The sequence below is a fragment of the Microbispora siamensis genome (genome assembly GCF_016863095.1).
GTDB classification, from domain to species: domain Bacteria; phylum Actinomycetota; class Actinomycetes; order Streptosporangiales; family Streptosporangiaceae; genus Microbispora; species Microbispora siamensis.
In genome coordinates this window covers 1-54,891 of the sequence record NZ_BOOF01000039.1, presented here as the reverse complement: position 1 = coordinate 54,891, position 54,891 = coordinate 1, and the positions used below count along the sequence as shown (strand labels likewise).

Annotated in this window: 53 protein-coding genes (1 of these 53 only partly in view); 24 read left to right on the top strand and 29 right to left on the bottom strand. The window is 71.7% G+C overall.

Translation table 11 applies throughout. The features are described from left to right. A protein-coding gene (gene egtD / locus Msi02_RS30225) for an L-histidine N(alpha)-methyltransferase (protein WP_204051380.1) crosses the window boundary here: on the top strand, positions 1–986 show its 3' portion. 1 nt of this gene lie to the left of the window's left edge; the window shows 986 of its 987 coding nt (coding positions 2–987); its start codon straddles the left edge of the window (only 2 of its three bases are visible, at positions 1–2); its stop codon occupies positions 984–986. A 98-nt stretch (positions 987–1,084) separates the two neighbouring features. Then, positions 1,085–3,151 (top strand): phosphocholine-specific phospholipase C, encoded by a 2,067-nt coding sequence (locus tag Msi02_RS30220; protein WP_204051379.1) that lies wholly within the window; start codon positions 1,085–1,087, stop codon positions 3,149–3,151. Here the strand turns inward: Msi02_RS30220 and Msi02_RS30215 are convergent. Next, positions 3,141–4,487 carry a sensor histidine kinase gene (locus Msi02_RS30215; protein WP_204051378.1) on the bottom strand — a complete coding sequence of 449 codons (1,347 nt, stop codon included), beginning with the start codon at positions 4,485–4,487 and terminating at the stop codon, positions 3,141–3,143. The two genes, Msi02_RS30220 and Msi02_RS30215, sit on opposite strands and share 11 nt — an antisense overlap. 266 nt (positions 4,488–4,753) lie before the next feature. Between Msi02_RS30215 and Msi02_RS30210 the strand changes: the two genes are divergently transcribed. Together Msi02_RS30210 and Msi02_RS30205 are read left to right on the top strand one after the other, a co-directional pair. Further along, positions 4,754–4,924, top strand: a complete 171-nt coding sequence (locus Msi02_RS30210; protein WP_204051377.1) for a hypothetical protein — start codon at positions 4,754–4,756, stop codon at positions 4,922–4,924. A gap of 197 nt (positions 4,925–5,121) precedes the next feature. Then, positions 5,122–5,592 carry a hypothetical protein gene (locus tag Msi02_RS30205; RefSeq protein ID WP_204051376.1) on the top strand — a complete coding sequence of 157 codons (471 nt, stop codon included), beginning with the start codon at positions 5,122–5,124 and terminating at the stop codon, positions 5,590–5,592. Positions 5,593–5,924: 332 nt separating this feature from the next. Here the strand turns inward: Msi02_RS30205 and Msi02_RS30200 are convergent, their stop codons facing one another. From Msi02_RS30200 to Msi02_RS30185, 4 genes are all read right to left on the bottom strand, one after another. Then, positions 5,925–6,323, bottom strand: coding sequence for a PPOX class F420-dependent oxidoreductase (locus Msi02_RS30200; RefSeq protein WP_079315916.1), 399 nt, complete (start codon positions 6,321–6,323; stop codon positions 5,925–5,927). A 95-nt stretch (positions 6,324–6,418) separates the two neighbouring features. Continuing rightward, complete coding sequence (locus Msi02_RS30195) at positions 6,419–6,958, bottom strand: DUF6789 family protein (RefSeq protein WP_204051375.1); 540 nt, start codon at positions 6,956–6,958, stop codon at positions 6,419–6,421. Positions 6,959–7,386: 428 nt separating this feature from the next. Next, entirely contained in the window at positions 7,387–8,340 is a 954-nt protein-coding gene (locus tag Msi02_RS30190; protein ID WP_204051374.1) for a glycosyltransferase, read from the bottom strand. 80 nt (positions 8,341–8,420) lie between these two features. Beyond that, positions 8,421–8,981: a D-glycero-alpha-D-manno-heptose-1,7-bisphosphate 7-phosphatase gene (locus tag Msi02_RS30185; RefSeq protein ID WP_239108815.1), complete on the bottom strand. Its 561-nt coding sequence runs from the start codon at positions 8,979–8,981 to the stop codon at positions 8,421–8,423. A gap of 186 nt (positions 8,982–9,167) precedes the next feature. On the opposite strand from Msi02_RS30185, the gene Msi02_RS30180 reads away from it, so the two are divergent. Genes Msi02_RS30180 through Msi02_RS30140 form a run of 9 tightly spaced genes read left to right on the top strand, consistent with a single transcriptional unit; the run spans position 9,168 to position 18,613 of the window. Next, positions 9,168–10,808 carry a carbamoyltransferase family protein gene (locus tag Msi02_RS30180; RefSeq protein WP_204051373.1) on the top strand — a complete coding sequence of 547 codons (1,641 nt, stop codon included), beginning with the start codon at positions 9,168–9,170 and terminating at the stop codon, positions 10,806–10,808. Then, on the top strand, positions 10,805–11,827 hold the full coding sequence (locus tag Msi02_RS30175; RefSeq protein WP_239108814.1) for a glycosyltransferase family 2 protein: 1,023 nt from the start codon (positions 10,805–10,807) through the stop codon (positions 11,825–11,827). Before Msi02_RS30180 ends, Msi02_RS30175 begins: the two co-directional genes overlap by 4 nt. Beyond that, positions 11,824–12,882 carry a glycosyltransferase family 9 protein gene (locus Msi02_RS30170; RefSeq protein WP_079315920.1) on the top strand — a complete coding sequence of 353 codons (1,059 nt, stop codon included), beginning with the start codon at positions 11,824–11,826 and terminating at the stop codon, positions 12,880–12,882. Before Msi02_RS30175 ends, Msi02_RS30170 begins: the two co-directional genes overlap by 4 nt. Further along, positions 12,879–14,072, top strand: a complete 1,194-nt coding sequence (locus tag Msi02_RS30165) for a glycosyltransferase (RefSeq protein ID WP_204051372.1) — start codon at positions 12,879–12,881, stop codon at positions 14,070–14,072. Before Msi02_RS30170 ends, Msi02_RS30165 begins: the two co-directional genes overlap by 4 nt. Positions 14,073–14,075: 3 nt before the next feature. After that, a complete protein-coding gene (locus Msi02_RS30160; RefSeq protein ID WP_030512289.1) occupies positions 14,076–14,627 on the top strand; it encodes a D-sedoheptulose-7-phosphate isomerase in 552 nt (183 codons plus the stop codon). After that, positions 14,624–16,006, top strand: coding sequence for a D-glycero-beta-D-manno-heptose 1-phosphate adenylyltransferase (gene rfaE2 / locus Msi02_RS30155; RefSeq protein ID WP_204051371.1), 1,383 nt, complete (start codon positions 14,624–14,626; stop codon positions 16,004–16,006). The genes Msi02_RS30160 and rfaE2 overlap by 4 nt, the downstream gene beginning before the upstream one ends. A 32-nt stretch (positions 16,007–16,038) precedes the next feature. Further along, positions 16,039–16,719: an SDR family oxidoreductase gene (locus tag Msi02_RS30150; protein WP_204051370.1), complete on the top strand. Its 681-nt coding sequence runs from the start codon at positions 16,039–16,041 to the stop codon at positions 16,717–16,719. Then, positions 16,710–17,657, top strand: coding sequence for a glycosyltransferase family 9 protein (locus Msi02_RS30145; RefSeq protein WP_204051369.1), 948 nt, complete (start codon positions 16,710–16,712; stop codon positions 17,655–17,657). Before Msi02_RS30150 ends, Msi02_RS30145 begins: the two co-directional genes overlap by 10 nt. Then, positions 17,654–18,613 carry a UDP-glucuronic acid decarboxylase family protein gene (locus Msi02_RS30140; protein ID WP_204051368.1) on the top strand — a complete coding sequence of 320 codons (960 nt, stop codon included), beginning with the start codon at positions 17,654–17,656 and terminating at the stop codon, positions 18,611–18,613. Before Msi02_RS30145 ends, Msi02_RS30140 begins: the two co-directional genes overlap by 4 nt. A gap of 65 nt (positions 18,614–18,678) precedes the next feature. Here Msi02_RS30140 and Msi02_RS30135 read toward each other — a convergent pair whose 3' ends face one another. Beyond that, complete coding sequence (locus Msi02_RS30135) at positions 18,679–19,131, bottom strand: MarR family winged helix-turn-helix transcriptional regulator (RefSeq protein ID WP_204051367.1); 453 nt, start codon at positions 19,129–19,131, stop codon at positions 18,679–18,681. Between the two features lie 89 nt (positions 19,132–19,220). On the opposite strand from Msi02_RS30135, the gene Msi02_RS30130 reads away from it, so the two are divergent. Then, positions 19,221–20,168: a quinone oxidoreductase family protein gene (locus Msi02_RS30130; protein WP_204051366.1), complete on the top strand. Its 948-nt coding sequence runs from the start codon at positions 19,221–19,223 to the stop codon at positions 20,166–20,168. 110 nt (positions 20,169–20,278) lie between these two features. Continuing rightward, positions 20,279–21,430, top strand: a complete 1,152-nt coding sequence (locus Msi02_RS30125; protein WP_204051365.1) for an alpha-hydroxy-acid oxidizing protein — start codon at positions 20,279–20,281, stop codon at positions 21,428–21,430. A 28-nt stretch (positions 21,431–21,458) separates the two neighbouring features. On the opposite strand, the gene Msi02_RS30120 is transcribed toward Msi02_RS30125, so the two are convergent. From Msi02_RS30120 to Msi02_RS30105, 4 genes are all read right to left on the bottom strand, one after another. Next, positions 21,459–22,106, bottom strand: coding sequence for a DUF6461 domain-containing protein (locus Msi02_RS30120; protein ID WP_204051364.1), 648 nt, complete (start codon positions 22,104–22,106; stop codon positions 21,459–21,461). 68 nt (positions 22,107–22,174) lie between these two features. Further along, positions 22,175–23,101, bottom strand: a complete 927-nt coding sequence (locus tag Msi02_RS30115; protein WP_204051363.1) for a MerR family transcriptional regulator — start codon at positions 23,099–23,101, stop codon at positions 22,175–22,177. Positions 23,102–23,134: 33 nt separating this feature from the next. Then, the gene (locus tag Msi02_RS30110) at positions 23,135–23,851 is read right to left on the bottom strand and encodes a Mut7-C RNAse domain-containing protein (RefSeq protein WP_204051362.1); all 717 of its coding nucleotides are present in this window, start codon (positions 23,849–23,851) and stop codon (positions 23,135–23,137) included. A gap of 40 nt (positions 23,852–23,891) precedes the next feature. Beyond that, a complete protein-coding gene (locus Msi02_RS30105) occupies positions 23,892–24,347 on the bottom strand; it encodes a MarR family winged helix-turn-helix transcriptional regulator (protein WP_204051361.1) in 456 nt (151 codons plus the stop codon). 71 nt (positions 24,348–24,418) lie between these two features. Here Msi02_RS30105 and Msi02_RS30100 point away from each other — a divergent pair, with 71 nt between their 5' ends. After that, positions 24,419–25,294, top strand: a complete 876-nt coding sequence (locus Msi02_RS30100; RefSeq protein ID WP_204051360.1) for an alpha/beta fold hydrolase — start codon at positions 24,419–24,421, stop codon at positions 25,292–25,294. Positions 25,295–25,311: 17 nt separating this feature from the next. Here the strand turns inward: Msi02_RS30100 and Msi02_RS30095 are convergent, their stop codons facing one another. Further along, positions 25,312–26,772 (bottom strand): aldehyde dehydrogenase family protein, encoded by a 1,461-nt coding sequence (locus tag Msi02_RS30095; RefSeq protein WP_204051359.1) that lies wholly within the window; start codon positions 26,770–26,772, stop codon positions 25,312–25,314. Between the two features lies 1 nt (position 26,773). Next, positions 26,774–28,408 carry a choline dehydrogenase gene (betA, locus tag Msi02_RS30090; protein WP_079315936.1) on the bottom strand — a complete coding sequence of 545 codons (1,635 nt, stop codon included), beginning with the start codon at positions 28,406–28,408 and terminating at the stop codon, positions 26,774–26,776. Positions 28,409–28,437: 29 nt separating this feature from the next. Between betA and Msi02_RS30085 the strand changes: the two genes are divergently transcribed. Next, positions 28,438–29,280 carry an IclR family transcriptional regulator gene (locus Msi02_RS30085; RefSeq protein ID WP_204051358.1) on the top strand — a complete coding sequence of 281 codons (843 nt, stop codon included), beginning with the start codon at positions 28,438–28,440 and terminating at the stop codon, positions 29,278–29,280. A gap of 60 nt (positions 29,281–29,340) precedes the next feature. Here Msi02_RS30085 and Msi02_RS30080 read toward each other — a convergent pair whose 3' ends face one another. From Msi02_RS30080 to Msi02_RS30060, 5 genes are all read right to left on the bottom strand, one after another. Continuing rightward, positions 29,341–30,507, bottom strand: a complete 1,167-nt coding sequence (locus tag Msi02_RS30080) for an NAD(P)/FAD-dependent oxidoreductase (RefSeq protein WP_204051357.1) — start codon at positions 30,505–30,507, stop codon at positions 29,341–29,343. Positions 30,508–30,524: 17 nt separating this feature from the next. Beyond that, positions 30,525–30,872, bottom strand: a complete 348-nt coding sequence (locus tag Msi02_RS30075; RefSeq protein WP_204051356.1) for a bifunctional 3-phenylpropionate/cinnamic acid dioxygenase ferredoxin subunit — start codon at positions 30,870–30,872, stop codon at positions 30,525–30,527. Positions 30,873–31,038: 166 nt separating this feature from the next. After that, positions 31,039–31,383 carry an SPW repeat domain-containing protein gene (locus tag Msi02_RS30070; RefSeq protein ID WP_079315940.1) on the bottom strand — a complete coding sequence of 115 codons (345 nt, stop codon included), beginning with the start codon at positions 31,381–31,383 and terminating at the stop codon, positions 31,039–31,041. A 200-nt stretch (positions 31,384–31,583) separates the two neighbouring features. After that, positions 31,584–34,031: a M14 family zinc carboxypeptidase gene (locus tag Msi02_RS30065; protein WP_204051355.1), complete on the bottom strand. Its 2,448-nt coding sequence runs from the start codon at positions 34,029–34,031 to the stop codon at positions 31,584–31,586. 225 nt (positions 34,032–34,256) lie between these two features. Beyond that, positions 34,257–34,919: an SDR family oxidoreductase gene (locus Msi02_RS30060; RefSeq protein WP_204051354.1), complete on the bottom strand. Its 663-nt coding sequence runs from the start codon at positions 34,917–34,919 to the stop codon at positions 34,257–34,259. A gap of 147 nt (positions 34,920–35,066) precedes the next feature. On the opposite strand from Msi02_RS30060, the gene Msi02_RS30055 reads away from it, so the two are divergent. Both Msi02_RS30055 and Msi02_RS30050 read left to right on the top strand, forming a co-directional pair. Then, entirely contained in the window at positions 35,067–35,834 is a 768-nt protein-coding gene (locus Msi02_RS30055; protein ID WP_204051353.1) for a bestrophin-like domain, read from the top strand. Next, the gene (locus Msi02_RS30050) at positions 35,835–36,419 is read left to right on the top strand and encodes a hypothetical protein (protein WP_204051425.1); all 585 of its coding nucleotides are present in this window, start codon (positions 35,835–35,837) and stop codon (positions 36,417–36,419) included. A 39-nt stretch (positions 36,420–36,458) separates the two neighbouring features. Here the strand turns inward: Msi02_RS30050 and Msi02_RS30045 are convergent, their stop codons facing one another. Then, positions 36,459–37,487, bottom strand: coding sequence for an aldo/keto reductase (locus Msi02_RS30045; RefSeq protein WP_204051352.1), 1,029 nt, complete (start codon positions 37,485–37,487; stop codon positions 36,459–36,461). A gap of 135 nt (positions 37,488–37,622) precedes the next feature. Here Msi02_RS30045 and Msi02_RS30040 point away from each other — a divergent pair, with 135 nt between their 5' ends. Beyond that, positions 37,623–38,297, top strand: a complete 675-nt coding sequence (locus tag Msi02_RS30040) for a TetR/AcrR family transcriptional regulator (RefSeq protein ID WP_204051351.1) — start codon at positions 37,623–37,625, stop codon at positions 38,295–38,297. 69 nt (positions 38,298–38,366) lie between these two features. Here the strand turns inward: Msi02_RS30040 and Msi02_RS43525 are convergent, their stop codons facing one another. The 7 genes from Msi02_RS43525 to Msi02_RS30005 form a co-directional block, all read right to left on the bottom strand. After that, entirely contained in the window at positions 38,367–41,915 is a 3,549-nt protein-coding gene (locus Msi02_RS43525) for an ATP-binding protein (RefSeq protein WP_239108813.1), read from the bottom strand. Next, positions 41,912–42,652, bottom strand: coding sequence for a hypothetical protein (locus tag Msi02_RS30030; protein WP_204051350.1), 741 nt, complete (start codon positions 42,650–42,652; stop codon positions 41,912–41,914). Before Msi02_RS30030 ends, Msi02_RS43525 begins: the two co-directional genes overlap by 4 nt. Then, positions 42,645–43,715, bottom strand: coding sequence for a DUF559 domain-containing protein (locus tag Msi02_RS30025; protein ID WP_204051349.1), 1,071 nt, complete (start codon positions 43,713–43,715; stop codon positions 42,645–42,647). Before Msi02_RS30025 ends, Msi02_RS30030 begins: the two co-directional genes overlap by 8 nt. 102 nt (positions 43,716–43,817) lie before the next feature. Beyond that, positions 43,818–44,822, bottom strand: a complete 1,005-nt coding sequence (locus Msi02_RS30020) for a CU044_5270 family protein (protein WP_204051348.1) — start codon at positions 44,820–44,822, stop codon at positions 43,818–43,820. Beyond that, complete coding sequence (locus Msi02_RS30015; RefSeq protein ID WP_204051347.1) at positions 44,819–45,313, bottom strand: RNA polymerase sigma factor; 495 nt, start codon at positions 45,311–45,313, stop codon at positions 44,819–44,821. Before Msi02_RS30015 ends, Msi02_RS30020 begins: the two co-directional genes overlap by 4 nt. 57 nt (positions 45,314–45,370) lie before the next feature. Beyond that, on the bottom strand, positions 45,371–46,114 hold the full coding sequence (locus Msi02_RS30010; RefSeq protein WP_204051346.1) for a hypothetical protein: 744 nt from the start codon (positions 46,112–46,114) through the stop codon (positions 45,371–45,373). A gap of 141 nt (positions 46,115–46,255) precedes the next feature. Continuing rightward, a complete protein-coding gene (locus Msi02_RS30005) occupies positions 46,256–48,022 on the bottom strand; it encodes a 5'-nucleotidase C-terminal domain-containing protein (protein ID WP_204051345.1) in 1,767 nt (588 codons plus the stop codon). A 103-nt stretch (positions 48,023–48,125) separates the two neighbouring features. Here Msi02_RS30005 and Msi02_RS30000 point away from each other — a divergent pair, with 103 nt between their 5' ends. Both Msi02_RS30000 and Msi02_RS29995 read left to right on the top strand, forming a co-directional pair. After that, positions 48,126–49,142 (top strand): DNA polymerase ligase N-terminal domain-containing protein, encoded by a 1,017-nt coding sequence (locus Msi02_RS30000; RefSeq protein ID WP_239108812.1) that lies wholly within the window; start codon positions 48,126–48,128, stop codon positions 49,140–49,142. Positions 49,143–49,198: 56 nt separating this feature from the next. Further along, positions 49,199–49,567, top strand: a complete 369-nt coding sequence (locus tag Msi02_RS29995; protein ID WP_079315951.1) for a hypothetical protein — start codon at positions 49,199–49,201, stop codon at positions 49,565–49,567. Between the two features lie 11 nt (positions 49,568–49,578). Here Msi02_RS29995 and Msi02_RS29990 read toward each other — a convergent pair whose 3' ends face one another. Next, the gene (locus Msi02_RS29990; RefSeq protein WP_204051344.1) at positions 49,579–50,214 is read right to left on the bottom strand and encodes a sigma-70 family RNA polymerase sigma factor; all 636 of its coding nucleotides are present in this window, start codon (positions 50,212–50,214) and stop codon (positions 49,579–49,581) included. A 205-nt stretch (positions 50,215–50,419) separates the two neighbouring features. Here Msi02_RS29990 and Msi02_RS29985 point away from each other — a divergent pair, with 205 nt between their 5' ends. Next, positions 50,420–50,590: a hypothetical protein gene (locus tag Msi02_RS29985; protein ID WP_204051343.1), complete on the top strand. Its 171-nt coding sequence runs from the start codon at positions 50,420–50,422 to the stop codon at positions 50,588–50,590. 44 nt (positions 50,591–50,634) lie between these two features. Here Msi02_RS29985 and Msi02_RS29980 read toward each other — a convergent pair whose 3' ends face one another. The 3 genes from Msi02_RS29980 to Msi02_RS29970 all read right to left on the bottom strand — a co-directional run bounded on the left by Msi02_RS29980 (position 50,635) and on the right by Msi02_RS29970 (position 54,673). Beyond that, complete coding sequence (locus Msi02_RS29980) at positions 50,635–51,927, bottom strand: site-2 protease family protein (protein ID WP_204051342.1); 1,293 nt, start codon at positions 51,925–51,927, stop codon at positions 50,635–50,637. A gap of 179 nt (positions 51,928–52,106) precedes the next feature. Next, a complete protein-coding gene (locus Msi02_RS29975; protein WP_204051341.1) occupies positions 52,107–52,664 on the bottom strand; it encodes a hypothetical protein in 558 nt (185 codons plus the stop codon). A gap of 269 nt (positions 52,665–52,933) precedes the next feature. Next, positions 52,934–54,673 (bottom strand): rhamnogalacturonan lyase, encoded by a 1,740-nt coding sequence (locus Msi02_RS29970; RefSeq protein WP_204051340.1) that lies wholly within the window; start codon positions 54,671–54,673, stop codon positions 52,934–52,936. 25 nt (positions 54,674–54,698) lie between these two features. Here Msi02_RS29970 and Msi02_RS29965 point away from each other — a divergent pair. Then, the coding region (locus Msi02_RS29965; RefSeq protein WP_204051339.1) for a hypothetical protein at positions 54,699–54,891 on the top strand (193 nt) is incomplete at its 3' end.

Below are 54,891 nucleotides of genomic sequence, written 5' to 3'. Positions count from 1 at the left end.
TGGTTACCGATCATCTCGGCGGCGACTATCTGCGCCAGGCTCTGGAGAACGACGTACGCGCCGGGCTCACCTCGTCGCCCAAGTGGCTGCCGCCCAAATGGTTCTACGACGCCGCGGGCAGCGAGCTGTTCTCGCGGATCACCCGGTTGCCGGAGTACTACCCCACCCGGCGCGAGCTGGAGATCCTGCGCCGCCGCGCCATCGACGTCGCGGCGCTCAGCCGCGCCGACACGCTCGTCGAGCTGGGCTCGGGCACCAGCGAGAAGACCGTGCTGCTGCTCGACGCGCTGGCCAACGCGGGCACGCTGCGGGCCTACACGCCGGTGGACGTGGACGACGTCACGCTGGAGGCCGCGGCGGAGCGGCTCGCCGTACGCTATCCCGGCCTGGACGTACGGCCGGTGCGCGCCGACTTCGAGCAGCACCTGGCGCTGCTGCCGAGGACCGGCAGGCGGCTGGTGGCCTTCCTCGGCGGCACGATCGGCAACCTCCCGCCCGCCGCGCGGGAGGTGTTCCTCAAGGAACTGCGGGCCACGCTGCGGCCGGGCGACACCCTGCTGCTCGGCACCGACCTGGTGAAGGACAGGGGACGGCTGGTCGCGGCGTACGACGACCCGGGGGGCGTGACGGCCGCCTTCAACCGCAACGTGCTGCACGTGCTCAACCGGGAACTGGACGCCGGGTTCGAGCCGGAGGCGTTCGAGCACGTGGCGCTGTGGGACGAGGACAACGACTGGATCGAGATGCGGCTGCGGGCCACCCGGCCCATGGAGGTCCCGATCCGGGCGCTCGGGCTCACGGTCGCCTTCGCCGAGGGCGAGGAGACGCGCACGGAGATCAGCGCCAAGTTCCGCAGGGAGGGCGTGCTCGACGAGCTGTCCCGGGCCGGGTTCGCGGTCTGCCGCTGGTACACCGACAGCGCCGGCGACTTCGCGCTGACCCTGGCCGCGGTGCCCGCGTCCCCGGGGAGGTTCGCCAACCCTTAACCGGCAGTGCCGGAGGATGTCGTCGTCCTGCCACCGCGAGGGGCTGTGATCACCTCGCCGGGCCGCCGTAAGCGGGCGGCCGAAGTGAAAGGACCACGATGTCCCAGGGTCTGTCCCGCCGCGGGTTCCTCGCCGCAGGCGCCGGCGCCGCCGCCGCGTCGCTGCTGCCGGCCTCGGTGCACCGGGCGATGGCCATGCCGGTGCCGCGCGGCGGCCTGTCCGCGATCAAGCACGTCGTCTTCCTCATGCAGGAGAACCGGTCGTTCGACCACTACTTCGGCAGCCTGCGGGGCGTGCGCGGCTACGGGGACCGCAACGCCGTCAGGCTGCCGGACGGCAGGCCGGTGTTCGAGCAGCCCGACGGCGCGGGCCGGGTGCTGCCGTTTCCGGTGCGCGAGGCCGCCGACCTGGTGGGCAGGGACCTGCAGTGGATCTCGGCGCTCGCGCACGGCTGGAACGACGGGCAGGCGGCCGCGGCGGACGGCTGGCACAACGGCTGGATCGCGGCCAAGAGCCCGGCCACCATGACGTACTACCGGCGCGAGGACATCCCGCTGCAGTACGAGCTGGCCGACACCTTCACGATCTGCGACAACTACTTCTGCTCGGTGCTGTCGTCCACGAGCCCGAACCGTAACTACCACGTGAGCGGGCACACCGGCTACGAGCCGGGGACGACGAAGCGGGCGATCGACAACTCCGCCTACAGCGAGGACTCCCACGCGGGGTACACGTGGGCGAACGCCGGGGAGATCCTGGAGGCCGCCGGGCGCTCCTGGAAGGTCTACCAGGAGTGGGACAACTACGAGGACAACAACCTCGAGTTCTTCGCCGAGTTCCGCCGGATCGCGCGCAAGGCGCTGCGCGGAGACCACCTGAGCATGGACTCCTTCTACTCCGCGCTGTTCCGGGCGCCGGAGGCGCAGCGGGAGCAGATGCTGGCGCGACTGGAGGAGGGCGTGGCGGCGCTGACGCCCAAGGAGCGCTCACTGTACGACCGGGCGCTGCGCCGCCTGCGGCCCGACACGCTCGCCGCCGAGTTCCGCGCCGACGTCGAGGCGGGGCGGCTGCCCGAGGTCAGCTACCTCGTCCCTTCGGCGGCCGACTCCGAACACCCCAGTGCGTCCTCGCCGATCCAGAGCGCGCAGATCACCTACGACATCCTTGACGCGATCGCGTCGAACCCCGAGGTGTGGCGCTCCACGGCGCTGTTCATCACCTATGACGAGAACGACGGCTTCTTCGACCACGTGCCACCGCCGCGGCCCCCGGCCGAACAGGCCGACGAGTTCTACGACGGCAAGCCGATCGGCCTCGGCATCCGGGTGCCGATGATCGTGGTCTCGCCGTGGACGATCGGCGGGCACGTCTGCTCGCAGATCTTCGACCACTCCTCCACGGTCCGCTTCCTGGAGACCTGGCTGGGGGTGCGCTTCCCCGACATCTCCGCATGGCGGCGCACCGTCTCCGGCGACCTCACCTCGGCCTTCGACTTCACCTCGGCCGGCCCCCGGCCCACCCCCGCGCACCCCGGTCCGGTGCCAACGTTCACCGGCCGTTGGCGGCCCTCCCCGCCGGCCGACCAGCGCATGCCCGTCCAGGAGGAGGGTGTGCGCCCGGCGCGGCCCCTGCCGTACCAGCCGGACGCCTCGGTCGCGCTCAGGGGCGACACGCTGCGGCTGGCGGTCGCCAACGACGGCGCACAGAGTGTGCACCTGGCGCTCTACCCCTACGCCGGGGAGCTGCCCGCGCCGCTCCACCTGGACGTGCGTGGCTCGGCCACCAGGCTCGTCCCGGTGCCGGGCGACCACTACGACCTGGTGCTCACCGGTCCGAACGGCTTCCGCCGGGAGTTCGGCGGGTCACTCACCGGCGGCGCGGCCGGGGTCGAGGTGTCCAGCACCGTCCACGGTGAGGCGCTGCGGCTGGACATCGAGATCGCCAACAACGGCCGCCGGGAGGTGCGCCTGCACGTCCGCGCGCTGGCCTACGACGACAAGGAGACGGAGGTCGTGCTGCGGCCCGGCGCGCGGCGGCACCTGCCCTGGCCCGCCCGGCGGGCCAGGGGCTGGTACGACATCGAGATCTCCTGCGCGGACGACCCGTCCTTCAACCGCCGTCTGATGGGCCACATCGAGAACGGCCGGCCGAGCGTCACCGGCTGAGCTGCGGCGCGCTGCCCACGGGTGAGACGCCCGCGGGCAGCGGCAGGCGCAGGACGAAGCGGGCGCCGCGCGGTGAGTCCTCGACCCGCAGCGTCCCGTGGTGCGCGTCCGCCGTGACGCGGCACAGGGCGAGGCCCAGCCCGGTGCCCTTGGGATCGCGGCGGCGCCCGTCCTTCAGGCGGACGAACGGCTCGAAGACCCGCTCGCGGTCCTCCGGGGCGATGCCGTCGCCGTCGTCGAGCACGGTGACGACCGCCTCGTCCCCGGCCCGCCCGACCGTGACGTCGACCCTGCTGTACGCGTGGCGCTGGGCGTTGACCAGCAGGTTGGTCAGCACGCCGCACAGCTGGACCCGGTTGCCGAGGACGGTCACCTCGTCCTCGACCTCGACGCGCACGGGCACGCCGTCCGTGCGGGCGGCGGCCTCCTCCCGCACGAGCGCCCCGAGGTCGACCGGCTCGGGTTCGGCCGTCGCGGCCGTTCGGACGCGGGCGACCGTCAGCATCTCGTCGATGATCGCCTGGCACCGCTCGGTGGTGCGCACCGCCGTACGGATCGTCTCGTACGGATCGGTCTCCTCGCGGTAGAGCAGGGCCTCCTCCAGCTGCGTGCGCAGCCCGGCGAGCGGGGTCCGCAGCTCGTGGGAGACCATCGAGGCGAAGTGCCGCTGCTGGCGCACCGAGGAGTCGAGGCGTTCGAGGAAGTTGTTGGAGGCCCGCGCGAGCTCGGCGATCTCGTCGCGCCCGGGCGGCTGGGGGACGCGCAGGCTCAGGTCGCGCACGCTGATCTCGGTCACCCTCTCGCGAATCTCCCTGACCGGGCGCAGCGTGCGGCCCGCGGCGCGCCAGCTCGCCCAGGTCCATCCGGCGGTCATCAGCAGCACTCCGATCGCGATGAACAGTTCCAGCCGCCGCGTGGCCAGGAGGGCGGGCTCGGTCCTCCCCGCGTACACGGCGTGCGGCTCGCCGTCCCAGAACAGCCGGGACTGCACCGGCAGGACCCGTACGGCGGTGAGCACGACGCACCGGCCCTGGTCCGGGCACTCGATGCGGTACTGCAGGCGGTCCTGGCCTGTGGGGAAGGGGGAGGTCAGCGGGGCCCGGCCGCTCGCCGACCGGCTGGCCGTGATCACCCGGTTGCGGGAGTCGACGAGCTGCACCAGGTCCTCGTGCGCGGCCGGCGGCTCGGGGATGCCGTTGGGGCCCATCGAGGCGATCCAGTCGGTGGCCACCCGCTGGGTGTCCATGAAGAGATGGCTGTGGATCCGGTTGCGTACGGCGATGTCCAGCCCGAACCCGATCACCGTGAGGACGAGGAGGGAGAGGACCGCGCTCATCAGGGCGGTCCGCGCCTGGATCGAGCGCGGGCGTAAAAGGGAAGGCATGTGCCAGCCCGCCATGACCCCTCCGTTCGTGTCCGTAATGCAATGCTCAGGAAAAAAATGTTAATAAGAGCTATCCGGAAACCGGGCCGCCTGAACGTCCCGGATCGCAACCCTTGCGAAAACAGGGGGAAGGATCGACGATTCCTTTGCCTGATCAAGCATTCGCGCTGGTAGGCGGCCTGGACGACGTCCTTACGGAAGTGAAGGATGTTTTCCCTGTGAAAATCGTGCTCGCGCCGGCCGCGAGGACGAGACAGGCGGCGATGACCGCCGCGACCTTGGGTCAGGGGACGACCAGGGGAATGGCCGCGCTCGCGCCGGGCGCGCCACGAGAGGGCTGCTTCGAAGGACTGCTCACGCTCGCGGACATGAGCGAAGAGGAGCTCTGAGCACCGCACGGACACGACGTCGCGGCGCGGCCGCTCTCCGGCCCGCGCTCATCGCCGGTCGTCCGGCAGGCGATTCCTGATTCCGGGACGCGAAATTCTGGAAATCAGTTTCGGCGGCTCCAAGCCGACTGCAAGTCTCCTCCAAGGAGGATGCGGAAATCTCGGCCGTGACCGATCGGACGAGAAAAGGGGAAACCATGCTCGTGCGTTCCAAGTCCGGCTTTCTTCTTTCGCTGGCAGGCCTTCTCGGGTCGCTGGCACTCGCCGGCGCGACCCCGGCGAACGCCGCCGCGGCCGAAGCCGGAATCGGCCTTACCCTGTACGTATGGGACGTGGACGAGGAGGGAACCTGGAGCAACGGCGACGAAGTTTTCATCAGCGTCGTGCACAACGGATTCACTCAGCGCCTCGCCCCGACCAAGGGCACTATCGACGTCAACGAATCCGACGAGGGCCAGCAGGTCGCGATTCCGTCCGCGAATCCCCTCAAGTTTCCGCTGGGCGACAGAGTAACGATCCAGGTATGGGAGGACGACGTCTCAGGGGACGATCTCCTCGCGGAAGCCAGAGACGTCCCCGTCGAGTGCAACCGTCCCTTCAGCGGATTCACCGAAATCACCAAGCAGAAGTATTACAAGTACTCGTTCGACGGCAAGATCGTCTGTTAGTCCTGCTTCCGGCTCGTCAGGATCCGCGGGTGGTGAGAGCGCGGGACCTCGACGACGTCCCCACCCCCTGCGGCACGCGCACTTCGTGGCGATGACGTGGTCGTGCCCGAGGCAACGGAAACCGAGAGCCCGCGCCGAGTCGGCGGGATCCCCGCCGGCCCGTCGGCGCGGGCTCTTGCGGTCAGTCGGCGGGCCTGAAAACTCGCATCGCCCTTGTGCGGAAGCTGGTGTAGAAGCCGGTGCAGACGTCGAAGCGCCGGGCCCGGAACCGGTGAGGGCGTGCGGGGAAGGCGTGCCGGGCGGCTCCGCGTGCTCGCCCGGCGAACGCCCCGTCAGCGGCCGGCGCTGGAGATGACCTTCTCGGGAACGACGCGTACCGTGATGCGCTGCTCTCCCGGCTGCCGGTAGGGGTAGGTGTCCACCCCGAGGTACTTCTTCGCCAGGCCGTCGATGACCGCGTCCGCGCCGTCGAGCTCCAGCTCGGCGGTGCCCGAGACGCTGACGAAGCGGAAGGCGTTCTGCGGGTCGAGCACGCTGACCGACACCCGGGGGTTGTCGCGCAGGTGCCGCTCCTTCGCCCGCCCCACGGCGGTGTTGAAGACCACTTCGTCTCCGTCGACGTCGACCCACACCACGGTGTTGTGCAGCGATCCGTCCGGCCGGATGGTCGTCACCCAGGCGTGGACCGGTTCCTTCAGCAGGGCTACTGCGTTTTCGTCGAGCTTGCTCATCTGGCTCCTCCTCGGTTCGTCAGCGCTGCCCCCAGATCGACAGCACAGGGCAAGACCACATTCTTCCCCCGAGGATGTGGGACATGATCCGCGCCCTACCGCCGGACGCCCGCCTGAGCCGATACGGGTTCGGGCGTGGGCATGACGCGCCGGACCTGCTCGCGCACGCGGGGCGCCAGTTCGGTGGTCAGGGGCGCCTTCTCGGTCCGCAGCCGGTTGAGCGCGAGGGCGAGCGCGGTGCCCCACAGCAGGTGTCCCGCCAGCAGCGCGGCCTGGCGTCCCGCACGGTCCTTCGGGACGGGCGGGTACGCGCCGATGCTCGGCGCCAGGCCCTGGTAGCCGAAGTACCACACCAGCAACCCGTACGCCGTGCCGATCGGGACGGGCACCCGCTGCCCGGCCGACAGCAGGCCCAGCACCGAACCACAGGAGGAGCCGAACGCGAAGTGCGCGATCGTTCCCAGCACGTTCTCGCCCTTCTTGGGCTTGTCGCGCCCGGGAAGGGTCATCCGTACGAACCGCCTCGGGGGCGGCTCCTCCAGCAGGCCGGCCCTGTCCGCCGCCATCAGCATCGCGCTGTACACGGCCGTCGCGAGCGCGCCGCCGACGGCGCCGTTCACCAGGTTGCGCATCATGAGGAGCCTCTTCCCACCCGGACCGGATCAGCTGCCCTCGCGGTGCTCCGTTCTCGGTAAACAATCAAGGCTCCGACTCGACCAGCGCGGACGCAGCGCGATCAGGCGTGCCCGGGGATGACGGGCGCCTCCGGCTCCGGGACCGGCTCACGTGGCCGCATTCAAGTGACGGTTGCGATGGGTGCCACAGACAGGGAAGCGATCCACTCGCAGTACAGCCACCTCACCCTGCTGGTCGAGCAGAATGTAGGTCACTGACACAGAAGATCGCTGTTGGCGCTCTTCGAGGAGCGCATCACGTTCTTGGAAGCTGAAGGAATCTGATCCCAGAAAGCGCGAGCGCCGGGCTCCCGATTCCATCGGGGCCCCGCAGGCGAGAGCCACCGGGGCGACCGGGCCTGGTCGTCGCGTGGCTCAGGCGGAACAGGTCACCGCGCGACGATCGAGGCGAGCAGCTTGTCCCAGTCGGCGAGGAAGCGGTCGAGGTTGTAGCGGGCCAGTGCGGCGGAGCGGGCCGCCTTGCCCGCCTGTACGGCGAGCTCGGGCTCGTTGGCGAACCGGTCGAGCGCCCGCAGCAGCGTGGGCAGCTTGGTCGAGACGACCCCGGCCTCCGGCGGCACCGCCTCCACGGCCTCGGTGGTGGCGAGCGCGACGACCGGCATGCCGACCATCATGGCCTCGATCAGCGACAGGCCGAGCGAGGTCCAGCGGTAGGGGTGCAGGTAGACCCGGCGCCGGGCCAGCTCGGCGTGCATGGCGGCCTGCGGCAGGTCCTCGAACACCTCCATCTCCCGGTCCAGGCCGAGCTTGGACGGGAGGTTCGTCACCTTCATGCCGAACACGTCGAGCGGGGCCGTGGCGGCGAACGTGGGCAGCAGGTCGGTGCCCGCCACCCGCCAGCGCCTGATCGGCTCGTTGACGACCACGCCGGCGCGGGCCAGCTCGCCGGTGTAGAGGTAGCCCGGGTCGACGACGCCGTGCTCGATCACGTGGGTGGGGGCGTGGCCGGAGTCCCAGAACAGGTCGTTGAAGTGGGTGACGTGGACGATCGGGATGTCGCCGCGGTCGGCCAGCGGATGACGGGTCTTGGGCACGTCCCCCGCGGGCGTGTTGTGCTCGACGTAGACGCCCGGCACGTCGCGCCCCAGCCACTCGCGGGCCAGGTCGATCTCGTGCGGCCTCTGGTAGACGACCACGTCGACGTCCTCGCCGGCCAGCCGGTCGTACGGGACCTCCCGCGCGCTGTCGGGCCAGGGATAGGTGTCGGCCCGGCCCCGCCCGTCGGGACCCCGGTCGGGGGTGAGCGGCACCAGATAGTCGTGTCCCCCGTGCACGAAGGAGGTGGTCCACGACCCGTGGACATGCCAGACCATGATCTTCATCGCATCGCTCCCCGTCCGTCGTCTCGTGGACCTTGGAACACCGTGCCTCCCCCGTCGGGCGCTTCACCCACCTGCCCTGGTCATGCCCTCTTCATCCTCAGCTCTGAGCGGAATTCCCCGAGCACCAGATCGAGCGCCGCGGCGAGGTCGGGCGCCACCTCGGGGGCGGCCTCCACCTCCTCCGGCAGCGTCACCGGTGTCGGCACGAGGATTCCCCGTGCGCCGGCGGCGCGGGCCGCCTCCACGTCCCTGCCGATGTCGCCGATCACCACGCAGTCCTCCGGACGGACGCCGAGCCGCCGGGCCGCGCGCAGCACGAGGCCGGGCGCGGGCTTGCGGCAGCCGCAGTGGTCGCCGTCGTCGTGCGGGCATATCTCCCACACGTCGAACGGGCCGAGCAGGGCGTCCACCCGGTCGTTCACGGCGCGCAGGGCCTCCGGGGCGATCAGGCCCCTGGCGACCCCGGACTGGTTGGTCACGATCCCGACCGGGATGCCCTCCGCGCGCAGCCGGTCGAGCGCCTTCCGGGCCCCGGCGACGGGCTCCACCCGCTCGGGATCACTGTTATAAGGAACGTCGTGAATGAGCGTTCCGTCACGGTCGAAAAGCACCGCGGCGGGTGGGCGGGCGGACAGTGGCACGAGCGACCTCCTGCACGAATCGCCCGCCGGGCTACCCGGGGGACAGATCGGCAAACACCGGCCGACAGTTACGCAGAGTAGCAGTTATTGAGTGCATCCCCCACTCACGTCGACTTCTCTACAAAGGAGTGTTTAGAAGCGCTTCTCTCGGTAACCAGACCTCCACTGTGCCACGGAGGGAAACCGATGCGGTTCTTGGGGATAAACGCGATTTTTCATGATCCAGCCGCTGCGCTGGTCGTGGATGGTGAGGTGATCGCCGCAGCAGAGGAAGAGCGCTTCAGCCGTCGCAAGCACGGCAAGCGCCCGGTGCCGTTCGCCGCCTGGGAACTGCCCGAACTGGCCGCCGCGTGGTGCCTCGAACAGGCAGGGCTGCGGCCCGAGGACCTCGACGGCGTCGCCTACTCCTACGACCCCCAGCTCGTGGTGCCCGGAGGGCCGGGGCAGGACGAGCGCTGGGAGGACCTGCGCACCACCTACGCGCACCGCGCCCCCAACTTCCTGGCCACCGCGCTGCCCGGGCTCGACGCCGCCCAGGTGCGTTTCGTCCCCCACCACATCGCGCACGCCGCGTCCGCCGGGCTTGCCGCGCCCTACCGAGAGTCGGCGGTGCTGGTCTGCGACGGCCGCGGCGAGGCCGTCTCGCACCTTGCCGGGCACTACCGGGACGGCGAGCTGACCGTCCTGGCGAGCCAGGCGCTGCCGCACTCCCTCGGGCTGATGTACGAGGACCTCACCCAGCACCTCGGCTTCCTGCGGTCGAGCGACGAGTACAAGGTGATGGCCCTCGCCTCCTACGGCGAGCCGCGCTTCCTGCGCGAGATGCGCGAGCTCGTCTACGCCACGGGCGACGGCGGCTTCCGGGTCGAGCCGATCGACTGGAGCGTCTACGCCAAGGCGCTCGGCAAGGGCGAGAAGTGGACGGCCGACCACGCCGACCTCGCCGCGAGCGTGCAGGCCCGCCTGGAGGAGGTGCTGCTCGATCTCGCCACGTGGCTGCACGAGCGCACCGGCGCCCGCTATCTCACGATGGCCGGAGGAGTGGCGCTCAACTGCGTGGCGAACACCCGTCTGTTCGCCGAGGGCCCGTTCGAGGAGGTGTGGGTGCAGCCCGCGGCGGGCGACTCGGGCACCGCGCTCGGGGGAGCGCTGCACCTCGCGCAGGCCAACGGCGACCCCGTGACGCCGATGCCCGGCGCCGCCCTCGGGCGCGGCTGGAGCGACGAGGAGCTGGGTGCCTGGCTCGACGTGGCGCGGGTGCCGTACGAGCGCCCCGCCGACCTCGCCGCGACCGTCGCCGCCGAGCTCGCGGCCGACCGCGTGATCGCCTGGTTCCAGGGACGCGCCGAGTACGGCCCGCGCGCGCTCGGCCGCCGCTCGCTGCTCGCCCACCCCGGCAACCCCCGCAACACCGAGCGGCTCAACGACGTGAAGGGCCGCGAGCAGTTCCGTCCCATCGCCCCGATGGTGCTGGCGGAACGCGCCCCCATGATCTTCGGCAGGGGCCCGATGTCGAGCCCGTACATGCTGTTCGTCCACGACGTGCGGCCGGAGTGGCGCGACCGCATCCCCGCGGTGGTGCACGTCGACGGCACGGCCCGGATCCAGACCGTCGAGCGCGGCCGCGACCCGTTGCTGGCCCGGCTGCTCGAGGAGTTCGAGGCGCGCACCGGGCTGCCGGTGGTGGTCAACACGAGCCTCAACACGGCCGGCCGCCCGATGGTGGACGACCCGCGCGACGCGCTGGAGTGCTTCGGCTCGGCCCCGGTGGACGTGCTCGTCCTCGGTCCGTACGTCGTGCGCAGGGGGGCGGTGTTCGCCGGATGACGACTGAGATGACCCGGGAGACGAACCCGGCTCCCACCGGGGAGCCGCACCAAGGAACGGGGCCGGCGGTCACGGTCGTCATCCCGACGATCGGGCGGCCGAGCCTGGCCGCCACCCTCGCCGCGGTCGGTTCCGGTCCCGAGATTCTCGTGGTGGACGACCGGCCGGGGGAGAGCCTGGAGCCGTTGCCGGTGCCCGACCACGTACGCGTGCTCAGGTCGGGCGGGCGTGGCCCGGCCGCCGCGCGCAACGCCGGATGGCGGGTCGCGACGACGCCGTGGGTGGTGTTCCTCGACGACGACGTGGTGCCGGGCCCTGGCTGGGTCCGCGCGCTGACGGAGGACCTCGCCCGCCTGCCCGAGGACGTCGGCGGGAGCCAGGGACGGCTGGAGGTGCCGCTGCCGGCGGGCCGCCGCCCGACCGACGCCGAGCGCAACACCGCAGGGCTGGCCGACGCCGACTGGATCACCGCCGACATGGCCTACCGCAAGACGGCCCTGGAGGCGGCCGGCGGGTTCGACGAGCGCTTCCCCGGGGCCTACCGGGAGGACGCCGACATCGCGCTGCGGGTCGAGCAGGCCGGGTTCGCCCTGGTGAAGGGCGAACGCCTGACCCGCCACCCGGTGCGCGACGACGGCTTCTGGTCCAGCGTGCGCTTCCAGCGCGGCAACGCGTCCGACGCGCTCATGCGCCACGTGCACGGCCGCGACTGGCGGGCGGCCATCGGCGGCCATCCGGGCAGGCTCAGGCGGCACGCCCTCACCACCGGCATGGGCCTGCTCGCGCTCACGCTCGCCGCGACCGGGGGGCGCCGGAGGCGACTGGCCGCCGCCGCGGGACTGGCCTGGCTCGGCCTCACCGCCGAGTTCGCCTGGGCGCGCATCGCCCCCGGCCCGCGTACGCCGGAGGAGATCGCGCGCATGGCGGTGACCAGCGTGGTCATCCCTCCGGTGGCCTGCGCGCACCGGATCAGGGGCGAGGTGAAGGTGCGGACGGGCAAGACGGGGAGGCGCTCGTGATCGGGACCGCTCTGGTGGTGCGGCCCGACAACGCGGGCGACGTGCTGCTCGCGGGGCCCGCCGTGCGCGCCGTCGCCGCCGGGGCGCGGGAGGTCGTGATGCTCGCCGGCCCGTACGGCAGGGCCGCGGCCGAACTCCTGCCCGGCGTCGACCGCGTCCTGGAGTGGCGCGCCCCGTGGATCGACCCCGACCGGATGCCGATGACCTCCGAGCACGCGGCCCGCCTGGTGGAGCAGGTCCGCGCCGTCGGCCCGGACGTGGCCGTCGTCTTCACGTCCTTCCACCAGTCGGCGCTGCCGACGGCCCTGCTGCTGCGGCTGGCAGGCGTGCCGCGGATCGCCGCGATCAGCGAGGACTACCCCGGCTCCCTGCTCGACGTGCGTCACGTCGTGGACGAGAGCGTGGACGTCCCCGAGCCGGAGCGGATGCTCGGCCTCGCCCGCGCCGCCGGCTTCGACCTCCCGCCGGGCGACGACGGGCGGCTCGCCGTGCGCGGTCCGCTGCCGGACGTGGAGCACCTCACGGGCCCGCCCGGCTACGTGGTGGTGCATCCCGGCACGACCGCGCCGGCGAGGGCCTGGCCCGCCGAGCGCTGGGCGGAGGCGGTCGAGGCGCTGCTGGCCGCGGGCGAGCGGGTCGTCGTCACCGGCAGCCCGGGCGAGCGGGCGCTGACCGCGATCGTCTCCGGCCCCGCGCTCGGCTCCGGTTTCGCGCTCGATCTGGGCGGGGCGACCACGTTCCCCGAGCTGGCCGCCGTGCTGGCCGGGGCGTCGGCGGTGGTCGCCGCCAACACCGGCCCCGCCCACCTCGCGGCGGCCGTCGGCACGCCGGTGGTCAGCCTGTTCGCGCCGGTCGTGCCCGCCGCCCGCTGGGCGCCGTACGGCGTGCCCACGGTGGTGCTCGGCGATCAGAACGCCCCCTGCCGGGGGAGCAGAGCGCGAATCTGCCCCGTGCCCGGCCATCCGTGCCTGACCTCGGTCGGCGGGGCGCAGGTGGTCGACGCGGTGCGCCGCCTCGCCGCGGTCGACGAGGCCGTGAAGGAGGTGGTGCCATGAGGATCGCCCTGGTGTCGGAGCACGCCAGCCCGCTGGCGACCCTCGGCGGTGTGGACGCCGGCGGGCAGAACGTGCACGTCGCGGCGCTGGCCCTGGCCCTGGCGGAACGGGGCAACGAGGTCGTCGTGCACACGCGGCGGACCTCCCCCGACCAGCCGGACGTCGTGCCCATGGCGCCCGGCGTCACCGTCGAGCACGTGCCGGCCGGGCCCGCGGAGCCGCTGCCCAAGGACGAACTGCTGCCGCACATGCCCGAGTTCGGGGCGCACCTGGCCCGCACCTGGAAGGCCGAGCCGCCCGACGTGGCGCACGCGCACTTCTGGATGAGCGGGCTGGCCACGCTGACGGCGGCGGAGCCTCTTCACATCCCGGTCGTGCAGACCTACCACGCGCTCGGCACCGTGAAGCGGCGCTGGCAGGGCGAGGCCGACACCAGCCCGCCGGGCCGGATCGCGATCGAGCGCGACATCGGCCGCCGGGCGGTCGCGGTCATCGCGACCTGCTCCGACGAGGTGGGGGAACTCGTCGCGATGGGGGTGCCGCGCGACCGGATCAGGGTCGTGCCGTGCGGCGTCGACCTCGGCCTGTTCCGCCCGGACGGCCCGGCCGCCCCGCGTGGCGACCGGCCCCGGGTGCTGAGCATCGGGCGCATGGTGCCGCGCAAGGGGGTGGACACCGTCGTCCGCGCCATGCGGCAGCTGCCCGGCGCCGAACTCGTCGTCGCGGGCGGCGACCCGGGCGACGAGGAGAGCACGCGGCTGCGCACGCTCGCCGACGGCCTCGGCCTCGGCGACCGGGTCCGGCTGATCGGCAGCGTGAGCCGGGCCGAGGTGCCGGCCCTCATGCGCTCCGCGGACGTCCTGGTGACCGTCCCGTGGTACGAGCCGTTCGGAATGGTGCCCCTGGAGGCCCTGGCCTGCGGGGTGCCGGTGGTCGCCTCGGCGGTCGGCGGCCACCTCGACACCGTCGCGGGATGCGGCGTGCTCGTGCCGCCCCGGCGGCCGCGCGCGCTGTCCCGCGCGCTCGGCGACCTGCTGACCCGGCCCGGCGTGCGGGCGGCGCTGTCGGCCGCCGGGGTCCGGCGGGCTCGCGCCCGCTACGGCTGGCCCAGGATCGCCGAGCAGACCGAGTCCGTGTACCGAAACCTGGTCGGCGGGTGCCTGGGCACCCTCGCCGCCGCGGGAGGCTGAGCGATGCATCCTCATCTGGCCCGGCTGAGCACCGCGCTGACGGCGGTGGACCCGGAGACGCCCAAGATTCACGCCTGGGGCTACAAGCTCGCGGCCGTGCTGAGCGGCGGCGGGCGGCTGCTCGCCTGCGGCAACGGCGGTTCCGCCGCCGAGGCGCAGCACCTGACCGCCGAACTGGTCGGGCGCTACCGCGCCGACCGGCGGCCGTACGCCGCGATCCCGCTGCACGGCGACACCTCGTCCCTGACCGCCATCGGCAACGACTTCGGCATGGCCGAGCTGTACGCCCGGCAGGTGCGGGCGCACGGCCGCCCCGGCGACGTGCTGATGTGCCTGTCGACCAGCGGGACGAGCCGCAACGTGACCGAGGCGGCCGAGGCCGGGCGCGAGTGCGGCCTGACGACCTGGGCGCTGACCGGCCCCGGGCCGAACCCGCTCGCCGAGCTGTGCGACGAGGCCCTGACCGTGCCCGCGGACGACACCGCAACCATCCAGGAGGTGCATCTCACGGTGATCCACATGCTCTGTGACGTGATCGAGAAGGCCGTCGCGTGAGCGGACCACTCGTCATCGTCGGAGACTCCCTGCTCGACGTCGACGTCGAGGGCACGGCCGACCGGCTGTGCCCCGACGCCCCCGTCCCCGTCGTGGAGGAGCAGGCGGAGCACCACCGGCCCGGCGGCGCGGGGCTCGCGGCGCTGCTGGCCGCCCGCGACGGCACGCGGGTCGTCCTGATCACCGCCATGGGCGACGATCCCTCCGGCCGCTGCCTCGAGGGCCTGCTGTCGCCTTCCGTCGAGATCGTGCGGCTGCCGCTGCGCGGCACGACCGTGCGCAAGACGCGGGTGCGCGCCCGCGGGCAGACGCTGGTCAGGATCGACACCGGTGACGGCCGGGCGATGGGGCGGCCCGGCCAGGTCGCCTCCGCCTCGGCGTTCGCCCGTGCGGCCGACGCCCTCGCCTCGGCGAGCGCGGTCCTGGTCGCCGACTACGGGCGCGGCGTGGCCGACCTGCTGCGTGAGCCGCTGCGCGGGCTCGACGTGCCCTTGGTCTGGGACCCCCACCCCCGGGGGTCGCTGCCCGTGCCGGGATGCGCGCTGGTCACGCCCAGCGAGGCCGAGGCCCGCGGAATGTGCGAGGAGCCGTACGTCTCGCCGGAGCGCACCGCCCGCAGGCTGGTGCGCGACCTCGACGCCGAGGCCGTCGCGATCACGCTGGGCGAGCGCGGCGCGATGCTGGCCCGCCGCGGCGGCAGGTTCGGGCCGGTCCCCGTCCCGCACGTGGCGGCCGGAACGGACGCCTGCGGCGCGGGCGACCGCTTCGCCGCGGCGGCGGCGCTCGCCCTGGCGGACGGCGCGTCCACCGAGGACGCCGTGGCCCGCGCGGTCGGCGAGGCCACCAGGTTCGTGGAGGAGGGCGGGGCCGCCGCGCTGCGCCTGCCGCGCCCCCTCGCCGAGTCGCCGGTGCCGTTCGGGCCCGGCGCGTCCGCCTTCGAGGTGGCCGCCGCCGTACGCGCCGCGGGGGGCCGCCTGATCGCGACCGGCGGGTGTTTCGACCTGCTGCACGCCGGGCATGTGAGCCTGCTGCGGCGGGCCCGGGCGTTAGGCGACGCCCTGGTGGTCTGCGTGAACTCCGACGACTCGATCCGGCGTCTCAAGGGACCGAGCAGGCCGTTGGTGAGCGAGCGCGACCGGGTCGAGGTGCTGCGCGCGCTCGGCTGCGTGGACGCGGTGACGGTCTTCGACGAGGACACGCCGTCGCGGGTCATCGAGCGCCTGTGCCCGGACGTGTGGGTGAAGGGCGGTGACTACGACGAGCGGTCGATGCCGGAGGCCGAGGCCGTACGCCGGGCCGGTGGGGAGGTCGTCATCCTGCCGACCGTGCCCGGCTACTCCACCACCGGCCTGATCGCCGCCGCCCGAGCCGCTTCGTGACTTCGGCCGCCTACTGAAAGGGATTCACCTCAATGGTGGGAAACGTATTGATCACCGGTGGCGCGTCCGGCCTGGGCCGGGCCACCGCAACGGCGGTCGCCAAGGCCGGCGGACGGCCGCTGGTCGTCGACGTCAACGAGCCGGACGGCGGGTTCGACCACGTGCGGGCCGACCTGGCCGACCGCGAGCAGGCCGAGCAGGCCGTGCGCGAGCTCGCCGACCGGGCGGGCGGGCTCGACGGCGTCGTGACGGCGGCGGGCGTCGACGCCTGCGGCCGGCTGGAGGACGTGGCCGCCGAGCAGTGGGAACGGGTGATCGGGGTCAACCTGCTCGGGACGGCCGCGGTGGTCCGGGCGGCCCTGCCCTACCTGCGCCGGTCGGGAGGCAAGGTCGTCACCGTCGCCTCCACGCTCGGGGTGCGGGCGCTCAGCGACGCGACGGCCTACTGCGCCTCGAAGTTCGGAGTGGTGGGCTTCACCCGGGCCCTGGCGGCCGAACTGGCGGGGCAGGTGGGGGTGACCCTGCTGATCCCCGGCGGCATGCAGACGAACTTCTTCAACGACCGTCCCGACCAGTACAAGCCCGGCCCCGACGCCCGGCTGAACCAGCCGGAGGACGTCGCCTCGGCGATCCTGTTCGCGCTCGGCCAGCCGCAGGGCTGTGAGGTCAGGGAACTGGTCGTGTGCGCCTCCACGGAGACGTCATGGCCCTAGAAGATCCGCAAAGACCGGTGCTGCTCGCCCTGCGCGGGCTCGGGCTCGGCGATCTGCTGACGTCGGTGCCCGCGTTGCGGGCGCTGCGGCGGGCGCACCCGGAGCACCACTTCGTGCTGGCCACCCCGGCCTACCTCGGCGGGCTGCTGCCGCTGATCGGCGGCATCGACGAGCTGCTCGACGTGTCCGGCCCGGGGCCGGTGCCGTACGAGTCGCCGGACGTCGCGGTCAACCTGCACGGCAGCGGCCCGGAGAGCATCCAGGCGCTGCGCCGCACACGGCCGGGCCGCCTGCTCACGCACGCCCACCACCTGGTGCCGGGCCCGGACGGGCCGCCCTGGGAGCCGGAGACGCACGAGAGGCGGCGGTGGTGCTCGCTGCTGGAGTGGTACGGCATCCCGGCCGACCCGGAGGACCTCGCGCTGGGCGACCCTGGGCCGAGCCCGCTCGCCGGCGGCGAGGTGATCATCCATCCGGGAGCGGCGTTCCGGGCGCGGCAGTGGCCGCCGGACCGCTTCGCCCAGGTGGCGGCCGAACTGGCCGGGCAGGGCCACCGGATCGTCGTCACCGGCGGCGTGACCGAGATCGCGCTCGCCCGGCACGTGGCCGCGCTCGCCGGCTTGCCGGAGGAGTCCGTGCTGGCCGGCCGTACGAACCTGCCCGAGCTCGCCGCGCTGACGGCGCACGCGGCGCTCGTCGTCTGCGGCGACACGGGCATGTCGCACCTGGCCACCGCCGTCGGCACGCCCTCGGTCATCCTGTACGGCCCGGTGCCGCCCGCGCTGTGGGGGCCGCCGCCGGGCCGCCCGCACATCGCGCTGTGGGCCGGGCGCAGGGGCGATCCGCACGGCGACCGGCCGTCGGAGGGGCTGCTGGAGATCGGAGTGCCCGAGGTGCTCGACGCGGTCAGGAGGTTGCGAGGAGTGGGAGTGCGGTGAAGGGGTCCCGTGTCGTGGTCACCGGGGGAGCCGGGTTCCTCGGCTCCTACCTGTGTGAGCGGTTGGTGGCGCGCGGTGCGGCGGTCGTCTGTCTGGACAACTTCCTCACCGGGTCGCCGCGCAACGTGGAGCATCTGATCGGGCGGCCGGCGTTCCGGCTCGTGGAATGCGACCTCACCGGGTTCGTCCACGTGCCGGGCCAGGTCGACCTGGTGCTGCACTTCGCCTCGGCCGCGTCCCCCGCCGACTACCTGCGTCATCCGATCGAGACGCTGAAGGTCGGCAGCATGGGGACGCTGCACGCCCTCGGGCTCGCCGCCGAGAAGGGCGCGCGGTTCGTCCTCGCCTCCACCAGTGAGGTGTACGGCGATCCGCTGGAACACCCGCAGAAGGAGACGTACTGGGGCAACGTCAACCCGGTCGGGCCGCGCAGCGTGTACGACGAGGCCAAGCGATTCGCCGAGTCGCTGACCACGGCCTACCGCAACTCGCGGGGCGCCGACACCGGGATCGTGCGGATCTTCAACACGTACGGCCCGCGGATGCGGCCCCACGATGGCCGGGCGATCCCCACGTTCATCCGTCAGGCGCTGCTCGGTGAACCGATCACCGTGACCGGCGACGGCAGCCAGACACGGTCGATCTGCTACGTGGACGACACGATCGACGGCGTGCTCGCGCTGGCCGAAAGCGACTTCGCCGGGCCGGTGAACATCGGCAACCCGGCCGAGATGTCGATGGCGGAGCTGGCGGAGACGATCCGCGACCTGGCGGGCTCGTCCTCCCCGATCCGGTTCGTCGAGCGGCCGGTCGACGACCCCGCCGTCCGCCGTCCCGACACCTCGCTCGCCGAGGAGCGGCTCGGCTGGCGTCCGCGCGTCGACCCCGTCACCGGCCTGCGCCGCACGATCGACTGGTTCGAGAAGGAGCTCACCTCCTACTCCGTCGCCTCCTGACCCTCGCCGTCCATCGGGCCCGTCTGCGTGCCTCCGCCGAGCCGCGGGCGGGCCCGACGTCCGTCTCAGCGGGTGTGGGCGGGTGTCTGTTCGACGAGGGTGGCGGTGGCGCGGTCGAGGAATTCGCAGAACAGCCTGTGCTCGTCGGGGGTGAATCGGTCGGTCAGGGCGCGCTCGAGCACGATGACCTCCTGGTAGGCGCGGTCGAGCAGGTCACGGCCGTCCGGGGTGAGGGTGGCGATCAGGACTTTGGCGTGCACAGGGGACGGCTGCCGGTCGATGAGCCCTTTGTTCTGCATCCCGGTCAAGACAGTGGCCATGCTCTGCTGGGTCACTCCGCACGCACGGGCCAGTTGAGCACCTGACATGCCGTCGTCGCGAGACAGGGTCAGCAGCACCGTGTACTGGGTCATGGTCAGCCCGTAACCGCGCAGCACCCCTTCGTGGTGGGCCATGAGCGCCTGCTCGGCGCGGCGGATGCGGGTGCACACGTACTCCTCTACCGGCACTTCGGGCATGTCACAACTCCCTAAGTTGACACAGGATCCTGATACTTCTTAGATTCTTCAGTATCAGGATACTGAGTCGACACAGGAGGTTGCATGCCATGAAGGCTGTTGTTCTGGGCGCTGACGACCAGCTCCGGGTCTCGGAGAGGGCCGAGCCGGTGGCGGGGCCGGGTGAGGTCGCGATCAGGGTCGCCTACGCCGGGGTGCAGTACGGCGACGTGCTGGTGCGTGCGGGGCATTTCCCGATTCCGCGTCCGTTCGTGCCCGGCTTCGAGGCGGCGGGAGAGATCGTCGCCGTGGGGGAGGGCGTCGACGAGGCCCGCATCGGCGAGCAGGTGACCGCGCTGATCGGCGGGGGCGGTTACGCCGAGGTCGCGACCGCGCCGGCGGTGCTCGCGATCAACGCCGCCGGGGTCGGAATCCGTGATGCCGCCGCTTTCGGATGGGTCGCGCCGACCGCCTACGATCTGATCAACACCGTCGCCGGGCTATCGCGCGGGGACAGTGTGCTGATCCATGCCGCCGCCGGCGGCGTGGGCTCCCTGGCCGGGCAGTTCGCCGCCGCCGCGGGCGCGGACCGGATCGTCGGAGTGGTCGGCAACGCCGGTCGGGTCGATTACGCGCGCGGGTTCGGCTATCACGAGGTGTTCGTACGCGATCGGTTTCCTGACGCCCTCGGTGACGAGACGTTCGACGTGATCCTCGATCCGATCGGCGGCGCCACGCGGGTCGCGAACCTGGGACGCCTGGCGCCGCACGGCCGGATCGTGGTCTACGGCAACATCGCCTCCTTCGAGGAGGTCACCGTGTCGGCCAACGATCTGCTGGCGCACGGCCAGTCGCTGATGACCTACAACAGCAACCTGGCCGGCCAGACCCGCCCGCAGAAGCTGGCCGCCAGCGCCGCTCGCGCCATGGCCCTGATCGCCGGCGGGTCGGTCCGCCTCGATGTCACCGCCGAATACACCCTCGCCGACGTGGGGCAGGCGATAGCGGACCTGGCCGGCGGAGTGACCCGCGGCAAGAGCATCGTCCGCGTCGGGTGAGGTCCGGCCACCGATGTTCGGTCACGGCGGCCTCGCTCTTTTCCGCACACTTGGCCGTCGCTTGGCCGCCCGGCTCGGGTAGTGCACCCCGCCCGGGGTAACGCGCACGTATGAATTTCGCGAAGTACCAGGACGAGCTGTACGCCCAGGGACAGACCGGTCATCAGCCGCCGTATCCGATGACCTTCGCGGAGCTCGAAGAGCGGGCGTCGGCCGCGATGCGGCCGAAGGTCTGGGGATACGTGGCCGGCGGCGCGGGCGACGAGCACACCCAGCGGGCCAACTGCGAGGCGTTCACGCACTGGGGCCTGTATCCGCGCATGCTGGTCGCCCCCGCCGAGCGCGACATGTCGATCGAGTTGTTCGGGATCAAGCTGCCCACGCCGGTGTTCATGGCGCCCATCGGGGTGATCGGGGTGTGCGCCCAGGACGGCCACGGCGACCTCGCGTGCGCGCGGGCCTCCGCTCGCACGCACGTTCCGTTCTTCGCGGCGACCCTCTCCGCGGATCCGATGGAGGATGTGGCCCCTGCGCTCGGCGACACGCCCGGCTTCTTCCAGCTCTACACACCGCCGGATCGGGACCTGGCCGCGAGCCTGGTGCACCGCGCCGAGGCGGCGGGCTTCAAGGGCATCGCCGTCACCCTCGACACCTGGGTCACCGGCTGGCGGCCCCGGGACCTGCGCGGCTCCAACTATCCACAGGTGCCCAGCGGATGCCTGAGCAATTACACCAGCGATCCGGTGTTCCGGAAGGGACTGCGCCCCGGCGAGGACGCCACCGAGGCGGCGGTGCGCAGGTTGCCGATCTTCGGTGGCCCGTTCAGATGGGACGACCTGGACTGGCTACGGTCGCAGACCAGGCTGCCACTGATGCTCAAGGGCATCTGCCATCCCGAGGACGTCCGTCGCGCCAAGGACCACGGTGCGGACGCCGTCTACTGTTCCAACCACAGGGGACGGCAGGCCAACGGAGGACTGCCCGCCCTGGAGTGCCTGCCCGCCGTGCTCGAGGCCGCCGACGGGCTGCCGGTCCTGTTCGACTCGGGTGTGCGCAGCGGCGCCGACGTCATCAAGGCGCTGGCGTTGGGCGCGACCGCGGTGGGGATCGGTCGTCCGTACGCGTACGCGCTGGCGGTCGGCGGCGTCGACTGTGTCGTGCACGTGCTGCGCTCGATACTGGCCGAAGCGGACCTCATCATGGCCGTCGACGGATACCCCACCCTCAAGGACCTCACGCCCGAGGCGCTGCTCCGCGTGTGAGGCCGCCTCACGGCGTCGTGTCCCTGATTCAGGCACCCGTGCCGGGGCCCGCCGCCTCCACCGCGACGGGCCACTGGAAGGTGAGGTAGGGATGCGCGCCGGACAACCATTCGCCGGTGAGCCGCACTCCGGTCACCAGCTCCACCACGGTCATCGCGGCGGCCTGCCAGTCGTCCTCGTCCCCGGAGAGCAGCTCGGTCATGGCACGCAGTTCGGGCTCCAGCACCGCGAAGTCGGCGCCGGCCCATTCATCCCAGAACATCGCGTCGAGGCCGACCAGCACCCGGCCGTCGGCCGCGTAGCTCAGCCTGTTGTCGCCCTCGACGTTCCAGTAGACGCTGCACACCCGGCCGTCGCGGCTGAGCCGCCGCAGGACTTCGGGCAGGCTGCCCAGGAACCCGTTGTTCTCGAACAGCATCACGGCCGATCCGGCCGGTTCCACCGCCATCGGATGGACCCCGTCGTCGTAGGGAAGCGCTTCCAACGGCGCGGCCTCGTGCACCTCGTGCCGGGTCCCGCCGCTCACCCGAAATCCGATGTCGGCGACGGAGAACGGCCGGTGGTCGTGCGGGACGACGACCGTCCAGCACATCGCCACCTCCAGCCACGGTTCCTCCCGCAGCAGCTTCCGGTAGTGAGAGAAGATCTCAGCGGGGGCAGGGCGGTCGTCGTTCAAGGGACGCTCCGGAGCAGGCGGAAGATCTGTCGGCGTGATCGTGCCAGAAGGCGCCGACAGAATGCTCCTCATCGGTCCGAACGGGTTCTCAGCGCGTCGGCGAACCAGGTGAGGGCCGGGGTCAGCGGGTCCGGGGGCGGCCAGCCGTTGACCACCGCGAGCAGCCGGAAGTACGACTCCCTGCGCGGGTCGTTCGCGGTCTCCAGCAGGGTGAGCAGCCGGTGCCGAAGGGCGGCGTCGTCCGGGTGGCCGACCAGGTCGGCGTACCGTGCGGTCACGGCGGCGACGATCGCGTCGGCCTGGGGTGAGGCGCTGTCGACGCCCGCGGCGAGCGCGGGGGCGACGTGGTCGCGGACCAACGCCACCGCGTCCGGGCGCGGGCCGTCTCCCCGGACGCGGTCGGCCAGGTGCTGCTCGGCGACGCGCCGCATGAGCGCCCCGAACTCCGGGTCGGCGGCCAGCTCGGCCAGCTCGACCCACGCCTCGACCTGCTCGTCCCCGGGATCGTCGGGCAACTCGGGAGTCATCGTGCGCCTGATTCCCGTCAGGTCGGCGTCCAGGCCGTCGAAGGCGGCGTCGAGGAAGCCGTCGACCAGCCGCCGGCGCTCGTCCTCGGAAAGCCTGGCAAGTCTGTGCATGAGATCCATCTCCTCGGGGGTGGAGCCGCGCCGTGCCACCGCGGTCGCCACCGCGCGCCGCAGGCGCAGCACCCGGATCTGCGTCGCCAGCGCCTCGGCGTGCGCCGCCGCGACCTGAGCGAGCGTGGCCTCCCGGTCCAGGACTTCGCGGATCGTGGGAAGGCCGATCCCCAGGTCGCGCAGCGTCCGTACGAGGTCCAGCCGGGCGGCGGCGTCGGTGTCGTACAGGCGGTAGCCGGCCGGGCTGCGGCCGGTGGGCGGCACGATCCCGCAGTCGGAGTAGAACCGGATGGCCTTGACCGTCAGTCCGGTCCGCCGTGCCAGCTCACCGATCGAGTAGAGCGAGTCGCCGTCCATGCCCCCACCCTCGCGCCTCCCCCTACGGGAGACTCAACCGCTACCCGAACGTGTGGCGTGGAGGGCGCGGTCGACGACGGCGGCCAGGTCGCCGCCGTGGGCGCCGTGCCAGTAGATCCGGCCGCAGGCGAGGCAGCGGGCGAATTCGTCGTAGCTGCGCCGGGTGCCGGGCTCCAGCGACTCCTCCACCTCGGCCTTGCCGACCGGGGCGAGCCGCCCGTTGCAGGCCGTGCAGCGGGTCCACGGGGTCAGCGGCGGGCGGAAGCGGTCGAGCACGTCGAGGAACTGGTCGTCCGGGCGGGCGCCGCGCACGTACGCCCCGAGCCGCAGCGACCGGCGCCGCAGGATGCCCCGGTCCTGCGTGAGCAGCACCCGATCCTCGGCGTTGGCCTGCTCGATCAGGTCGTCGTCGTCCATGTCGTTGCGGTACGCGGTGTCCAGGCCGACCAGGCGCAGCCGCCGCGCCAGCGTCCCCAGATGGACGTCGAGGACGAACCGGCAGCCCGGCACGGCCTGTGGCCTGGGCACGGCCGGCACCTCCACCACCTCGTCCGGGCCCGGCCGGTGCGACCGGGCCACCGGGCGGCCTCCGGCGACCGGCTCGCCGATCTCGGTCAGCGGAACGCCCGCCGACTCGATCAGGTGGCCGAGCGAGGACGTCCCGTCGTACGGCAGGAGCACCTCGGGCCGCCGGTTGCGCGGCGCGAGGAAGATCCACAGCTCGGGCGCGAAGCGTACGGACACGTCCATGTCCTCAGCATGCCCCTGGGGCAGGGCCGCGGCGACGGGGTCACGTCGTCAACGCGTCCAGTGCCGTCTGGAGAAACAGCCGCACCGCGGCCAGGTGCCGTTCGTCGAATCCGGACAGCACCCCGACCGTCCTGTCGATGAGCGGGCTGAAGTAGCTCCACCCCAGTTCCTTGGCGCGGTCCTCGACTCTCAGCAGGACCCGGCGCCGGTCGCTGGCGTCGCGGACCCGGCTGACCAGCCCGAGCCGTTCGAGCCGGTCGACGACCCCCGTGGTGCCCGCCGAGTTCAGGCCCAGCCCGGCGCCGAGGAAGCCGGCGGTGGCGTCGATCCCGGCCCGCTCCGCGTCCAGCAGGCAGATGAGCGCCCGCACGTCGGTGACGTGCATGCCGTGCTCGGCCGCGAACTCCGCCTGACGCAGGCCGTACTCCACCGCGACCGCCCGCAGCAGATGGAAGATCTCCATCTCCGGGCCCTCGCGCTCCACCCCTGACGTCATGGCAGCCCCTCCTCGGCTTATTATCTCGTTCAACGAGATTATTGCTCAGCGAGTGATTTCCGGAGGCGGCCTTGAAGAGCATCGACGAGGCGTTCTACGCGGCGTACGACGCCGTCCTGGCGGCGAACTGGCCCGCCTCAACGGAGTCGGCCGCGATCAGCACGCCCTACGGCACGACCCACGTCAACTCGGTCGGCCCCGCGGACGCGCCGCCGGTGGTCCTCCTGCACGGCGGCGGGACCACCTCGACCGTCTGGTCCAGCACCGCGAAGGCACTCGGCACGGCCTACCGGGTGCACGCGGTCGACACCGTCGGCGAGGCGGGGCGCAGCGTCGCCGGCGAGCGCGCGGTCCGCAGGCTGGGCGACCAGATGGCCTGGCTCGACGCCGTGCTCGACGCCGTGCTTGACGGATCGGGCGCTACGACGGTGTCCCTGTGCGGGCACTCCTATGGCGCGTGGAGCGCCCTCCACTACGCGTCGCACGCGCCCGGCAGAGTGAGGGCGCTGGTGCTGGTCGACCCGACGAACTGCTTCACCGGTTTCTCCCGCCGTTATCTCCTGCGCGCCCTGCCGATGCTGCTTCGCCCGACCGTACGGCGACGCCGCGCGTTCATCGACTGGGAGACGGGGCGGACGGCGCTGGACGAGAAGTGGCGCCGCCTCAACGATCTCGCCGCCGGCTTCCCCGCCGCCCGGCCCCTGACCGGTCCGCGTCCCGGCCCGGAGGCGCTGCGGGCGCTGCGGCCCCCGGTGCTGCTTCTCCTGGCCGAGCGCAGCCGGGCGCATGACATCGGCCGGGTGGCCGCCTCCGCCGCGGCGCTCCTGCCCCGCGTGGAGACGGCCGTGCTGCCCGGCGCCACACACCACACCCTTCCCCTCGCGGCGCCACCCGAGATGGACGCGCGCATCGAGAGGTTCCTCGCCGCGCACGGGCGGGACGCCTGAGCTGTGCTGTCAACGTACTACCGGGGACGGAACCAGTGCTGGGGGCGTGGATCGATGTTCTGCCAGATGTGCTTGATCTCGCGGTATTCGTCGAGGCCGGTCGGGCCCAGCTCGCGGCCGATGCCGGACTGCTTGAACCCGCCCCACTCCGCCTGCGGCACGTACGGGTGGTAGTCGTTGATCCACACCGTGCCGTGCCGCAGCCGCCCGGCCACCCGCTGCGCCTTGCCCGCGTCCGTCGTCCACACGGCCCCGGCCAGCCCGTAGTCGGTGTCGTTGCCCAACGCGACGGCCTCGTCCTCATCCGAGAACCGCTCCACCGTCAGCACCGGCCCGAACGACTCCTCCCGGACCACCCGCATGTCGCGGTGGCAGCCGTCCAGCACGGTCGGGGGGAAGAAGTACCCCTTCCCCTCAAGGCGCCGCCCGCCGCAGCGCAGCTTCGCGCCCTCGGCGATCCCCGCCTCGACGTACGCCTCGACCTTGGCCAGATGCTCGGCGGAGATCAGCGGTCCGGTCTCGGCCTCGGGGTCGAACGGCCCGCCCAGCCTGATCCGCTCGGCCCGGCGCACCACCGCGTCCACGAACTCCTCGTGGATCGAGTCCTCCACCAGCAGCCGGGCGCCGGCCGAGCAGACCTGCCCCGAGTGCAGGAACACCGCGGTCACGGCGAGATCGACGGCCGTGTCGAAGTCCGCGTCGGCGAACACGATGTTGGGGTTCTTGCCGCCCAGCTCCAGCGCGACGCGCTTGACCGTCCGCGCGGCCGAGGCCATGATGCCCCGTCCGGTCGCCAGCCCCCCGGTGAACGACACCATGTCGACGTCCGGGTGCTCGGCCAGCGGCGCGCCCACCTCCGCGCCGGCCCCGAGCACCAGGTTGCCCACCCCCGGCGGCAGCCCCGCCTCCTCCAGCAGGCGCATCAGCAGGATCGCCGTGGACGGGGTCAGCTCGCTCGGCTTGAGCACGAAGGTGTTCCCGGCCGCCAGCGCGGGCGCCACCTTCCAGGAGGTCTGCAACAGCGGGTAGTTCCACGGGGTGATCAGTCCGCAGACCCCGACCGGCTCGTACACCACCCGGCTGATCGCGTCGGCGCGGCCGGTGTCGACCACCCGCCCGGCGTCGGTGCCGGCGATGCCGCCGAAGTAGCGGAAGCACGCGACCACGTCGTCAACGTCGTACTCGCTTTCCACCAGGCGTTTGCCGGTGTCGAGCGACTCCGCCCGCGCGATCTCGGCCTTGTCGCGCTCCAGCAGACCGGCCACCCGCAGCAGCAGCGCCCCGCGCTCGCGCTCCGGCGTACGCGGCCACGGACCCTCGTCGAACGCCTGCCGGGCCGCCGCGATCGCGGCCTCCGTGTCGGCGCGGGTGGCCTCCGCCACGGTGGCCACGTGCTGTCCGTCGGCCGGGCAGTGGATCTCGCGCCGGCCGCCCTCGGCGGCGTCGCGCCACTGCCCGCCGATGTGCAGGTCCTTCATGTCAGGCGTCCTTCCTGTGCCGGTAGAACTCCACCGGCTCGGGGGCCAGGGGAGTGTTACCGAGGATCAGGTCGGCCGCCTTCTCCGCGACCATCATCACCGGCGCGTAGATGTTGCCGTTCGTGACGTACGGCATGACCGAGGCGTCCACGACCCGCAGGCCCTCCAGGCCGTGCACCCGCATGGTCAGCGGGTCGACCACGGACATCTCGTCCACGCCCATCTTCGCCGTGCAGGAGGGGTGCAGGGCGGTCTCGCCGTCCTTGGCCACCCAGTCGAGGATCTGCTCGTCGGTCTCAACCTCCCGGCCGGGGGACAGCTCGCCGCCGTTGAACGCGTCCATCGCGGGCTGGTTGAGGATGCCGCGGGCCACCCGGACGGCCTCGACCCACTCGCGGCGGTCCTGGTCGGTGGACAGGTAGTTGAAGCGCAGGGCCGGCTTCACCCGGGGGTCGGCGCTCTTGATCTTCACCGAGCCGCGGGCGTCGGAGTACATCGGCCCGATGTGCACCTGGTAGCCGTGCCCGCCGGCCGGGGCCGAGCCGTCGTAGCGGACGGCGACGGGCAGGAAGTGGAACATCAGGTTGGGGTAGTCGACGTCGTCGTTGCCGCGTACGAAGCCGCCGGCCTCGAAGTGGTTGGTCGCGCCCGGCCCCGAGCGCAGGAACAGCCACTGCGCGCCGACCAACGGCCGGTTGCGCCACTTCATCGCGGGCTGCATCGACACCGGCTGCTTGCAGGCGTACTGGATGTAGACCTCCAGGTGGTCCTGGAGGTTCTCGCCGACGCCGGGCAGGTCGTGGACCACGTCGACGCCGTGCGCCTTCAGGTGGTCGGCGTCGCCCACGCCGGACAGTTGCAGGAGTTGCGGGGAGTTGATCGCGCCGCCGCAGAGGATGACCTCCCCGGCCCGCACCCGCTTGCCGTCGAACTCGACGCCGACCGCGCGCTTGCCCTCGAACAGGATCTTCGTGACGAACGCGCGGGTCTTGACCGTCAGGTTCGGGCGGTTCATCACCGGGTGGAGGTACGCGCGGGCGGCGGACAGGCGGCGCCCGCGCCGTACGTTGCGGTCGAACGGCGCGAAGCCCTCCTGGCGGTAGCCGTTCACGTCGTCGGTCAGCGGGTAGCCCGCCTGCTGCACGGCCTCGAAGAAGGCCTTGAACAGCGGGTTTCTGGCCGGGCCGCGCTCCAGCGCCAGCGGCCCGTCGTGCCCGCGCATCGGGTCGTTCGCGTCGGCGGCCAGGCAGTTCTCCATGCGCTTGAAGTACGGCAGGCAGTGCGCGAAGTCCCAGGTCTCCATGCCCGGGTCGGCGGCCCAGCGCTCGTAGTCCATGGGGTTGCCGCGCTGGAAGATCATGCCGTTGATGCTGCTCGACCCGCCGAGCACCTTCCCCCGGGCGTGGTAGATCCGCCGGCCGTGCATGTGCGGCTCGGGTTCGGACTCGTACTTCCAGTCGTAGAACCGGCTGCCGATGGGGAACATCAGTGCGGCCGGCATGTGGATGAACACGTCCCACAGGTAGTCGGGACGGCCCGCCTCAAGCACGAGGACGCGGTTGGAGGGGTCGGCCGACAGCCGGTTCGCGAGAGCGCTCCCCGCTGATCCACCACCGACGATGACAAAGTCATACATGTCCGCCTCCCGGGCAGGATGATATTGATATGCGCAATAAGGTGCAGCATCCGCAACGTCATGCGTCGGACCCCGGCATCGAGGGGCCCGACGAGACCGCCGCGCGGTCCGAGGGGAGCGGCGGCGTCCAGTCGGTGGACCGGGCCGTGACGATCCTGGAGATCCTCTCCCGGCGCGGCGAGGCCGGCGTGAGCGAGGTCGCCGCGGAGATCGGCGTCCACAAGTCCACCGCGTTCCGGCTCCTCGGCGCTCTCGAGGCGCGCGGCCTGGCGGAGCAGGCCGAGGACCGCGGAAAGTATCGCCTCGGCTTCGGCATCGTCCGGCTCGCCGCCGGAGTGGCCGCGCGGCTCGACCTCGTCCAGCAGAGCCGCCCGGTGTGCCGGCGGCTCGCCGAGGAGATCGGCGAGACCGTCAACATCGCCGTCGCGCGGTCCCACTACGCCATCAACCTCGACCAGGTGCGCGGCCAGGCGGCAGTGACCGCGCACAACTGGGTCGGCCAGCCCACCCCCCTGCACGCCACGTCGAGCGGCAAGATCCTGCTCGCCCACCTCGACGAAAGGCGCCGTGAGCGGCTCATCGCCGCGGCCGGGCTGGAGCGCTTCACGCCGGCCACGGTGACCGACGCCGCCGAACTGCGGCGGCAGCTCGACGAGGCGCTGCGGCGGGGCTACGCGGTCACCGTGGAGGAGTACGAGATCGGGCTGAACGCCATCGCCGCGCCCATCCGTTCCCACGAGGGCGAGGTGGTGGCGGCCGTCAGCGCCTCCGGCCCGGCCTACCGGTTCAGTGAGGAGCGCATGCGCGAGTTCGCGCCCGTGCTCGTCGCGGGCGCCGCCGACATCAGCCACCGTCTCGGCCACGCCGGGTGACCGGGGTCGCCGCACGCCGGCAGGCACCGCAGGGACGTCCCTGCCGGGACACGACGGCGCTCATCGCGCTCCGGCGGGCTCGTTCACGCGGCGCCGCCACCGGGTGAACGAGCGCGGCTGGTCGATGCCGAGCACCGCGACCGTGCGGCCCTCCCGCCGGTAGACGGCCAGGAAGCGGCGGGACGCGAGGTCGCCCTCCTCGACGCTCACCTCGTCTCCCGGCAGCGTGTGCCCGGCGAACTGCACGCGCATGCCGTACTGGTCCGACCACAGGTAGGGCGGCGCGAGGGCGTCCGGCACGGCGGCGCCGCCGGACAACAGCGTCCGCGCGGCCGTCGCGGGACGCCGCGCCGCGCCGGTCCAGTGCTCCACGCGCAGGTGGGCGCCGAGAGCGGGGTCGAACCAGGCGGCGCAGTCGCCGACCGCGACGACTCCCGGCACGCTCGTCGCACCGCCGGTGTCGCAGAGAACGCCGTCGCCCACCTGGACCCCGCTGCCGTCGAGCCAGTCCACCGCCGGCCGCGCGCCGATGCCGACGAGCACCACGTCGGCGTCCAGGCGGCGCCCGTCCTCCAGCAGCACCCCGTCGACGCGGCCCTCGCCCGTCAGGGTCCGTACGGCGGCGCCGCAGATCAGGCGCACCCCGTGGTCCTCGTGCAGCCCGGCGAGCGCGGTGCCCATCTCGGGCCCGAGCGCGCGGGCGAACGGCGCGGGCGCCGCCTCGACGATCGTCACGTCGAGCCCGAGCGTGCGGGCGACGCAGGCGACCTCGGCGCCGATGAAGCCCGCACCGATCACCACGAGCCGCCGGGCGGCGTCGAGACCGGCCCGCAGGGCCGCCGCGTCCTCGATCGTGCGCAGCGTGTGCACCCCGGCGAGATCGCCCCCGAGGGTGCGGGCGACCGAGCCGGTGGCGATGACCACGCCGTCGGCCTCGACCGCGGAGCCGTCGGCGAGCGTGATCCGCAGCGGCCGGCCCTGTTCCAGCCCGGTGGCCGCGACGCCCAGGCGCCACTCGGCGTCGAGGTCCTCGCCGTCGCCTTCCAAGGCGAGGTCCGCCGTCGTCATCTGGCCGGCGAGGAACTCCTTGGACAGCGGGGGCCGGTCGTAGGGGCGGTGCGGTTCGGCCCCGACGATCATCAGACGCCCGCCGAAGCCCTGGTCGCGCAGCGCGCGGGCGGCCGACAGCCCGGCGAGCGACGCGCCGACGATGGCGACGGATTTCACGGCACCCTCACGGCGTCTCAGGCCGACCCGGTCCGGACGCCGGGCGGGAGGTTCGGCGGCAGGTCCGACGGCATGACGTAGACGGTCTCGTCCCGGACCACCACCTGGTGGGTGCGCACCGGCAGCTTCGCGGGAGGAGCGTCCACCCGGCCCGTGCGCAGGTCGAAGCGCGACGCGTGCAGGGGGCACTCCACCTCGCACCCTTCCAGCCACCCGTCCGCCAGCGACGCGTCCTGGTGGGTACAGGTGTCGTCCACCGCGTACAGTTCACCGTCCTCGGTGTGGAAGACGGCGATCGGGGGATCTGTCTCGATTCGGAGGGCCTCGCCTCTGGGCAGGGCGGCGAGGGGGCACGCAGGAATCATGCGAAAGTTCCCAGTTTCGTAAGGTGGAACAGGAAGCGCTATGCGCAACAGAGTGAGTGGAGATCGCGCCAAAGTCAAGGGGCGAAAAGGCGTACGGCCCCGCCGCCGGTCGCCGTGAGAGGCGACGGGCAGCGGGGCCGTACGCGAAGGTGGGGCGGGAGAGGGGTCAGGCGGCGACGGTCGTGCGGCCGCGCACCTGCAGGACGGTCAGCAGGCCGACGACGACGGTGACGGCGCCGGTGATCCAGGCGGTCCACGCCGAGGCGGAATCGCCGTCGAAGCCGAACGCCCAGGGGGAGACGAACAGCAGGGCGCCGAACGCCGCGGTCACCCAGGAACTGGCGCCGCCCGCGCCCAGGATGGACCACAGGGCGGAGACGACGAGCAGTGCGCCGAGAACGAGCAGCGGCTGCGTGGCCGCCTGGGCGTCGGCCCAGAAGAACGGCGCGAGCACCGCGACCAGCCCGGCGACGAGGGCGACGATGTCGGACAACGATCTCGTGAGATCCATCCGTGCCTCCGTACGGGAGAGGTGACCTATGACCTTGACGGTCTGCCTGATTGACCGGCCGGTCAACAATCCGCTACGTCAGGATTTCCTAACCCTGAGTCACCTTGTCCGGAACGCGGCACGATATCCCGGGCGGTGAACGGCGGTGGCCGCCGGCGCCGGGGTGGTCCCGGCACCGGCGGCCACGGTGAAGCGGATGGTCAGCGCCTGCCGCCGACCTTCACGGTCTCCTTGTTGTAGTTCTTGCCGTTGCCGTCCGGCTTGTAGTTCTTCTCGACGTTGCCCGCGAGGTCCATGGCGAACCAGTGCACCTCGGTGGTCTTGTCGATCGAGATCTTCGCGGCGCCCTCGCGCATGCCCGAAGAGGTCAGCTTGGGCGAGCTCAGCGTCGGCCGGCTGCCGTCGAGGGTGTAGTAGACGTTCGCCGGCTCGTCCACGTTGAAGGTGAACGTGGTCGAGGTGTCGGTCGTGTCGGTCACCACGAGCGTCGAGTCGGGCCGCTGCTTGTCCTTGTCGTAGGCGCGGGCGACCTCGAGGATGCCGATCTGGCCGTTGGAGAACTCCATCGCCTCCTCGTGGCCCTCCTCGAACGGAGGCTGGAAGCCGACCGCGCGGTACTGCTTGGTCGCCGGGTCGTAGACGTCCGCGCCGACCTCGAAGTCCCAGCCGATGATGCCCTTGTTGTACCAGAACTCGTCGGCGCTGTTACCGGCCGCCGAGTACAGCACGTCGATCACCGGGCCGGTGCGTCCCGGCCAGATGGCGGTGCCGCGCCAGCCCTGGACGGCGGACAGGATGTGGTTGGAGGCGTTCCAGAAGTACTCCTCCGTGCCGAGGTCCGTCCGCGGCAGCGTCTCCCGTCCGGCGGTCTTGTACGCCCCCGGAGGCCACATGAAGTAGCCGCCGTAGGAGTGGGTGTTCATCGCGAACTTGATGTTCGGGAACTTCTCCGCGAGCCACACCTCGTTGCGCGTCTCCGGCTCCGACAGCTCCGACGGTCCGGCGAAGGTGTCGCTGGTGCAGCTGGTCGAGCCGCCGGTGTATCCGTCGCGGACGCTTCCCACCGAGAAGTTGCGGTTGAGGTCGACGCCCCAGGAGTTGCGCCGCCCCGGGTCCGCCGCGTCGGCGGCGCAGTAGTTGACCATGTTCCTGCGCTGCATGTTGTAGTCGTACATCGAGTAGTGGGCGCCGTCGGGGTTGATCGTCGGCACGACGAAGATGTCGAGATCGTCCACCAGCTTCCTGGTGTCCGCGTCCTGCGCGTAGTTGCGCAGCAGCCGCTCGGCGGTCTCCACACAGGTGATCGGGGTCACCCACTCGCGGGCGTGCTCCTGACAGTAGAGGAACACGCCGGTCTTCGAGCCGTTCCGGCTCTTGCCGATGCGCAGCGCCTTCATCTGGAACGGCTGACGCGAGACGCTCGCCGGCGCCTTCAGGTTGTCGGTCAGCTTGGTCGCCGCGGCCGCCGTCACCACACCGGTGCCCGTGCTGGTCCGGTAGAGGGCGGCGGTCAGCAGTGCAGAAGCCGCGGAGTTGCCGTTCAGCGCGGCGACGACCTGGGAGGCCGTGCTGGTGACCGCGCCGGAGGCGTCCGTGGCCAGGTTGACCACGACGTCCTTGCCGTTGACGGCGACGGAGAGCGGGGCGGAGGCGGTGCCGGGGTTCACCAGCGCGACGCTGACGTCGTTGCCGCCCTCGCTGCCGTACGCCTTGGACGTCACGTAGAACGTGCTCGCCAGCGCGCTCCCCGACCCCGTGCCGAACTGCGCCTGCGCCTGGCGGCGGTAGCCGTTCGTCTTGTACGGGAGGTCGATGATCTCCGAGATCTTCGGGAACTCCTTGGACAGCGACACGATCCGGTTGGTGACCTCGGTGGGGTCCATGTAGTGGTCGACGAAGTCCTGCACGTAGTGCTTGCTCGGCGCCTTGCGCGGCTCGCCCAGCCACTTCGTCACCGGCACGGTGATCGAGCCGCCCCGGTTGCTGGTGATGGTGACCCGGGTGGGGACCGCCGTGATCGGCAGCGGCGCGTTGAACCGGTGGTACATGTACTGTCCGGCGTCGGTGAAGCGGGACATGGTCGCCGTGCCGCCGGAGTCGGGGGCGGTGCCGGGGCCGCTGTCCCAGGTGGCGGTGAGGACGGTCTGGGCGTCCGTCGCGCTCGTCTTCACCTCCACCGACAGGAAACGCTGGTTGTCGAGGCTGGTGAACCACTCGGCGCGCAGCGGGGTCAGCGTGTCGGTCGCCGACGCGTCGGCGGACGCGGCGGCGAGGGCCTGGCGCCGCTCGGCCAGGTTCGCGGCGTAGTCGCTCTGGTCGGAGATGGCGTCGCGGACGTCGAAGCCCTGGTCGCGCAGGCTCTGCGCCTCGTCGGGGCTGAGCACGGCGTGCACCTCGATGCCGCCGTCGACGGGCTTGGTGTACTCGGCCAGGTCGACGCCCAGGGCCTCCAGCTTGTCCACGCCCGACTGGTCGGCGACGACGACGCGCATCAGCGCGACGCCGTTCTGCGCGGTGCTGGACGCCCGGTCGGGGGGGACCGGATCGGGGGAGAGATCGGCGAGTGCCGGGAGGGCGTTCAGGGTGATCGCCAGGGGGAGTGCGAGTGCGGCGGCGTAGCGTCGCGCCCTGCGGGGAGAGCTCCTCATCGAGTTTCCTCCATCTGGCGTGCCTTCCGGGGAGGGGGGTCAGCCCGGAGCGGATCACGCGAGGTCGAGGGAAGTCTTTGCCACCTCGAAAAAGTCGTCAAGGCGCACGAACCTGTCAAATATGGGATTTTTCCGCAATGAGATGACTTGGTGCTCAATTGGGTATTTAGCGCCTCTTGTCATGTGGGACCGATATGAGTAGCGGTCCGGGGTGGCGGTCCTTCGTCACCGCATCAGCACGAGGCGTACGGCCTCGGCGACGGGCACGCCTCCGCCGATGAGTTCGAGGACGCGATGCCGCGTCTCCGGAGCGTCGATCAGCGCGGCGATCACGGCGGCGACGTCGTCGCGCGGCACCGCTCCGGGGGGAAGCGGCGGGTCGGCCAGCGTCACCAGGCCGGTCCCCGGCCCGTCGGTGAGCCGTCCCGGCCGCAGGATCGTCCAGTCGAGCGGGCGGGCGCGCAGGTCCTCCTCGGCCGCCGTCTTCGCGGTGATGTAGGCCGCCCAGACCTCGTCGCGCCCCGGCGCGGGCGGCGATCCCGCGCCCATCGAGGAGATCTGGATGAAGCGGGACACCCCGGCCCGCTCGGCCGCGTCGGCGAGCAGCACCGAGGCCCCCTGGTCCACGGTGAACTTGCGCGCGGCGCCGCTGCCGGGTCCCGCCCCCGCCGCGAAGACGACGGCGCCGGCTCCCAGCAGGATCTCGGCGACCTCCTCCGGCGTGGTCCGCTCCAGGTCGCACAGCACCGCCTCGGCGCCGGCCGCCTCCACGTCCGCGACCTGATCCGGGTTGCGGATCAGCCCCGCCGGCGCGTCGCCCCGCCCGCTCAGCAGGCGTGCCAGCCGAAGGGCGACCTTCCCGTGTCCGCCCGCGATCACCACGCGCATGCGCCACCTCCGCGCCGATCCTGCCACGACCCACCCCGCCGGCCCGGGCAGGCCGCGCCGTCACTTGCCCGTCTTCGCTGGTCATTGGTTACCTCTTGTGATAGTCATGTCACTACAAGTAATCAGCAAAGTGTCTGTGGAGATGTCATGCTCATGGGCGTACTCGCGGTCGCGGCGGCCGTCGGGCTGGTGGCCGTGGCGGCCCTTCTGTTCCGCGTGCTGGGCCGGGGCACCGACGATCGCGATCCCGGCGGCGCGTCCGCCGGTCACGCCGGATCGATGCTCTCCTCGCTGTTCCTGCTCGTGTTCGCCATCGCGATCGTCGTGCCGTGGACCTCGGCCGACTCGGCGCGGCAGAACACCTACGCGGAGACCCAGGCTCTCGTGGAGGCCTACTGGGCCGCCGCGCCGCTGCCCGCCCCCGACGCCGCCCAGGTGCGCGAGGGACTGCGCGAGTACGCGAACTACGTCGTCGAGGACGAGTGGCCGCAGATGGCGGCAGGACATCTCGGCACCGAGGGGACGGCGCGGCTGGAGGCGCTGCGCGCCCGCGTGACCGAACTGCCGGTCACGACCGACGAGGCGCGCGACGCCAGGGACGCCGTGCTGGAACGGATGGCGGACCTGTTCGCCGCCCGCCGGCAGCGCGCCGCCGACGCGGGTACCGTGCCGCCTCCCGGCGTCATGCTGCTGACGGTCCTCACGGGCGTCCTCGTCGTCGTCTTCCCGTTCCTGGCCGGGGCCCGGCCCCGGGGGCTCACGCTCGTGCCGGTGATGGCGATGGCGGTCCTGCTCGGCGTCGGCGTCTATCTCGCCTGGAACATCTCCCGCCCCTTCAGCGGTGGCCTTGCGGTCAAGCCCGACGCGTTCGTGAGTGCCCTGCACGAGTTCCAGCGGATCCCCGAGGGCCGCTGAATGGGCAGGACCGCGGGCCCGCGCGTGGCCGTCGCGCTCGTCTGCGCGTGTGCCGCGATGACCTGTGCCGCGCTGATGTGGGCCACGTCGGCGGCCGCGTCTCCCGCGCCGGTGCGGGCGGCCGCCGCCGCGTCCCGCACGGCCGACGATCCGGACGGACCGGGCCTGCGGGTCGGCGTCTGCCTCGACGTGGACGTGATCGTCGACTTGCACGCCGAGGTCGGCATCGGAGGGCCCGCCTGCGCTGCGCCGACATTTGTGCCGCCGCCCGTGCCGCCGCCCCCGCCCTCTCCGGAGCCTCCGGCGCCGGCTCCCGAGAAGCCCGCACCGGCGCCCCGGCACTCCCCGCATCGGGTGGTGGCCGCGCCCCGGCCGTCCGCGGGGCCGCCCGCGGCGGCGCCGTCCCCCCGCCCTCGCGCGACGCCGCGACCTACCCCGTCGCCGTCGAGGTCGCCGGTCGCCCGCGTGCCGGCCATGCGCGCGATCTCGCCCGTACGGCACCGCAACCCCCTGGGGACGCTCACGGTCGTCGTGATCCTGTCGGTGGCGATCGCCGCCGCCGGTGCCGCCGCTTTCCGCCGGTAGAAGAAGACGGGCGGCGGCATCGGAGCGCCGACACGGCTCTCATCGCCGGACCGCGCCGGGAGGGGGATCGACGAGTGCGGCGGCGAACACCCACGGCGAGGTCTGGGCGATGAAGTCGCCGGGAAATCCGAGGGTGAACTCGGTGGCATCCTCCAGGCGCGTGCGCATCTCCGGGGGAAGGGTGAGGCCGGCGGCGGCGAGATTGTCCCGGAGCTGATCGGCGGAACGCGCCTCGACGATCGGGTGGACGGCGGGAGAGCGGCTCATCGTCCACGCGATCGCGACCTGTGCCGGAGCCGCGCCGAGCTCGTCGGCGGCCTCCTGCACGGCCCGGGCCACGGCGTGGTCGCGGGCCGAGAGCGACTCGGCCTTCAGCCGTCCTGCGGGCACGGCCCCATCCGGGCGGGTGTACTTGCCGGACAGCACCCCGCCGCCGAGCGGGCTCCACGCCGTGACGCCGAGCCCGAGGGACTCGGCCATGGGCAGCAGCTCCCGTTCGACGTCGCGTTGCAGCAGGCTGTACGGCACCTGCAGGCCGATGAAGGGACTCCAGCCACGCCATTCGGCGAGGGTGTTGGCGCGGGCCACGACCCAGGCGGGGGCGTCGGAGATCCCCACGTACAGCACCTTGCCGGCCTGGACGGCGTCGTCCAGCGCGCGCATGGTCTCCTCGATCGGCGTGTCACGGTCCCACATGTGCACCCAGTAGAGGTCGACGTAGTCTGTGCGCAGCCGGCGCAGGCTGGTCTCCAGGGAGGCACGGAGGTTCTTTCTGTGGTTCCCCGCGGCGTTCGGGTCGGAGCGGTCGCGGGAGACGGTGTACTTCGTGCCGAGGACGAACGACTCGCGCCGTCCCGCCAGCAGCTCGCCGAGGATCTCCTCGCTGGCTCCGTCGCGGTAGTTGACGGCCGTGTCGATCATGTTGCCGCCGGCCTCGGCGTACAGGTCGAGCATCCGGCGACACTCCGCCGGCGGCGCGCCGACCCCGCCCTGCTCCCCGAAGGTCATCGCGCCCAGGACCAGTTCGGACACCCGCAGACCGCTCGTGCCCAAGGTGCGGTACCTCATGCCGTGGCCGATCCGCCGAGCACATCGGCGACCACCAGATGGATGGCTGAAAGCGTCATAGGCGCCACCATACATCGTGTATGGACACTATGTCTGTACTGAATGTCCGTACAACACGTCGGTATCCTGAGGGGTATGCCTTCGAAGCCCGGCGCACAGCACGCGCGTAGATCGGCCGCGGAGCCGGCGTCCACCGGGTTGCGGGAGCGGATCCTCTCCGCGACCCGCGAGCTGCTGCGGGAGCGCCGCTTCGACGCCCTCAGCGTCGCCGACATCCTCACCGCCGCGGAGGTCTCCCGGGCGAGCTTCTACTTCTACTTCCCGAGCAAGCAGGCCGTGCTCGGCGAGCTGGTGCGCGACGCCGTGACCCAGGGACAGCAGGCCGCGCGCCCGTGGGTCGAGGGGCTTCAGATCGACGGGTCGCAGGATCCCGTCGCCGCGCTGCGTGCGGGGGTACGGGACGGCGCCCGGCTGTGGCGCGACAACGCGGGCGTTCTCATGGCGATCGTGGAGAACCAGGGCTCGGACGACGGGCTGCGAGCCCTCTGGCTGGAACAGATGGACCTGTTCACCGACGCCGCCGCGGCCCGTATCGAGTCCGACCCGCAGGCTCGGGAGCGGCTCGGGGACATGAGCGTGCGCGCCGTCGCCGCGTCGCTGACCTGGATGGGCGAACGGCTGTATTACCTGGCGGCGGCCGGTGTCCCCCCGTTCGACGACGAGGAGGTTCTCGTCGACGTCCTCACCAACGCCTGGACATCGATCCTCTACGGCCGGCCGGTGGAGTGTCCGAAAGACCCCGCGGACTGATCACCGGCCCTAAGTCACAGCGGAGCCGGCGCGGCGCCCAAGGGAGGCACCGGCTCCGCGCGCTCTCGTTCAGGACCGGTTCGCCCGGGCCACGACCTCCTCGCTCGTCAGCGGGCTGCTCGGGTGGTGGCTCAGGCACAGCGGCGTACGGACCTTCGTGAACGACCCGCCCTCGAACGCCGCGTAGAACTGGCCGGACCGCAGCCGCGACACGTCGGGGACGTCGCCGCCCTTGGCCCTGGCCAGCTCCCGCGCCGCCGTGATCTGAGCCGGCGCGTTGAGCAGGCCGAAGAACTGGGTGGCGGCGTTGCCTGTGATCCGGTTGTGCAGGCCCTTCGGCGCCTGGGTGGCGAACACCAGGCCGAGGCCGTACTTGCGGGCCTGGGCGGCGAGGGCGAGCGTGCTCTGGGTGCACACGGTCGCCGTCCCCGACGGCGCGAACGTCTGGGCCTCGTCCATGACGAACAGCCCGCCGAGCGGCCGGTCTCCGGCGGGATGCCGCTTGATCCAGGAGAACAGCGCCATCTGGAGCTGGTTGACGAAGCCCTGCCGCTGCGCGTCGGACGCCATGCCGGTGAGGCTGATCACCGACACGCGGGCCCGCTTCCCCTCCGGGGGCGTCAGCAGGACGCCCGGATCGACGGGCGTCCCGGTCCCGGCGAACAGGGGATCGCTGATCGTCTCCGCCCTCAGGTGCTGGGCCATCTCGGTGGCGAGCCTGGCCGCGCCCTCCAGACTGCTCACGCCGTCCGGCAGGTCGTCGAGCAGGGCGATCAGGCCGGCCAAGCCCGTGCCGCCGCGCCGTCCGTAGTGGGCGACGGCCTCGCGCAGCACCGCCTGCCCGAGATGGGCCCTGGCCGTCTTGGTCTCCAGCTTCGCCCGGGGCACGAGCGCGGCGAGGGCGGCGTCCACCGCCTCGCCGAACTCGTCCGGGTCGTCGGCGACGCTGCCGAAGTCGGGCAGCGGCTGGAAGCTCAGCGGGCGTCCCGACTCCTTGCGCGGCGTCCAGACGACCACGTCGGTGTTCGCCAGGTAGTCGTCGGCCCTGGCCGCGTCGCCCTCGCCCCACTCCGCGGGTGGCTCCGGCCACCGGTCGCCGAGCCGCGCGAGGTCGTTGTTGGCGTCGAGGACGATCGCCGAGACCCCCTGGAGGGCGCACTCCTCCACGAGACGGCGGATCAGCACCGTCTTGCCGGAGCCGGAGCCGGCGAAGATCGCGGTGTGCTTGCGCAGGGTCTCCAGCGGGATCCGTACCGGCCGGTCGTCCGAGGTCGCCGCCCCGATCGTCAGGTACGGAGGCGCCGGGGCCTCGTCCGAAGGGGCCTCGTCCGACGGGTGCGGCCTGCGCGGCTGAGGAACGGGCGGCGTCTCCGTCGCCGACCCCTCCGCGGACGGCGCCTCGACCGGCATCTCCACGGCCGCAGATGCCTCGGGGGAGGGCAACGGTGGCCAGACCTGCAGATCGGGAACGGCCGGGCCGAGACCCAGGCCGCCGGAAAACGCGACGCCCGTACCGACCGGTTCCGGCACACCGCCGGAGGCCGGCGAAGGCGCGGTCCCGGAGGCCGGTAGCGGCGCAGCGTCGGTGTCGGGGGCAGGGGAAGGCGCAGCGTCGGAGGCCGGGGAAGGCGTGTCAACGGGGGCCGGGGACGGCGCGCCGGCCACCGGGAGCGGCGCGAGCCGCGGCACGACCTGCCGTTGGAGCAGGTGCCGGTCGGGATTGGCGGTGCGCCGGGGGCGGTCCGGCGACCGGGTCGCCTTGGAGGACCTGCTCCCGGCATCGGACACGCGTGGAACGGCCGCGTCGCTCAGCGCCTCGGCGAACAGCTTCACCTCGCTCGTCGGCTTGCGGGAGACGAGCCATGCCTGGAGGTCCGCCGGGTTTTCGACCAGCAGGGTGCGAAGCGCCGAGAAGATCCTCAGGTCGTCCTCCTCGACCTGGAGGACACGGCCGCCCGCCTGCTCGAAGGCGGCCAGGGTCTCCTGGGTGACCGGTCCCTTGGCCCAGCTCTGGTTCCTGAGCACGAACAGCTTGCGCGCGGGTATCCGCTCGTCGAGCCCGGCCGCCGTGGACGCGGCCTTCAGCCGGTTGAGCGCGGCGATGTGATGGGACGCGGAGATGGCCCGGAAGCACCAGTGGGCCTCGTTCTCCGTCGCCTCGTCCAGGGTCCGCCGCAGGCGGGCGTGGAGGGGCGGCTTCGTGCTCGGGGGCGGGTCCTGGGTGAACAGGCGCCCGTCATCGCCCTGCTCGGCGATCCAGGCGGACAGCCCGGCCGACAGCAGTCCCGGCATCACGGCGTCCTCCGTGATCGGGTCCAGCGCCTCCACCACGTCCGCCCGCTGCCGCAACTCCGCGAACCGCCTGTCGAGCGCGCTGAAGTCGGGTTCCTGCTTCTGCGGCGGAGGGACGCGATCGACCTTGCGTGACTCGGAGCCGGTCAGCCGTTCCAGCTCCGTGACCTGCCCGCTCGCCAGGCACGACCGCACATGCGTGTCGATCCGGATGAGCAACTGGCGAGGGGTGTACTGGTACGCCTCCTCGAACGCCTCCGGCTTCACCGGCCACGTCGGATAAGGCGGCGTGAACCCCACCGTCCCGTACTGCGCACTGAACCGCTTCTCGATCAGCGCGATGCCGGTTTGCGTGTCTGGAATGGTGTGGAGCGGAGTGGTCACCCGGAAGCGGTCCTGGACAGTGTCGATGGCCCTCGTCTCGATGAGGGTCCACGTTGTCGGAAGGCACGAGAGCACGGTCAGCGTGCGCCGGGTCACCTCACGAAGGTTCATCAGGCCGCCCGCGATCCGTTCGAGAATCAGCGCCTGCTGCCAGGACTCCTTGAGTTCTTCCGTCAACGAGATGGACGACTGCGCGAGCAGCACGTCGATCTGGTCCACGGCGATGACGGAAGGCCCGGTCAGCGCCACCAGGCGGGACAGGTCCCTGACGATCTCCTGTGGAGACTTCGCGATCGTGGTGAAACCCCAGCCTGCCCGCTCACCAGGCTCTCCTTCCGCCGCGCATGCCAGATATGCATCCCCGGCGTCCTGAGCGGCCAGATCGCTGGACGCGCGCAGGGCGAGCGCCCTCGCGACGTCCTGGGCGTCGCGGCCGACGTGCCGGTCGTATCGGCGAAGAGCGTGCACGAAGACGTCCAGGTCCTGCCGGGAGAGCGGTGCCTCGCCGATCAGCGACTGGCGCGTCTCCTCCGGCACCTCGGCCAGCAGGCAGAGCCGCCAGAGCAGTTCCTTGAGCTGGGTCCCCGATCCCGGTATCGGCCGCGAAAGGCTGTCCAGCATGGAGAGCAGCACGCTCTCCCAGAAGCTCCTGGCGTCGAGCAGGCTTACCAGGAAGAAGTAGCCGTCCTCCTCGTGCACCTTCTGACGGACCCAGCCGAGGAGGTGCGTCTTGCCCGCGCCTCGCTGTCCCTGGATCACGAGGCCGATGGGACTCGCGTCGGAGCTCTCCTCGGCCTCGATGAAGCCGTCGAGGATGGCCCGTGCGGTCTGCCGATGCAGAGCACCGACGTGGAACGGCAGCGGTCGCCAGACATCGTCCGGGACCTTCGCGTAGTTGAACCGCAGCGCCGCCAGAGCGTCCAGTTCCTTGCCTGCCATCATGCTCCGATCAGAATGCGGTGCTTGGGCTGGTCGCCGATGATCACCGCGGCGTCGCGATCCTCCTGAGACAGGCTCTTCTGGCTCTCCCAGGGAACGAGACGCACGTCGGGCAGGGCGATCATCCGGCGGAGGGTGGCGTCGACCTCGGCCCTGGGGGCGTCGCCGAGCAGCGGACGCAGCCGGGTCAGGCTGACCCAGGCGTTCGGCTTGTCGGCGAGCTGCGCGTACGCCTTGCGGATCATCGTCTCGACGTCCTCGGACGGGCGCGCGGGCTCTCTCGCAACCGACGTCTCCAGGATCGCGATCGGTGCTGCCGCCACCTCAGCGGCGGACGGCCGGTCAACCGGTGCCGCGGTGGTCGCCGGGGGGAGGTCCTCCTCCCGCCCGAAGATCTCGGCGAGACGGCTGTCAGTTCGCTCCATGTACCGCTGAAGGCCGGAGACCAGGGCCCGGACAACCGCTTCGAGTGCCCGTGCCGCGAGACGGCTGGACCTGGGGACGCCCTCGCGGAAGATCTCGGCCGCTCTGGCCCAGCCGTCGTCCGTCAACGCGTGCGTGAACGCCTGCCCTCTCTTCCCAACCTCGATCAACTTGAGCTGGTGCAGGTGCTGGCGTTCGGTCTTGCTGATCTCCAGGCCGAACTGCTTATCAAGCTCGGGGTTCGTAAATTCGCGGGCCTCGGCCATGAGCAGCAAGAGGATGGCGGTCTCACGTTGAGAGAGGGCGTTGTCAGGCATGGAGTGACCCTTCGAGCGTTCCATGATGGCACTGGTGGAGGAAGCGCTCCAACTCGGCGAGCACGGTGCCGAGGCGTTCCAGCACCTGCTCGTTCGTGAAGCGGCGGACGGCGTAGCCGTCCCGGCGGAGGCGCAGGTCGCGCTGTCTGTCCGCGGCGAGGCGGAGCGGCCTGAGATGCTCGGGCCCGTCGATCTCGATCACGCATCGCTCGGCGCGCCAGAGCAGGTCGACGCGGATCGGGTTGCTGAGCGGCCCTGAGGCGTGAAGCTGGTTCCACTCGCGGCCCGCCGCCCAGGCGCACGGCGACAGGGCCGCCTCCAATCGCCGCTCGGCGGCGCTGGCCGGGTGCGGCACTCCGGCGAGAGGCGGAAAGGTGAGCGCCGGCAGCGGGGATTCCTCGGCGCCGCCGGGCTCGATGTCGCGGACGAGCGCCGCCACCTCGTCGGGGATCGGGGCGGCCACGGTCTCGATCCGGTCGACAAAGCGCGGCGGCGGCCCGGTGAGCCAGACGCCGAACCCGCCGTGGTGGGCCAGCCATTCGCACGCCGCGACCAGCACCTCCTCCGCGGACGGGCAGAGCTCGTACGGCATCCGCACGAGGATCGCGGCCTCCGGCCGCCGGTAGCCCGCGCGGAGCACCCGGGCCAGCCCGGCGGCACGGATCTCGGGCGGGAAGGTTCCCCGGGCCTCACCCCGCAGGGCGCGTTCCGCCAGATGCGCGAGGAAGGGCGCGAAGTGCCTGGTGGCGGAGCCCGTACGCAGGGCGAGGGCACGAACGGCGGGGACGGCCGCGCCGCCGGATCCGGTGATGCCGTCCGCCTCGGGCAGCCAGGCGGGGAACATCGCCAGCGCGGCGGCCTCCAGTTCCCCCAGCACGTCGGCGACCACGTCCGCGGGGGTCCCGGCAGAGCGGGGGACGTAGGTGACCAGCGCAGGCGCGTCATCGGGCAGGGGCTCGAGCGCCAGCGCGACGGCATCCGGGTCGCCGTGCAGGCGCACGTCCCCGCCAGCGTGCAGGTGCACGACCCGGCCCGTGGGAAGTTCCCGCCACGAGCGTGCCACGCCGTTCCCGCCTGTCGTTGAAGATCCAACAATCTCGACCCGGCAGAGGGTATCGGGCAGTGGCAGGACCGTGCACGAAATCCGGAATTTCCGGTTCGTAGCCTACGGTCGGTCGCCGATCTCGTCGGTCCAGCCCGAGGCTTCGTACACGGTCTTCTCGCCCTTGCGCGCGCCCGGGTAGACGGTGCGCCCGGCGCGCCTTTCCCCTCTGTCCGGGCCGTTGTACTCCTCCGCGAGCAGGCGCGCCCCCGACTCGTCGACGATCAGGCGGTTCGCACCGTCGGCGGAGACGACCGCGGCGCCGGGACGGCCGATCGGGTCGGTCACGCCCCGCTCCAGCCTCAGACCCGGTTGGTCGGCGAGGATCCGCAGCATCGCGGCCCGGGTCGCCGGAGTGGTCGGGGAGGAGAGCATCAGTCGCGTCATCCAGAACGTGAAGTCCACGTTCGGCTCGTCGCGCCGGTGGGCCGCGAGCCAGCGGCGCAGGCCCTCGACCTCCCGGGGCAGCCGCCAGAGGTCGTCCTGGGACAGGTCCTCGCCGCCGATGTTCAACTGCAGCTTCATCCTGAAGTCCTGCGTCCTGGGCGTGGGCTTCGCCCTCCGGGCGCCCTCGCCCGCGCCGACCTCGATGTCCGGGCCGGTCGTCATGCGGCCCCTGCCGGTGGCGCCGTCGTACCAGGTCTCGGTGGTGGAGACGAGGATCCGGCCCGACGGCCGCGGCTCGTAGGTCCGCTGCCGGCTGTACCAGAAGCGGCCCGCCTTCCCGTCCGCACGGGCGGCGTTGTCCGCGCCCGCCAGGAGGAACGACCGTGCGTCGAGCGTCACGAGGGGCGTCGCGCGGCTCGGCGGCGCGGAGGCGACGCGGCTCCCCGCCGGCTCCTCCGCCTTGTGGGACACCGCGACACCGGCCACGACGGCCGGGACCGCCACCACGGCGAACCCGGCCGCCGCCGCACCCGCGAGCACCAGCCGGGCCCGTACGGACGAGGGCCGGCGGGCGGGAAGGTCGGCGAAGATTCGGGCGAGGTCGGCCTCGCGGCGGCGGTGGTAGGTCTCGTCGAGAAGATCGTCGGGCCGCAGGGCACGGATCAGTTCGTCGGTGTTCATCGCATCTGCTCCTGGAGGATCGCCTGAGGGGGATTGAGCATGTCCGCCAGACGCCGGCGGGCGCGGTGGAGACGGACGGCGAACGTGCGCGCCGAGCATCCGACGACCTTCGCCGCCTCGGCGGGGCCGAGGCCGTACCAGCTCGTGAGGATCAGGGCCTCAGCGTCGGCACCGGAAAGGCGGGTGAGGGCGTCGAGCGCCGCCTGCCGTTCGCTGATCTGGTCGGCCACGTCCCCTTCCGGAGACAGCGTGGTCAGCCGCAGCCGCCGCATGTCGAGGTGGCGTTGCTTGCGCAGCAGGTTGCGGGCGACGGCGAGGAGCCACGGCAGGGGGTGCTCCGGCACCTGGGCGAACCGTCGCCAGGCGATCAGGAACGTCTCGCTCGCGATGTCCTCGGCCGACTGCCGTTCGGCGCGGAGCAGCGCGTACCCGAGCACGTTCCGGTAATGCCGGTCGTACAGCTCGGTGAAGCGTTCTTCGGGGTCATCCATACCCAGTAGTTCCACTTCGGGGCCCCCGATTACAGGGCCCCCCGGAAATCTCGCGGACTACGCCGTCTCGGATCTGATCAGGCGGAGGAACGCCTTGATGCCCGAGAGGACCTCCTGGTTGTCGGTGAGGCGGCTGAGGGAGTCCTCGAATTTCCTGCCCATCGCGTCGAGCCGGCGGTCGAGGTCGTCCGCGCGCGCCGTGGCCGCGTGGAACCCGGCGCGCGTCTCCGAGGTGAGGGCGTCGAGACGCTCGGCCAGTTCGGCGGCTTTGGCCTCGGACTCCTCGGCCCGCCCCTCCAGGGCTTTGACCCGCTCGACGAGCGTGACGACGTCCTCGCGCGGATACCGGACCTCCTCCAGCATCGTGGTCATGCGGTTGCGCAGGTGGGAGAACCAGGCCCCGGCGGGCCTGAAGAACGTGGCGATCAGGTAGAAGACGGCGAAGTAGTAGCCGACGGTCTCGCCGGAGAAGTAGGTGACGACCGCGAGCAGGGCGGCCGACAGCAGGTGGGTGGCGACGGCCGCCCCGCGCATGCGCACCGCGATGCGGCGGGCCTCCGCCTCACGCTCCGGCGAGACCTCCACCCCGCGCTCGCGGCTGATCCGTATCTCGTGGATCAGCGCGTGAGCCTGGAAGTACAGGTTCCACGGCACCGTCAGGAGCACGATCAGCCAGAGCAGGCACAGTGCTCCGAAGCCCAGTGAGACGACCACCGGCAGCGGCACGTTCACCACGTAGACCAGGACAATCCCCGCGATCGTGGACACGATCGCGAGAAAGACGATCCCGCTTCTGCTCACGGCCATCCTTTCCGCCGGCTGTTCGGACACGTCAGTGTCGCCGCCGGACCGGCGCGCGGGCATGAGCGGGATCACCCGGATCGACTGAGTACGTCCGCTCAGGAAGAAGGGGTGGCCCGGGACGCGGACCACCCCCGCTCACTACTTGAAGACGGGAACCCCGTCGCGGACGAGCTTCCAGTTCGCCTCGGCGAACGTCGCCGGGTCGATGGTGCCGGTCGCGGCGGCGTACTCGATCAGCGCCTGGCGGATCTCCACCTGGGCGTTGTAGACCACCGGGGCGGTCGAGACGTGCGGGAAGCCGCCGCCGCCCGACTGGCGGTAGTTGTTGATGGCCACGACGAACTGCTGGTCGGCGGTGACGGGCTTGCCCTGGTAGGACAGGCCGACGATGCGCTGGCCGACGGGCTTGGAGATGTCGATGTCGTACGTCACGCCGGAGAGCTGGTCGTAGTTGTAGTCGGGCGTGCCGCCGGCGTTGGTGAGCGTGGCGAGGTCGATCGGCGCGCCCGGGGCGACCTGGGCGAAGTACTTCGCCGAATACTCCAGGAAGTCCTTGATCTGGGTGCCGTTCAGCTTGATGCCGAGCAGCGTGTTGTCGTAGACGTACAGCCCGGCCATGTCGCGGACGCTGACCGGCCCGGCCGGGAACACGGCGGTGCGGCTGAACGGCGCGGCGATCGACAGCACGGGCAGCGAGGCGTCGGCGGTGCCGGCGATGGCCTTGCTGACGAGGTCGGTCTGGACCTTCTGGATGTAGTCGAGGATCGGCGTGTCCTTGTACGGCGACTCGGCCGCCGACAGCTCCTGGGTGGACTGCGCGATGACCTTGTTGACGTAGCCGACGGTCTTGTCGTGCTGCTCCTTCATGAGCGCGACGATCTTCGGGTCCTCGGCCACGGTGTTGGTGTTGAGCGTGGTGGACGACTTGCCGGTCACCGTCCACTTCCCGCGCTCCTTGGCGAGCGTGAAGTCGACGACGCTGAGGCGCTGGCCCCACTTGCTGGGCTCGGTCAGCAGCACCTGCTGCCCGGTGACCTTGTTGGTGACGAAGCGCTGCGGCACGTCGTTGTGCGCGTGGCCGAACAGGACGGCGTCGACGCCGGGCACCTGCTCGGCGACCATGGCGGCGGCGTTCTCCACCGGCAGGTCGGAGCCGTACGACGACAGGCCGTTGTCCCCGGCGTGGGCGGTGACCATGACCACGTCGGCGCCGAGGCCGCGGATGACCGGCACCCACTTCTTGGCGGTCTCGACGAGGTCGAGGAACCTCAGCTTGCCGTCGACGTTCGCCTTGTCCCAGATGGCGACGCCGGGGTTGGTGAGGCCGAGCACGCCCACCTTGATCGGCTTTTCGCCCTTCACCTTCATGGTCTTGATGACGAACGGCTGGTAGGCCGGCAGGCCGGTCTTCGCGGAGACGGCGTTCGCGCCGAGGACCGGTGCCTTCATCTGCTTGACCCACGCGCCGAGCAGCGGCAGGCCGTAGTTGAACTCGTGGTTGCCCAGCGTCACGGCGTCGTACCCGATGGCGTTCATGGCCTTCGCCATGGGGTGGACCTCGCCGGTCGAGGTGATCGGCTCGACCTTGGCGTAGTAGTAGTCCAGCGGCGTGCCCTGGAGGGTGTCACCGGAGTCGAACAGCAGGGTGTGGTCGGCGCCGCGGTCGGCCCTGATCTTCGACACCATCGTCGAGATCTTCGCCAGGCCCACGTCGTTGTGCGCGCTGTCGTCGTACTCCGCGTTCTTGTAGTAGTCCCAGTTGAGCGCGTTTCCGTGGATGTCGGAGCTGGCCATGACGGTGATCTTGACCGTGTGGCTCGGGGCCGCTGTGGCGGGGGTGCCGGGCAGGAGGAGACCGAGGGCCACGACGCCGGCGCCCGCGGTCAACCTGATCGCTGAACTCATGCTGCGTGACGATAGTGATTGCCAATTACCAAGTGGTCACGAAGTCCTTAACCGGACATGTCGCTACAAGGTGACACGCTTGTCACCCACGGGGAGTTGTGCCGTGGGTAGGACCATCAAGATGGCGGACAAACTCGAGACCTACCGGGCCAAGCGCGACGCGACGCGCACCAGCGAGCCGATCCCCGACGAAGGGCCGCTACCGCGAGGTGAGGACGACACGTTCGTCATCCAGGAGCACCACGCCCGGTCCCTGCACTGGGACCTGCGCCTGGAGCGGGGCGGGGTGCTGGTCTCCTGGGCGATTCCCAAGGGCCTCCCGCCCGACCCCGCGACCAACCACCTCGCCGTCCACACCGAGGACCACCCCATGGAGTACGCCCGGTTCGAGGGCGAGATTCCCAAGGGCGAGTACGGCGGCGGCACGATGACGATCTGGGACCGCGGCCACTACGCGACCGAGAAGTGGAGCGACCGCGAGGTGAAGATCGTGCTGAGCGGCTCCCGGGTCGCCGGCCGCTACGTGCTGTTCCAGACCCGCGGCCGCAACTGGATGATCCACCGGATGGACCCGCCCAGCAGGCAGTGGGAGCCCCCGTCCGCCTCGCTCGTGCCGATGACGCCGGTGACCCGCGCCCGCGTGCCGCGCGACCCCGAGGCGTACGCCTGGGAGTTCTGGTGGGGCGGGGCGCGGGCGCTCGCGTACGTGGAGGGGGGCAGGCTCACCCTGCGCGACGCGGGCGGCGCGGACGTCACCGGGGAGCACCGCTGGTTGCGCCCGCTGGCCGAGTCGTTCGGCAGCAGGGCGGTCGTGCTCGACGGCGAGGTCGTCACGTTCGCGGGCACCGCCGTCTACGTCGCCTACGACCTGCTGTACGACGACGGCCGGTCGTTGCTGGACGAGCCGTTCGAGCGCCGCCGTACGGGCCTGGAGGACCTGGCGGTGAACGGGCCGCGCTGGCAGACGGCGCCGTCCTGGCCCGGCGAGGTGGACGCGGTGCGGCGAACGGCGGCCGAGCAGGGCCTGCCCGGCGTGGTGGGCAAGCGCCTCGACTCCGCGTACGCGCCGGGGGAGGAGTCCGCCGCCTGGGTGCGGCTGCCCGGGAAGGCAACAGGGTAAGGCCGCAGGGTAAGGCTGGTGGCGGGGGGTAGGGAGAACGAGGGGGAGGTGTCGAGATGTCCGAGCAGCACCACCCGGTCACCGGCGAGCACAAGTACGAGCAGGAGATCGCCTCCGCGGAGGAGCACGAGGAGCGCCCGGGACGCAGCCTGATCACGACCGACCACGAGGTGATCAGGCGGTGGGCCGAGGAGCGGGACGCCAGACCCGCCACCGTCCCCGGCACCGAGCACGAGGGCCGTCCTGGCGTCCTCCGGTTCGACTTCCAGGGCTACGGCGGCGAAGACCTGCAGGAGATCTCCTGGGACGAGTGGTTCACGACGTTCGAGGAGCGCAAGCTCAACTTCATCTACCAGGAGCACCGCAAGGACGGCAGCCCGAGCAACTTCTTCCGGCTGGAGAACCCCGAGCGCGAGGACGCCTGAGCCCCTTTCGCCTAGGCTTTCTCGCCGTCCCGGGTTCTCTCGCCGTCGCGTGCGGCGGTGCTCGCCGACCGGAGCAGGCCGAGTTCGGCGGCGTAGTCCTCCAGCTTGGTCCGCAGCTGGCGGCGTCCCCGGTGCAGCCGCGACATGACCGTGCCGATGGGGACGTCCATGATCTGCGCGATCTCCTTGTAGGCGAAGCCCTCCACGTCGGCGAGGTAGACCGCCAGCCGGAAGTCCTCGGGCAGCTCCTGCAGCGCCTGCTTCACCCGGGAGTCGGGCAGCCCCTCCAGGGCCTCCACCTCGGCCGACTTGAGCCCCGACGAGGTGTGCGAGGCCGCCTCGGCGAGCTGCCAGTCCTCCACGTCCTCGGTCGCGGACCGCTGCGGCTGACGCTGCTGCCTGCGGTAGGTGTTGATGTAGGTGTTGGTCAGGATGCGGTACAGCCAGGCCCGCAGGTTCGTTCCCTCGCGGAACTGGTGGAAGTTGCTGAAGGCCCGCATGTAGACGTCCTGCACCAGGTCTTCGGCGTCGGCGGGGTTGCGGGCGAGCCGTAGGGCGCCGGCGTAGATCTGGTCGATGTACGGCAGCGCGTCCCGCTCGAACCGCAGCCGCCGTCGTTCGACCGCCGTGTCGTCGACGATCGTCATATCCCCACCTCCTTGAGAGCCTGCCTCTATCAGTTACGACCGCTTTGTCTGGTCCGGTCGCACGGTCCGCCTACCCCTCGTCTCCCTTTCAACACGGCTCCCGCGTCTGTTTTCGGCTACCGTGCCCGTTCCCGCGACCTGACCGAATGTCCGAGCCACCCGGGGGTACGCGAAGACGGAGAGGCAGCAGCCCGAGGAGGATGCCATGCCCAAGGACAACGCGGGGCCGGAGCACCTGATCCCTGACCGGCTGCCGCCGCTGGCGCAGTCACCCGACGTGGAGCCCTGTGCGGACCTGGACGGCGGCGCGTCGGGCGACTGGCACGCCCCCGGCGCCGACTCGCCCGACGACGTCGAGGAACCCGCCGACGAATGACCCGCACCGGATGACCCGCGCCTGCTGACGCCGGGGGGCGGCGTTCAGGCGGCGTCGCGGCGACCGGCCGGCGGGACCGTACCGCCGGGAGCGGGGCCACCGGGGGCAGGGCCGCCCGACGAGGGTCCGCCGGGGGCGGGGCCTCCGGGGGTGCGGTCTCCGGGAGGGGGCGGGGCGAGGTCGGCGCCGCGCGGCGTCCGGTACGGCTCGCGCGCCCGCAGGTCCACCGTCTGGATGGTCCGGCTGATGTCGGTGGGAGTGACCAGGCCGACGAGGTGGCCGTCGTCGTCGAGCACCACGGCCCGGCCGTCCGCGCCGCCGCTCATCCGCTGGAGCAACTCCGTGAGCTGGTCGCCGGGGCGCGCCGCGGGCACGTCCGACGGCGGGCAGGCGATGTCCCGCAGCCTGGTGATCGGGCGGTCCTCGGCCGGCACGCGCCGGACGCGGCCCAGCGTCACCAGTCCCACGAACCGGCCGTCGTCGTCCAGCAGCGGATAGGTGGACAGGTGGTGGCGCAGCACGAGCCGGTCGACCAGCCCGGCCACGGTCTCGTCGGGATGGGCGACGACCGGGTCGCGCGACATCACCTCACCCACCGTGATCCCGTGCAGGGCGGCGTCGATCTGCGTCTGCTGCTCCTCCGCGGTGGCCGCGTTCACCAGGAACAGGCCGATCAGGGCCAGCCAGAACCCCTGGAGTCCGAGGCCGGAGACGAGGTTGAGGAAGCCGAGCGCGATCAGGACGTAGCCGAAGACCCGGCCGGCCCGGGCGGCGGCCACGGCGGCCCGCAGGCGGTCGTGCCAGCGGGCCCACAGGAAGGCGCGCAGCACCCGGCCGCCGTCCAGCGGCGCGGCGGGCACCAGGTTGAACACGGCCAGCAGCACGTTCACCGCGGCCAGGTAGCCGAACATCCCGCTGACCAGCGGCGGCGCGCCGATGGCCGCGATCCCCCAGGACACGAGGGCGAAGACGCCGCCGAGCACGACGCTGGTCAGCGGCCCCACCCCGGCGATCTTGAGATCGGCGCCGGGGGAGCGCGGCTCCCCGCGCAGTTCCGCCACCCCGCCCAGCAGCCAGAGCGTGATGCCGTTGACCTCCAGCCCGTGCCGCTTGGCGACGATCGCGTGAGCAAGTTCGTGCGCGAGCAGCGAGGCCAGGAAGAGCAGGGCCGACACCACCGCGGCCAGCACGTACGCCGCCGTCGGCAGGCCGGGGAAGGCGATGGGGAAGCGCCCGAAGGCCAGCCCGATCACCAGGATCACGACGATCACGAGGACGCTGATGTTGAGCCCGACCGGGACCCCGCCCACGCGGCCGAGACTTATCGACGATCGCATCCTGCCACCCCCTCGGCCCTCCGCTGTGACTGCCCTACCCACAAAGGCGCAGGTCACGCGGCGACCGTGGGCCTCGTCAGGGAGGTCTGCAGCCGTCGGGGGACACTTCGATCATCTGCCATCGCCCAGGGTGGGGAGCGACCGCCGCCGCCTGCCGGGACTCGCTGTCCCGTGCGGCGTCATCTCGTCCAGCACCCGGGGCTCCACGACACGCTCGTGTTACCGGAATAGGTCGCCCGAGTGGTGTCGGCGATCTGGGTGTGTCCGTCGGAGTACTTGTAGATCAGCTTGACCTGGTACGTCTGCACGATCTGGGAGATCAGCGCGGAACGGTTCGGGCCGGTGGTCATCCAGTACGGGCAGAGGGACTGCAGGTCGCGGGGATACCACTCCCCATGGGACTGCTCGATGACGTGGTCCCTCGCGGCGGCGTTGTACTCGGTGCCCAGCCCGTTCGCCCAGGGGTTGAACGCCACGTCGCTGCTGGGATAGTGGCACACCTGGTAATTGCCCTTATCGAAGTCGGGACTCTCCCTGCCGGCGGCCACTCCCCAGGTCTCCGTGCCGCTGCAGGGCTCGTAGTAGCGCACAGAGCCGGTGGGGATCACCTCCACCGAGATCGACGGCTCGTCGGCCCTGGCGGCGGTCGGCATGCAGACCAGTGCCGCGGTGATCGCCGCTGCCGCGGCGCCCGCATAGGCACGCGCCGCCGGAGGGCGGTTGAAACTGAAGCCCATCTGGTCGTCCTTTCCTCTTGGGTGTCATCGAAGGAGCAGGTTTGAGACCGGCTCCCGTGGGAGCGCTGTTCTCAGCGCCTGGACGACAGTAAGGAAAGCGACTTAGAACGCGCTGAAGCGGAATTCCAACGACATGAGATCGACCTAATCCTGACTTGGCCTTCGATCTTCCGACGCCGTCCGGCGGCCTCTCAGCGGTCCAGCGACGGGCCGTGCGCGGCGGCGGCCGCGGACCTCGCCAGGTATGTCCGCGGCCGCCGCAGGGGGGATCACCTCAGGTAGATGTTCGGCCTGGCGGGCGTCGCCATGCCGTCCCCCAGGAAGAAGCCCGTGTGGGGTGGCTGGTTGTAGGCGGTGTTCTGCCAGGCGACCGCCACCCGGTATGTCGGGTCGTGCATCAGCGTGTAGATCTGCCGGCTCGCCGCCGTGGTCGTGCTGTAGATCCGCAGGGCGGTGTTGTCACTCGTCGGCCAGACGACCTCCTCGCGCCAGTCGCCGAACAGGTCGGCGGACAGGGACGGGGTGGACTTGGTGCCGTTGTTGGAGTGCACGCCGCTCGCCGTCAGCAGCCTCGTGTCGCCGCTGGTGCCGTACTTGTCGATGTGGGTGCCGTCGAGCAGTTCGCGGACCGGGTCGGCGTCCCACCACGCGAGGAAGTTCGCCGAGCCCGGCTTGCGCCCGACGTTCTGCCCCTTGCTGTTGAAGACACCGCTGACGGCGGACGACCACGACTCGGCGCCCGGGCTGCCTGCCCAGACGTCGTCGGAGACGCCGCGCCCGTTGTCGCAGCCGCAGGAGGCGTTGCTCCAGATGATCGAGCCGGTGCGGGCGTCGGCCATCCACGCCGCGGGCTTGCTGGTGTCCTCGTCCACCTTGAACACCTCGAGTCCGGCGCGCGACGGGTCGAGGTCGCCGACGTGCAGCGCGTCGCCGTGCCCGTTGCCGGTGTTCCACAGCGGGGAGCCGTTGTCGTTGATCGCCATCGCGCCGAAGACGATCTCGTCCTTGCCGTCGGCGTCCACGTCGGCCACGGCGAGGTTGTGGTTGCCCTGGCCGGCGTACTGGCTGCCGGCGGAGTTGGAGTCGAACTTCCACCGCTCGACCAGGGAGCCGTTGCGGAAGTCCCACGCCGCGACGACCGTACGGGTGTAGTAGCCGCGCGACATGATCAGGCTGGGCCGCTGGCCGTCGAGGTAGGCGGTGGCGGCGAGGAACCGGTCCACACGATTGCCGTACGAGTCGCCCCAGGAGGAGACCGTCCCGCGCGGCGGGTCGTAGTTGACCGTGGACATGGCCGCGCCGGTACGGCCGTTGAACATGGTCAGGTATTCGGGGCCGGACAGGACGTAGCCGGAGGAGTTGCGGTAGTCCGCGGAGGCGTTGCCGATCGTCTTCCCGGTGCCGTCCTTGGTGCCGTCGGCGGTCTTCATCGCCACCTCGGCCCTGCCGTCGCCGTCGTAGTCGTACACCTGGAACTGCGTGTAGTGCGCGCCCGCGCGGATGTTGCGGCCGAGGTCGATCCGCCACATGCGGGTGCCGTTCAGCTTGTACGCGTCGACGAAGACATCGCCCGTGTAGCCGGACTGGGAGTTGTCCTTGGAGTTGGACGGGTCCCATTTCAGCACGAACTCGTACTGCCCGTCGCCGTCGAGGTCGCCCACGCCCGCGTCGTTGGCGCTGTAGGTGTAGGCCACCCCGTCGGGTGTGGTGCCGCCGGACGGCGGCTGGATGGGCACGTCGAGGTGGTCGCCGCCGGTGAAGCGCAGCGACGTCTCCGACGCCGCCTGCTCGGCGCCGTTCACCACGGCCCGCACCGTGTACGTGGCGTCGGCTGCGGCCCCCGAATCGAAGTAGTTCGTGGAGTTGGTGATCGGCGAGGAGTTCAGCTTCGTCGAGCCCCGGTAGACGTTGAATCCGGTGCCGATGCTCTCGGTGCCGAGCAGGCGCCAGGAGACGAGGTTGCCGCTGCCGGACCGCACGCTGACCAGGCCGCGGTCGAGATCCTCCATCTGCCGCGCGCCCGCGGGGATGCTCGTGGGACTCGCAGAGGGACTGGGCGTGGGGCTCACGGAGGGGCTGGGCGTGGGGCTCACGGAGGGGCTGGGCGTGGGGCTCACGGAGGGCGACCGGGTCGGGCTCGCGCTGGGACTCGCGCTGGGACTCGCGCTGGGACTCGCGCTGGGACTCGCGCTGGGACTCGCGCTGGGACTCGCGCTGGGACTCGCGC

What these genes read in the sequence shown, in the direction of transcription:
- Msi02_RS30220 (WP_204051379.1), top strand. Translation starts at nt 1,085, where the DNA reads ATGTCCCAGGGTCTGTCCCGCCGCGGGTTCCTCGCCGCAGGCGCCGGC.
- Msi02_RS30215 (WP_204051378.1), bottom strand. Translation starts at nt 4,487, where the DNA reads ATGAGCGCGGTCCTCTCCCTCCTCGTCCTCACGGTGATCGGGTTCGGG.
- Msi02_RS30205 (WP_204051376.1), top strand. Translation starts at nt 5,122, where the DNA reads ATGCTCGTGCGTTCCAAGTCCGGCTTTCTTCTTTCGCTGGCAGGCCTT.
- Msi02_RS30200 (WP_079315916.1), bottom strand. Translation starts at nt 6,323, where the DNA reads ATGAGCAAGCTCGACGAAAACGCAGTAGCCCTGCTGAAGGAACCGGTC.
- Msi02_RS30195 (WP_204051375.1), bottom strand. Translation starts at nt 6,958, where the DNA reads ATGATGCGCAACCTGGTGAACGGCGCCGTCGGCGGCGCGCTCGCGACG.
- Msi02_RS30190 (WP_204051374.1), bottom strand. Translation starts at nt 8,340, where the DNA reads ATGAAGATCATGGTCTGGCATGTCCACGGGTCGTGGACCACCTCCTTC.
- Msi02_RS30180 (WP_204051373.1), top strand. Translation starts at nt 9,168, where the DNA reads ATGCGGTTCTTGGGGATAAACGCGATTTTTCATGATCCAGCCGCTGCG.
- Msi02_RS30175 (WP_239108814.1), top strand. Translation starts at nt 10,805, where the DNA reads ATGACGACTGAGATGACCCGGGAGACGAACCCGGCTCCCACCGGGGAG.
- Msi02_RS30165 (WP_204051372.1), top strand. Translation starts at nt 12,879, where the DNA reads ATGAGGATCGCCCTGGTGTCGGAGCACGCCAGCCCGCTGGCGACCCTC.
- Msi02_RS30160 (WP_030512289.1), top strand. Translation starts at nt 14,076, where the DNA reads ATGCATCCTCATCTGGCCCGGCTGAGCACCGCGCTGACGGCGGTGGAC.
- Msi02_RS30150 (WP_204051370.1), top strand. Translation starts at nt 16,039, where the DNA reads ATGGTGGGAAACGTATTGATCACCGGTGGCGCGTCCGGCCTGGGCCGG.
- Msi02_RS30145 (WP_204051369.1), top strand. Translation starts at nt 16,710, where the DNA reads ATGGCCCTAGAAGATCCGCAAAGACCGGTGCTGCTCGCCCTGCGCGGG.
- Msi02_RS30135 (WP_204051367.1), bottom strand. Translation starts at nt 19,131, where the DNA reads ATGCCCGAAGTGCCGGTAGAGGAGTACGTGTGCACCCGCATCCGCCGC.
- Msi02_RS30130 (WP_204051366.1), top strand. Translation starts at nt 19,221, where the DNA reads ATGAAGGCTGTTGTTCTGGGCGCTGACGACCAGCTCCGGGTCTCGGAG.
- Msi02_RS30125 (WP_204051365.1), top strand. Translation starts at nt 20,279, where the DNA reads ATGAATTTCGCGAAGTACCAGGACGAGCTGTACGCCCAGGGACAGACC.
- Msi02_RS30115 (WP_204051363.1), bottom strand. Translation starts at nt 23,101, where the DNA reads ATGGACGGCGACTCGCTCTACTCGATCGGTGAGCTGGCACGGCGGACC.
- Msi02_RS30110 (WP_204051362.1), bottom strand. Translation starts at nt 23,851, where the DNA reads ATGGACGTGTCCGTACGCTTCGCGCCCGAGCTGTGGATCTTCCTCGCG.
- Msi02_RS30105 (WP_204051361.1), bottom strand. Translation starts at nt 24,347, where the DNA reads ATGACGTCAGGGGTGGAGCGCGAGGGCCCGGAGATGGAGATCTTCCAT.
- Msi02_RS30095 (WP_204051359.1), bottom strand. Translation starts at nt 26,772, where the DNA reads ATGAAGGACCTGCACATCGGCGGGCAGTGGCGCGACGCCGCCGAGGGC.
- betA (WP_079315936.1), bottom strand. Translation starts at nt 28,408, where the DNA reads ATGTATGACTTTGTCATCGTCGGTGGTGGATCAGCGGGGAGCGCTCTC.
- Msi02_RS30085 (WP_204051358.1), top strand. Translation starts at nt 28,438, where the DNA reads ATGCGCAATAAGGTGCAGCATCCGCAACGTCATGCGTCGGACCCCGGC.
- Msi02_RS30075 (WP_204051356.1), bottom strand. Translation starts at nt 30,872, where the DNA reads ATGATTCCTGCGTGCCCCCTCGCCGCCCTGCCCAGAGGCGAGGCCCTC.
- Msi02_RS30070 (WP_079315940.1), bottom strand. Translation starts at nt 31,383, where the DNA reads ATGGATCTCACGAGATCGTTGTCCGACATCGTCGCCCTCGTCGCCGGG.
- Msi02_RS30065 (WP_204051355.1), bottom strand. Translation starts at nt 34,031, where the DNA reads ATGAGGAGCTCTCCCCGCAGGGCGCGACGCTACGCCGCCGCACTCGCA.
- Msi02_RS30060 (WP_204051354.1), bottom strand. Translation starts at nt 34,919, where the DNA reads ATGCGCGTGGTGATCGCGGGCGGACACGGGAAGGTCGCCCTTCGGCTG.
- Msi02_RS30055 (WP_204051353.1), top strand. Translation starts at nt 35,067, where the DNA reads ATGCTCATGGGCGTACTCGCGGTCGCGGCGGCCGTCGGGCTGGTGGCC.
- Msi02_RS30050 (WP_204051425.1), top strand. Translation starts at nt 35,835, where the DNA reads ATGGGCAGGACCGCGGGCCCGCGCGTGGCCGTCGCGCTCGTCTGCGCG.
- Msi02_RS30045 (WP_204051352.1), bottom strand. Translation starts at nt 37,487, where the DNA reads ATGAGGTACCGCACCTTGGGCACGAGCGGTCTGCGGGTGTCCGAACTG.
- Msi02_RS30040 (WP_204051351.1), top strand. Translation starts at nt 37,623, where the DNA reads ATGCCTTCGAAGCCCGGCGCACAGCACGCGCGTAGATCGGCCGCGGAG.
- Msi02_RS43525 (WP_239108813.1), bottom strand. Translation starts at nt 41,915, where the DNA reads ATGATGGCAGGCAAGGAACTGGACGCTCTGGCGGCGCTGCGGTTCAAC.
- Msi02_RS30030 (WP_204051350.1), bottom strand. Translation starts at nt 42,652, where the DNA reads ATGCCTGACAACGCCCTCTCTCAACGTGAGACCGCCATCCTCTTGCTG.
- Msi02_RS30020 (WP_204051348.1), bottom strand. Translation starts at nt 44,822, where the DNA reads ATGAACACCGACGAACTGATCCGTGCCCTGCGGCCCGACGATCTTCTC.
- Msi02_RS30015 (WP_204051347.1), bottom strand. Translation starts at nt 45,313, where the DNA reads ATGGATGACCCCGAAGAACGCTTCACCGAGCTGTACGACCGGCATTAC.
- Msi02_RS30005 (WP_204051345.1), bottom strand. Translation starts at nt 48,022, where the DNA reads ATGAGTTCAGCGATCAGGTTGACCGCGGGCGCCGGCGTCGTGGCCCTC.
- Msi02_RS29995 (WP_079315951.1), top strand. Translation starts at nt 49,199, where the DNA reads ATGTCCGAGCAGCACCACCCGGTCACCGGCGAGCACAAGTACGAGCAG.
- Msi02_RS29990 (WP_204051344.1), bottom strand. Translation starts at nt 50,214, where the DNA reads ATGACGATCGTCGACGACACGGCGGTCGAACGACGGCGGCTGCGGTTC.
- Msi02_RS29985 (WP_204051343.1), top strand. Translation starts at nt 50,420, where the DNA reads ATGCCCAAGGACAACGCGGGGCCGGAGCACCTGATCCCTGACCGGCTG.
- Msi02_RS29980 (WP_204051342.1), bottom strand. Translation starts at nt 51,927, where the DNA reads ATGCGATCGTCGATAAGTCTCGGCCGCGTGGGCGGGGTCCCGGTCGGG.
- Msi02_RS29975 (WP_204051341.1), bottom strand. Translation starts at nt 52,664, where the DNA reads ATGGGCTTCAGTTTCAACCGCCCTCCGGCGGCGCGTGCCTATGCGGGC.
- Msi02_RS29970 (WP_204051340.1), bottom strand. Translation starts at nt 54,673, where the DNA reads ATGGAGGATCTCGACCGCGGCCTGGTCAGCGTGCGGTCCGGCAGCGGC.